This window comes from Arthrobacter antioxidans (genome assembly GCF_023100725.1).
Lineage (GTDB): Bacteria > Actinomycetota > Actinomycetes > Actinomycetales > Micrococcaceae > Arthrobacter_D > Arthrobacter_D antioxidans.
Map to the genome: position 1 here is coordinate 335800 of NZ_CP095501.1, position 57040 is coordinate 392839.

48 protein-coding genes, 1 tRNA gene and 1 other RNA gene (2 of these 50 running past the window's edge) are annotated in these 57040 nt (G+C 71.4%); 20 read left to right on the plus strand and 30 right to left on the minus strand.

Features of this window, described 5'->3' with window-relative positions; genetic code table 11:
• A protein-coding gene (locus MWM45_RS01695) for a S8 family peptidase (protein WP_247827861.1) crosses the window boundary here: on the plus strand, window positions 1-1033 show its final stretch. It extends 2105 nt beyond the left edge of the window; the window shows 1033 of its 3138 coding nt (coding positions 2106-3138); its start codon lies off the left edge, out of view; the stop codon is at window positions 1031-1033.
• Window positions 1034-1276: 243 nt separating this feature from the next.
• On the opposite strand, the gene MWM45_RS01700 is transcribed toward MWM45_RS01695, so the two are convergent.
• Window positions 1277-2566 carry an aspartate kinase gene (locus MWM45_RS01700; RefSeq protein ID WP_043443154.1) on the minus strand — a complete coding sequence of 430 codons (1290 nt, stop codon included), beginning with the start codon at window positions 2564-2566 and terminating at the stop codon, window positions 1277-1279.
• Window positions 2567-2798: 232 nt separating this feature from the next.
• Here MWM45_RS01700 and MWM45_RS01705 point away from each other — a divergent pair, with 232 nt between their 5' ends.
• Together MWM45_RS01705 and MWM45_RS01710 are read left to right on the plus strand one after the other, a co-directional pair.
• Window positions 2799-3731 (plus strand): ABC transporter ATP-binding protein, encoded by a 933-nt coding sequence (locus MWM45_RS01705; RefSeq protein ID WP_247827862.1) that lies wholly within the window; start codon window positions 2799-2801, stop codon window positions 3729-3731.
• Window positions 3728-4867: an ABC transporter permease gene (locus MWM45_RS01710; RefSeq protein WP_247827863.1), complete on the plus strand. Its 1140-nt coding sequence runs from the start codon at window positions 3728-3730 to the stop codon at window positions 4865-4867. The genes MWM45_RS01705 and MWM45_RS01710 overlap by 4 nt, the downstream gene beginning before the upstream one ends.
• Before the next feature lie 24 nt (window positions 4868-4891).
• Here MWM45_RS01710 and recR read toward each other — a convergent pair whose 3' ends face one another.
• From recR to ffs, 4 genes are all read right to left on the minus strand, one after another.
• Window positions 4892-5488 carry a recombination mediator RecR gene (gene recR / locus MWM45_RS01715; RefSeq protein ID WP_043443159.1) on the minus strand — a complete coding sequence of 199 codons (597 nt, stop codon included), beginning with the start codon at window positions 5486-5488 and terminating at the stop codon, window positions 4892-4894.
• A gap of 189 nt (window positions 5489-5677) precedes the next feature.
• A complete protein-coding gene (locus MWM45_RS01720; RefSeq protein WP_247827864.1) occupies window positions 5678-9676 on the minus strand; it encodes a DNA polymerase III subunit gamma and tau in 3999 nt (1332 codons plus the stop codon).
• Window positions 9673-10626: a tRNA glutamyl-Q(34) synthetase GluQRS gene (gene gluQRS / locus MWM45_RS01725; protein ID WP_247827865.1), complete on the minus strand. Its 954-nt coding sequence runs from the start codon at window positions 10624-10626 to the stop codon at window positions 9673-9675. Before gluQRS ends, MWM45_RS01720 begins: the two co-directional genes overlap by 4 nt.
• Before the next feature lie 30 nt (window positions 10627-10656).
• An RNA gene (gene ffs, locus MWM45_RS01730) (signal recognition particle sRNA small type) lies at window positions 10657-10752 on the minus strand.
• Window positions 10753-10888: 136 nt separating this feature from the next.
• On the opposite strand from ffs, the gene MWM45_RS01735 reads away from it, so the two are divergent.
• A tRNA-Ser gene (locus MWM45_RS01735) sits at window positions 10889-10973 on the plus strand.
• A 173-nt stretch (window positions 10974-11146) separates the two neighbouring features.
• On the opposite strand, the gene MWM45_RS01740 is transcribed toward MWM45_RS01735, so the two are convergent.
• Both MWM45_RS01740 and MWM45_RS01745 read right to left on the minus strand, forming a co-directional pair.
• Entirely contained in the window at window positions 11147-12394 is a 1248-nt protein-coding gene (locus MWM45_RS01740) for a glycosyltransferase (protein WP_247827866.1), read from the minus strand.
• 66 nt (window positions 12395-12460) lie between these two features.
• On the minus strand, window positions 12461-13363 hold the full coding sequence (locus MWM45_RS01745) for an oxygenase MpaB family protein (protein ID WP_247827867.1): 903 nt from the start codon (window positions 13361-13363) through the stop codon (window positions 12461-12463).
• 155 nt (window positions 13364-13518) lie between these two features.
• Here MWM45_RS01745 and MWM45_RS01750 point away from each other — a divergent pair, with 155 nt between their 5' ends.
• Window positions 13519-14022, plus strand: a complete 504-nt coding sequence (locus tag MWM45_RS01750) for a glutathione peroxidase (RefSeq protein WP_043443163.1) — start codon at window positions 13519-13521, stop codon at window positions 14020-14022.
• Window positions 14023-14050: 28 nt separating this feature from the next.
• Here the strand turns inward: MWM45_RS01750 and MWM45_RS01755 are convergent, their stop codons facing one another.
• Entirely contained in the window at window positions 14051-14971 is a 921-nt protein-coding gene (locus tag MWM45_RS01755; RefSeq protein ID WP_247827868.1) for a Cof-type HAD-IIB family hydrolase, read from the minus strand.
• A gap of 89 nt (window positions 14972-15060) precedes the next feature.
• Between MWM45_RS01755 and MWM45_RS01760 the strand changes: the two genes are divergently transcribed.
• The 3 genes from MWM45_RS01760 to MWM45_RS01770 all read left to right on the plus strand — a co-directional run bounded on the left by MWM45_RS01760 (window position 15061) and on the right by MWM45_RS01770 (window position 17034).
• Window positions 15061-15987 carry a ribokinase gene (locus MWM45_RS01760; RefSeq protein WP_247827869.1) on the plus strand — a complete coding sequence of 309 codons (927 nt, stop codon included), beginning with the start codon at window positions 15061-15063 and terminating at the stop codon, window positions 15985-15987.
• A gap of 74 nt (window positions 15988-16061) precedes the next feature.
• Window positions 16062-16361, plus strand: coding sequence for a type II toxin-antitoxin system VapB family antitoxin (locus MWM45_RS01765; RefSeq protein ID WP_247827870.1), 300 nt, complete (start codon window positions 16062-16064; stop codon window positions 16359-16361).
• The gene (locus MWM45_RS01770) at window positions 16354-17034 is read left to right on the plus strand and encodes a LytR C-terminal domain-containing protein (RefSeq protein ID WP_247827871.1); all 681 of its coding nucleotides are present in this window, start codon (window positions 16354-16356) and stop codon (window positions 17032-17034) included. The genes MWM45_RS01765 and MWM45_RS01770 overlap by 8 nt, the downstream gene beginning before the upstream one ends.
• Window positions 17035-17092: 58 nt before the next feature.
• On the opposite strand, the gene aceB is transcribed toward MWM45_RS01770, so the two are convergent.
• On the minus strand, window positions 17093-18721 hold the full coding sequence (gene aceB, locus MWM45_RS01775; RefSeq protein ID WP_247827872.1) for a malate synthase A: 1629 nt from the start codon (window positions 18719-18721) through the stop codon (window positions 17093-17095).
• Window positions 18722-18825: 104 nt separating this feature from the next.
• Window positions 18826-20163 carry an isocitrate lyase gene (aceA, locus tag MWM45_RS01780; RefSeq protein WP_247827873.1) on the minus strand — a complete coding sequence of 446 codons (1338 nt, stop codon included), beginning with the start codon at window positions 20161-20163 and terminating at the stop codon, window positions 18826-18828.
• Between the two features lie 97 nt (window positions 20164-20260).
• Between aceA and MWM45_RS01785 the strand changes: the two genes are divergently transcribed.
• Complete coding sequence (locus tag MWM45_RS01785; RefSeq protein WP_247827874.1) at window positions 20261-21781, plus strand: helix-turn-helix domain-containing protein; 1521 nt, start codon at window positions 20261-20263, stop codon at window positions 21779-21781.
• A gap of 51 nt (window positions 21782-21832) precedes the next feature.
• Here the strand turns inward: MWM45_RS01785 and MWM45_RS01790 are convergent, their stop codons facing one another.
• From MWM45_RS01790 to MWM45_RS01815, 6 genes are all read right to left on the minus strand, one after another.
• Window positions 21833-22405, minus strand: a complete 573-nt coding sequence (locus MWM45_RS01790; protein ID WP_247827875.1) for a DUF6328 family protein — start codon at window positions 22403-22405, stop codon at window positions 21833-21835.
• A gap of 10 nt (window positions 22406-22415) precedes the next feature.
• Window positions 22416-23243 (minus strand): hydroxymethylpyrimidine/phosphomethylpyrimidine kinase, encoded by an 828-nt coding sequence (locus MWM45_RS01795; RefSeq protein WP_247827876.1) that lies wholly within the window; start codon window positions 23241-23243, stop codon window positions 22416-22418.
• A 4-nt stretch (window positions 23244-23247) separates the two neighbouring features.
• Window positions 23248-23400 carry a hypothetical protein gene (locus MWM45_RS01800; RefSeq protein WP_247827877.1) on the minus strand — a complete coding sequence of 51 codons (153 nt, stop codon included), beginning with the start codon at window positions 23398-23400 and terminating at the stop codon, window positions 23248-23250.
• Window positions 23397-23849 carry a hypothetical protein gene (locus MWM45_RS01805; protein ID WP_247827878.1) on the minus strand — a complete coding sequence of 151 codons (453 nt, stop codon included), beginning with the start codon at window positions 23847-23849 and terminating at the stop codon, window positions 23397-23399. The genes MWM45_RS01800 and MWM45_RS01805 overlap by 4 nt, the downstream gene beginning before the upstream one ends.
• On the minus strand, window positions 23846-24511 hold the full coding sequence (locus MWM45_RS01810) for a TetR/AcrR family transcriptional regulator (RefSeq protein WP_247827879.1): 666 nt from the start codon (window positions 24509-24511) through the stop codon (window positions 23846-23848). Before MWM45_RS01810 ends, MWM45_RS01805 begins: the two co-directional genes overlap by 4 nt.
• 173 nt (window positions 24512-24684) lie before the next feature.
• Entirely contained in the window at window positions 24685-26943 is a 2259-nt protein-coding gene (locus MWM45_RS01815) for a L,D-transpeptidase family protein (protein ID WP_269076569.1), read from the minus strand.
• Window positions 26944-27021: 78 nt separating this feature from the next.
• Between MWM45_RS01815 and MWM45_RS01820 the strand changes: the two genes are divergently transcribed.
• Window positions 27022-27552, plus strand: a complete 531-nt coding sequence (locus MWM45_RS01820; protein ID WP_247827881.1) for a hypothetical protein — start codon at window positions 27022-27024, stop codon at window positions 27550-27552.
• A 51-nt stretch (window positions 27553-27603) separates the two neighbouring features.
• Here MWM45_RS01820 and tgt read toward each other — a convergent pair whose 3' ends face one another.
• From tgt to MWM45_RS01835, 3 genes are all read right to left on the minus strand, one after another.
• Window positions 27604-28863 (minus strand): tRNA guanosine(34) transglycosylase Tgt, encoded by a 1260-nt coding sequence (gene tgt / locus MWM45_RS01825; RefSeq protein ID WP_247827882.1) that lies wholly within the window; start codon window positions 28861-28863, stop codon window positions 27604-27606.
• Window positions 28864-28902: 39 nt separating this feature from the next.
• Window positions 28903-29757, minus strand: coding sequence for a DUF6707 family protein (locus tag MWM45_RS01830; RefSeq protein WP_247827883.1), 855 nt, complete (start codon window positions 29755-29757; stop codon window positions 28903-28905).
• A gap of 120 nt (window positions 29758-29877) precedes the next feature.
• On the minus strand, window positions 29878-30417 hold the full coding sequence (locus MWM45_RS01835; RefSeq protein WP_247827884.1) for an NUDIX hydrolase family protein: 540 nt from the start codon (window positions 30415-30417) through the stop codon (window positions 29878-29880).
• Between the two features lie 206 nt (window positions 30418-30623).
• Here MWM45_RS01835 and MWM45_RS01840 point away from each other — a divergent pair, with 206 nt between their 5' ends.
• Window positions 30624-32459 carry an SGNH/GDSL hydrolase family protein gene (locus MWM45_RS01840; RefSeq protein ID WP_247827885.1) on the plus strand — a complete coding sequence of 612 codons (1836 nt, stop codon included), beginning with the start codon at window positions 30624-30626 and terminating at the stop codon, window positions 32457-32459.
• 51 nt (window positions 32460-32510) lie between these two features.
• On the opposite strand, the gene MWM45_RS01845 is transcribed toward MWM45_RS01840, so the two are convergent.
• Entirely contained in the window at window positions 32511-33221 is a 711-nt protein-coding gene (locus tag MWM45_RS01845; protein WP_247827886.1) for a VOC family protein, read from the minus strand.
• A gap of 93 nt (window positions 33222-33314) precedes the next feature.
• Here MWM45_RS01845 and MWM45_RS01850 point away from each other — a divergent pair, with 93 nt between their 5' ends.
• Complete coding sequence (locus MWM45_RS01850; RefSeq protein ID WP_247827887.1) at window positions 33315-33917, plus strand: YdeI/OmpD-associated family protein; 603 nt, start codon at window positions 33315-33317, stop codon at window positions 33915-33917.
• 7 nt (window positions 33918-33924) lie between these two features.
• On the opposite strand, the gene MWM45_RS01855 is transcribed toward MWM45_RS01850, so the two are convergent.
• Together MWM45_RS01855 and MWM45_RS01860 are read right to left on the minus strand one after the other, a co-directional pair.
• A complete protein-coding gene (locus MWM45_RS01855) occupies window positions 33925-35157 on the minus strand; it encodes a saccharopine dehydrogenase family protein (RefSeq protein WP_247827888.1) in 1233 nt (410 codons plus the stop codon).
• Between the two features lie 12 nt (window positions 35158-35169).
• Window positions 35170-36192, minus strand: a complete 1023-nt coding sequence (locus MWM45_RS01860; RefSeq protein ID WP_247827889.1) for a glycoside hydrolase family 76 protein — start codon at window positions 36190-36192, stop codon at window positions 35170-35172.
• A 145-nt stretch (window positions 36193-36337) separates the two neighbouring features.
• Here MWM45_RS01860 and MWM45_RS01865 point away from each other — a divergent pair, with 145 nt between their 5' ends.
• The 3 genes from MWM45_RS01865 (at window position 36338) to murJ (ending at window position 39957) form a co-directional block, all read left to right on the plus strand.
• Window positions 36338-37123, plus strand: coding sequence for an SDR family NAD(P)-dependent oxidoreductase (locus tag MWM45_RS01865; protein ID WP_247827890.1), 786 nt, complete (start codon window positions 36338-36340; stop codon window positions 37121-37123).
• Window positions 37124-37157: 34 nt separating this feature from the next.
• Complete coding sequence (locus MWM45_RS01870; protein WP_247827891.1) at window positions 37158-38321, plus strand: acyl-CoA dehydrogenase family protein; 1164 nt, start codon at window positions 37158-37160, stop codon at window positions 38319-38321.
• 118 nt (window positions 38322-38439) lie between these two features.
• Complete coding sequence (gene murJ, locus MWM45_RS01875; RefSeq protein WP_247827892.1) at window positions 38440-39957, plus strand: murein biosynthesis integral membrane protein MurJ; 1518 nt, start codon at window positions 38440-38442, stop codon at window positions 39955-39957.
• 16 nt (window positions 39958-39973) lie between these two features.
• Here murJ and MWM45_RS01880 read toward each other — a convergent pair whose 3' ends face one another.
• Window positions 39974-41164, minus strand: coding sequence for a hypothetical protein (locus MWM45_RS01880; RefSeq protein WP_247827893.1), 1191 nt, complete (start codon window positions 41162-41164; stop codon window positions 39974-39976).
• Between the two features lie 164 nt (window positions 41165-41328).
• On the opposite strand from MWM45_RS01880, the gene MWM45_RS01885 reads away from it, so the two are divergent.
• The 4 genes from MWM45_RS01885 to MWM45_RS01900 all read left to right on the plus strand — a co-directional run bounded on the left by MWM45_RS01885 (window position 41329) and on the right by MWM45_RS01900 (window position 46186).
• Window positions 41329-41775, plus strand: coding sequence for a YidH family protein (locus MWM45_RS01885; protein ID WP_418909716.1), 447 nt, complete (start codon window positions 41329-41331; stop codon window positions 41773-41775).
• 53 nt (window positions 41776-41828) lie between these two features.
• Entirely contained in the window at window positions 41829-42131 is a 303-nt protein-coding gene (locus MWM45_RS01890; protein WP_247827894.1) for a DUF202 domain-containing protein, read from the plus strand.
• Between the two features lie 186 nt (window positions 42132-42317).
• Window positions 42318-45128: a phosphoenolpyruvate carboxylase gene (ppc, locus tag MWM45_RS01895; RefSeq protein WP_418909755.1), complete on the plus strand. Its 2811-nt coding sequence runs from the start codon at window positions 42318-42320 to the stop codon at window positions 45126-45128.
• A 125-nt stretch (window positions 45129-45253) separates the two neighbouring features.
• Window positions 45254-46186, plus strand: coding sequence for an NADP-dependent oxidoreductase (locus MWM45_RS01900; protein ID WP_247827895.1), 933 nt, complete (start codon window positions 45254-45256; stop codon window positions 46184-46186).
• 60 nt (window positions 46187-46246) lie between these two features.
• Here MWM45_RS01900 and MWM45_RS01905 read toward each other — a convergent pair whose 3' ends face one another.
• The 7 genes from MWM45_RS01905 to MWM45_RS01935 all read right to left on the minus strand — a co-directional run bounded on the left by MWM45_RS01905 (window position 46247) and on the right by MWM45_RS01935 (window position 56444).
• Window positions 46247-47626 carry a TspO/MBR family protein gene (locus MWM45_RS01905; RefSeq protein WP_247827896.1) on the minus strand — a complete coding sequence of 460 codons (1380 nt, stop codon included), beginning with the start codon at window positions 47624-47626 and terminating at the stop codon, window positions 46247-46249.
• The gene (locus MWM45_RS01910; protein WP_231554443.1) at window positions 47589-48224 is read right to left on the minus strand and encodes a DedA family protein; all 636 of its coding nucleotides are present in this window, start codon (window positions 48222-48224) and stop codon (window positions 47589-47591) included. Before MWM45_RS01910 ends, MWM45_RS01905 begins: the two co-directional genes overlap by 38 nt.
• Before the next feature lie 135 nt (window positions 48225-48359).
• Window positions 48360-49268: an RluA family pseudouridine synthase gene (locus MWM45_RS01915; protein ID WP_247829104.1), complete on the minus strand. Its 909-nt coding sequence runs from the start codon at window positions 49266-49268 to the stop codon at window positions 48360-48362.
• A 39-nt stretch (window positions 49269-49307) separates the two neighbouring features.
• Entirely contained in the window at window positions 49308-50126 is an 819-nt protein-coding gene (locus MWM45_RS01920) for an Fpg/Nei family DNA glycosylase (RefSeq protein ID WP_247827897.1), read from the minus strand.
• A complete protein-coding gene (locus tag MWM45_RS01925) occupies window positions 50119-55128 on the minus strand; it encodes an Lhr family helicase (protein WP_247827898.1) in 5010 nt (1669 codons plus the stop codon). Before MWM45_RS01925 ends, MWM45_RS01920 begins: the two co-directional genes overlap by 8 nt.
• A gap of 59 nt (window positions 55129-55187) precedes the next feature.
• Complete coding sequence (locus MWM45_RS01930; protein WP_247827899.1) at window positions 55188-55913, minus strand: DUF4232 domain-containing protein; 726 nt, start codon at window positions 55911-55913, stop codon at window positions 55188-55190.
• Window positions 55914-55988: 75 nt separating this feature from the next.
• Window positions 55989-56444 (minus strand): 23S rRNA (pseudouridine(1915)-N(3))-methyltransferase RlmH, encoded by a 456-nt coding sequence (locus MWM45_RS01935; RefSeq protein ID WP_247827900.1) that lies wholly within the window; start codon window positions 56442-56444, stop codon window positions 55989-55991.
• Between the two features lie 79 nt (window positions 56445-56523).
• On the opposite strand from MWM45_RS01935, the gene MWM45_RS01940 reads away from it, so the two are divergent.
• On the plus strand, window positions 56524-57040 hold the 5' portion of the coding sequence (locus tag MWM45_RS01940; RefSeq protein WP_247827901.1) for a type 1 glutamine amidotransferase domain-containing protein. 251 nt of this gene lie beyond the right edge of the window; the window shows 517 of its 768 coding nt (coding positions 1-517); its start codon is at window positions 56524-56526; its stop codon lies beyond the right edge, outside the window.

Sequence of the window (57040 nt, forward strand, 5' to 3'; positions counted from 1 at the left end):
CCTGGGCTTCATCCAGGGCACCGGCGCCCAGCTCGGCATCACGGGTGTCAAGCCCGTCGCCGCGAAGGACACCAACGTGCCGTCCTTCGCCCTCGGGAACCTGACCGGACGCATCGAGGTCACCCGCACGGTCACCGCCGTCACCCCCGGCCTGTACCGCGCGACCGCCAACGTCCCCGGGGTGAAGGTCACCGTCACGCCCGAGATCCTGAACTTCAGTGCAGCGGGCGAGAAGCGCACCTTCAAGGTCTCCTTCGAGAACCAGAGCGCGCCGTCCGGCAGGTTCGCGGCCGGGTCCCTGACCTGGTCCGGCCAGGGCAAGACCGTCACCTCCCCGGTGGCCGTCCGCCCGCAGGCCGTCAAGGCCCCGACCGAGGTGGCCTTCACCTCCCCGGGTCCTGACGGCAGCGGCACCTTCGACGTCACCTCGGGAACCAACACCCCGATCAAGATGACGCTCGACGGTCTGTCCAAGGCGGACTCCACGGCGATCGAACTCGCGGTCAACGCGGAGACCACCAAGGAGGTCACCGTTCCCGCGGGGGCCCCGGTGGCGAAGTTCTCCGTCCTGTCGAGCGACCCCGCGGCCGACTTCGACATGTTCATCGTCAACCCGAACAAGACGGTCACGCAGGTCGCGACCGCCGATGCCAGCGAGACGATCACGATCCCGAACCCGGCGCCGGGCACGTACCAGATCATCGCGAACCTGTACGCCAGCACCGACAACCGGTCGACCGCCGGCACCATCGACGCGGCGATCCTGAAGAGCAACGAGAACAATGCGACGCTGACGCCGAACCCGCTCGCCCTGGCGAACGGCAGCACGGGGAAGGTGAACCTCGCCTGGAAGGGTCTGGAACCCGGCTCCTACGTGGGTCGCGTCACCTACGCCGGCTCCTCGGCCGTGACCTACGTGTCGGTCGTCGTGAACGGTGCGGGGCAGGCCCAGGCCCAGCTGCCCACCGTCAGCCCTGCGGACAAGCTCCCCACGGGCCCGCGGGAAGCGATCACCCCCACCGGGAACAAGTAGCACCCACCGAATGACAAGCACCGAATAGCAAGCACCGAATGACAAGCACCGAATAGCAAGCACCGAATGACAGGCAGAAGGCCGGTGGATCACTGATCCACCGGCCTCCTCCATGTCCGGCGTCGTCCGCCGGCCTGCTTCATCCCACGCCCCGCGGTCGGGGAGCGGGACGGGTCGAACACTCCCGCTCCGCGCGGTCCTGGAGTGGGACGGACGCCCTGCGGCGGCCCCCGGGCGGTAGGTCTAGCGGCCCGTCCCGGCGTACACCGTGGCAGTGGCCTCGCCGTCGAGCTCGAACGCGGCATGCACCGCGCGCACCGCGGCGTCGAGCAGCTCCGCGCCGGTGACGACGGAGATGCGGATCTCCGACGTCGAGATCATGTCGATGTTCACGCCGGCGTCGGACAGGGCGCGGAAGAAGCGGTAGGAGACGCCGGGATTCGAGCGCATGCCGGCGCCGATGAGCGAGAGCTTGCCGATCTTCTCGTTGTAGTCGACCGATTCGAAGCCCACGCGGTCCTGCGCGGCGCCGAGTGCGGCGAGCGCCTCGGCGCCGTCGACGATCGGGAGGGTGAAGGAGATGTCCGTGCGGCCGGACCCGTGCGTGGAGACGTTCTGCACGATCATGTCGATGTTCGTGTTGGCGCCGGCGACGATCCCGAAGATCTCGGCCGCCTTGCCGGGGATGTCGGGCACGCCGACCACGGTGACCTTCGCTTCGGAGCGGTCGTGCGCGACGCCGGAGATGATGGGCTGTTCCAAGGGTTCTCCCTCTTGAATCTTGATCTGGTCGTCGGGGCTGGGGAGCACCCAGGTGCCCTCGTTGTGGCTGAAGGAGGATCGGACGTGCAGGGGGACGCCGAAGCGGCGCGCGTACTCGACGCAGCGCAGGTGCAGGATCTTGGCCCCCGACGCCGCCATCTCGAGCATCTCCTCGCTCGAGATGGTGTCGATCTTCTGCGCGGACGGGACCACCCGGGGATCGGCGGTGTAGACGCCGTCGACGTCCGTGTAGATCTCGCAGACGTCCGCGTCGAGCGCGGCGGCGAGGGCGACGGCGGTGGTGTCCGATCCGCCGCGGCCGAGGGTCGTGATGTCGTTGCTGTCACGGCTCATGCCCTGGAAACCGGCGACGATCGCGACGTCGCCCTTCTCGATGGCCGTCCGGATGCGGTGCGGCGAGACGTCGATGATCCTCGCCTTGCCGTGGATGGCGTCCGTGATCATGCCCGCCTGGCTACCCGTGAAGGACTGCGCGGACGCGCCGGTCGCGTGGATCGCCATCGCCAGGAGGGCCATGGAGATGCGTTCGCCTGCGCTCAGGAGCATGTCCATCTCGCGGGCGTCCGACGACGTCGGGCTCACCTGCCCGGCGAGGTCCAGCAGTTCGTCCGTGCTGTCGCCCATCGCGGACACGACGACGACCACCTGGTGGCCCGCAGCCTGGGTGTCGACGACCCGCCGTGCGACGCGCTTGATCCCATCGGCGTCGGCCACCGACGATCCGCCGAATTTCTGGACTATGAGGCTCATGCACTCGCTCACTGACGAAGGAGGACGGCGGCGTCAGCCGGCCGTGCTTGCTGTGACGGGCGGCAGCGTCGGCGCCTGAGGGAGCGGGGGACCGGGATCCTACGCCCGTGCCAGTGTAGCGGCGGGGGAATCGTCCGCTCAAAGTCGGGGTCGGAATAAGAACCTGCGGGTGCCTCACGATTCCCGTGCCGCAGTCCGGTCCAAATGCTCCCGCGTCGCCTAATCTCGGAGCATGACCAACGAATATGGGGGAATCGTCGTCGAGGGGGTCGCGCGGAGCTTCGGCTCGGTGCAGGCCGTCCGCGACATCGATTTCGAGGCTCCGCCCGGGGAAGTGACCGCCCTGATCGGTCCCAACGGCTCCGGCAAGACGACCCTGCTGCTGATGATGGCGAGCCTGCTGGCTCCCGATCTCGGCGCCATCCGTGTGGCGGGCTTCGATCCCGTCGCGCAGCCCAAAGAGGTGCGGAGCAGGGTGGGCTGGATGCCGGACACCCTGGGCGCGTGGGAGTCGCTGACCGCCCAGGAGGTGCTGACGACGATCGGCGCGCTCTACGGGATGGGCCCCGCGGTGCGGACGCGGCGGGCCGACGAACTGCTGGCGGCCGTGAAGCTCACCGACTTCGGCCATCAGCCGGCCCGTGTCCTCTCCCGCGGTCAGCAGCAGCGGCTCAGCCTGGCCCGCGCCCTGATCCACGACCCCCAGGTCCTGCTCCTGGACGAGCCGGCGTCGGGCCTCGATCCCGGCTCGCGGGTGGATCTGCGGTCGCTCCTGCGCTCCCTCGCCGCCGAGGGCAAGACCGTCGTGGTCTCGAGCCATGTGCTGTCGGAGCTCGACGAGATCGCCGACCGCGCCGTCTTCGTCAGCCGCGGCGAGTCGGTGAAGAGCCAGACGCTCGACGAGGCGGGTGGACAGATCCGCCGTTACTACATCCAGGCCGAGCCGATGACCGCGCTCGCCACTGCCCTGCAGAGCCACGGCGTGCGCTTCGAGACGCGCCGCGACTCGCGGCGCGAGGAGTTCCTCGTCCAGCTCGGCAGCACCGCGGAGGCCTCCTGGCTGCTGCGCACCCTGGTGATGGCCGACGTCGTCGTCACCGCCTTCGCACCCGCCGGCGGTGCGCTCGAAGAAACCTACATGAGCCTCGATACGGACAGACGATGAGCACAGCGACCGAACCCTCGACCCCCCACCCCGTCCGTCCGTCGACCTCCCTGCCGTTCCGGACCGCGGTCCGCACCGTGTTCACCCTCGAGATGAAGCAGCGACTCCGGGGCAGGGGCTGGTACTGGATGCTCGGCACCTGGTTCGTGGTGGTCGGCTTCATCTTCGTCCTCGCCCTCGGCGTGATCGGGGCCACCGACAACGAGGGCGGGATCCTCTTCGACCTGATCGTCGGCTTCGTCCTGTTCTTCGGACTCCTCGTCTCGCCCGGGCTGTCGGCGAACGCCATCAATGGTGACCGCGCGGGCGGCACCCTCGCGATCCTCCAGGTCACCCTGCTGACGCCGGGGCAGCTGCTCGCGGGGAAGTGGCTGGCCTCATGGGTGGGTTCCCTCGCGTTCCTCGTCCTCAGCAGCCCCTTCATCCTCTGGGCGCTCGCCCTCGGCGGCGTCGACGGCCAGGAGGCGGTGGTCTCGCTCCTGATGCTCGCGGTGGAACTCGGCGTCGTCTGCGCGATCGGCGTGGGCGTCTCGGCGCTCGCCAACCGGCCCCTCTTCTCCATCGTCAGCACCTACATGGTGGTGGCGCTGCTGGCCATCGGCACGGTGATCGTCTTCGGGCTGAGTACCCTGCTGGTGATGGAGGAGCGGACGGTCACGTCGTCCTACTACAACTACCCGGAGGGCAGCTTCGACAGCATGGGCGCTCCCGAGCCGGGGGCCGAGCTGGAGTGCGTCACGCAGACCTACCGGGCGGAGCTGCCCAATACGCAGTACATCACCTGGATCCTGGCCGCGAACCCGTTCGTGGTGGTGGCCGACGCCGTGCCCTACAGTGTCGAGGACCTGCCGGAGCCGGAGACGCCGGGGGCCTTGGGTCCCGCCGACGGACCGTACTACACGCCGGGCGTCATGGAGACGATCAGCCAGGGCGTGCGCTCGGCGCAGGCCGGACCCGACACCGATCAGACGTGCGAGGAGGCAACCCGGGCTCTTCGACCGCTCCCGCAGGAGACGCCGATCTGGCCGCTCGGGCTGGGGATCCAGCTGGCCCTGGCGGCAGGACTCCTCCTGGCCGCCCGCCGGAAGCTGACGATGCCGGCCCGGCGCCTCGCGCGGGGGACCCGCATCGCCTAGGGGTCCCTCCGGGGGCCGATCGCGTCAGGACATGACGCGGCGGCCCTCGAAGGCCCGGCCGAGGGTCACCTCGTCCGCGTACTCCAGATCGCCGCCGACCGGGAGGCCCGACGCGAGGCGCGTGACGGGGATGCCGATGGTCTTGAGCATCCGCACCAGGTAGGTCGCCGTCGCTTCACCCTCCAGGTTCGGATCGGTGGCGATGATGATCTCCTGGATCTGCGCGTCCGACAGGCGGGCAAGCAGTTCGCGGATGCGCAGCTGGTCGGGCCCTACGCCCGCGATGGGATTGATGGCGCCCCCGAGCACGTGGTACCTGCCGCGGAACGAGCGCGTGCGTTCGACGGCGATCACGTCCTTCGATTCCTCGACGACGCAGATCATGGTGGCATCCCGGCGTGGATCGCGGCAGATGGCGCACTGTTCCTGCTCGGCGACGTTGCCGCAGACGGTGCAGAACTTCACGCGTTCCTTGACCGTGGTGATCGCGGTGACCAGGCGCTGCATGTCCTCGCCGTCCGCTTCGAGGATGTGGAACGCGAGGCGCTGGGCCGACTTCGGGCCCACCCCGGGCAGGCGTCCGAGCTCGTCGATAAGCTCCTGCACTGCGCCTTCGTACACGGTGTGTCCTCTTCTGCCGGTGGTGATGGTGCCGGTGTCCCGGTGCCGGGGGCGTGGTCCACCCCTTCCCGCTGCGCCAGCGGGAAGAAGCGTACCCTCCATTGTCCGCCCTGCCGCCCCGGCGGCGTGCCCGGAGGGCGGCCGCGGCGTTACGCCCTGAGCGTGGGCGGTCCCGACGTCGGGCGCCCGCTACTGGCCGTCGAGGCTGCGTTCCTCGATGAGGCGCCCGTTGAGGATGCGCTCGATCGCGGTCCGTCCCACGAGTCCCGATTCCTCGACGGTCTCGTCGTCCGCACTGGGCTCGTCCTCCACGAAGCGGAGATCGACCGCGCCCCGTGCCGCGGCTGCCTCCTCGGCGCGCTTCCGTTCGGCGGCGTCGAGCAGCTGCTGGTAGCGGCTGACGGGCTTCTGCCGGACGTCGCCGGCCGCGACCGGGCGGTCCGGTCCCGTGCCGGCGGGCGACGCCGTGGCCGGTGCCGCCGTGTCGGGTGCGGACGTCGGGGCGCCGGCGACGGCGGGGCCGGGCGCCGCGAAGCGGGGCACGACCGGCGTCCTGGGCTGGACGGGAGCCGTGGTGCGTGCAGCGGGTGACGGGTGTGCCGTCTCCGCAGCGGTGCCGCCCGGAGGCGTCGGTGGCTTCGCCCGGTCGTCGTCGGCTGCTGGTGGCGTGGCAGCGCCCGGCGGACTCCAGACGACGGATCGGGACGCCACCGGCGCGGTGGACGGATTCGTCGCAACTCCCCCCGGTGTGGCGCGCGGGCCGGGCGCGGATGGGCCCTGGGACAGCGGCGCACGCTGGGAGCGCTGCGGGTCCGCGCCCCGGGCGCTCGCCGTATCGGGTGCGGGTGTCGGGGCCGAGGGCCGCTGGGTTCCTCCGGCCCCGCGTGGTGCTGCGGCGCCGCGGTCATAGGGATCCTCCGGGACGGAGCCCCAGCCCGGCCCGGGATCGAAGGCTTCCTCGGGAGGCTCGACGAGGGCCCAGGAGTCGTCGGACATGGAGGGGTCCCAGGCGCTGACCGCCTCCGCACCGGCCTGCGCCGACCCGGACGCGGCCCCCGATGCCGAGCGCTCGGCCGGACGGGCACCGCGGGTGGCAGCCTCGATCGGCGCCGCTTCCTTCGCGCGGTTCGGAGGGGTGGCCCCACCGGTGGCCCAGCGCGCTGCAGGTGCGGCAGTGGAGGTCGTGGTGCCGGGACGGTCTGGGTCCGTGACCGGCGTCGGGCGGGTGGAGGCCTGCACGGCCGGCCGCGCTGGAGGCGGGGGATTCCGGTCCGGGCGGACGGCACCCTCGGCTCCCTCGGCAGCGGTCGTGCCCTCGGCGTCCGGGGCGGTCGCGCGGTCCGGGCCTGCGGCGTGGCCCGTGTCCGGCCGGGCTGCCGATGCAGCAGCAGGGATCACGCCACCGGCAGGGCCGGCGGTCGGCGTCGGGCCGGAGAACGGATCGCCGGCCGGTCCCGCCGGGGCGCCTACCGCCCCCGCGTCGAGGTGGCCGGCCGGGTCGGGGGTGCCGGTGGATCGATCGGGTGCCGCACCATCTGGTGACGGCGCAGCAGGAGCGGCCCCGGCCTCCCGCGGCGCAGGGTGCGGCGACGACGACGTCGGAGTGCCGGCTTCGGCGTCGTGCGGCGCAGGGCCCGTGGGCGACGACGCTCCCGGTCCCGCGTTCCCTGCGGTTCCTGTGTCCGTCGACGGTCGAGTGCCCTCCCGAGGTGCGGGCGGATTGCTCCCGTGACCTGGCGTGGAGGAAGCAGGGCTCGGGCTGCTACCCGGGCCCGCCGTGCGGGCCGGTACTTTTGGGCCCGACTCACCCGACCCGCCGGCGTCATGGACCGCTTCGATGGAGCAGGTGAGGCCGAGGACCTTGTGGATCGCCTGCTTCAGGTTGTCCATGTGGGGCCCGCGCTGGAACCCGATGGCGTTGCCCTGGTTCACGAACGCGAGGACCAGCTGGTTGCCCTCGAAAGACCGGGGCTTGGCCGAGACGTTCACGATGAGCCAGGTGGCGCGTTTGATGTGCGCGACCTCGTCCATGATCTCGGGCCAGGCACGTCGGATCATCTCGATGTTGCCGCCGGATGCAGCGGGTTGCCCCTGCTGGCCCTGGTCGGGCCGCCGGGATTCCTGCTGCGGTGCCGGACCGCCCGGGGTCGGCGCAGGATGCTGCGAGGACGAGTGGTGGTCCCGTGTCGCGTCGGGCTGCCGGGCGGCTTCGGTAGGAGGCTGCGGCCCGCCGCCGGTCTTCGGCTGCCGGCCGGGATCGGCACTGGGCTGCTGTCCGGGCGCGCTGTCGGGCTGCTGGCCCTGCCGGTTCTCCGGGCCCGACGATCGCGGAGCCTGATCACCCTCGCGCCGCGGACCACCATCGACGGAGGAGGCCGGTTCCGCGGGGCCCGCCCCTGACGGCGCGCCCGGTCGATCGGGCCTGCGCTCGTCTGCAGCCGGGTGTTCCTCGCGGTCGTCGGCACTCGCCGGCACGCCCGGCGCCGGGGCGCCGAGCATCGGGGTCGCGTCGGTGGTCGCTGCTTCGCCGGAGGCATCCGGAGCTCCTGCGGCATCCGGAACGACTGCCGTGCCCGGAGTGTCGGGAGTGTCCGGTCGGTTCGGAGCATCTGCCGCACCGGGCACGCCTGGCACACCTGCCGCGGGGGCCCCCGGCGTGCCGGGCCCGCCCGGAGCACTTGCCGCGGGGCGCTCCGCCGTCTTCGCCTCGGATGCCGGATCGGCGAAGGCAGTGGGGGTGGAGACACCCCAGTTGCCACCCCAGTCGGGCGAGGAGTCCGCCGCAGGAGTCCCGGGCTGCCGGTCACGGGCCGCGGCGGGGATGGCGGGGGACTGCGCGCCCGGAGCGGCTGCGGGCACTGCGGGAGCGGCCGGGTCGGCGACGGGCAGCGACCAGCGGGCGGCTGCCTCCTCGGCGGTCCGGGGGACGCCGTCGAGCCGCGGACGCGGAGGCTTCGGAGGCTCCGCCACGGCGTCGGGGGTGGGCGCGGCGGCGGGTTCGCTGCCGGCGGTGGGTGTCCCGGCGGCGTACTCGAGGCGACGCTCGATGCGGTCCACCCGGGCGAGCGTGCCGCGTACCGAGGCATCCGCCGCCGGGAGCAGCAGGCGTGCGCACAGCAGTTCGAGGTGCAGTCGCGGCGACGTGGCGCCGGTCATCTCGTTCAAGGCGGCATTGGTGACGTCGGCGGCGCGGGACAGCTCGCCGGCGCCGAGCTGGTTCGCCTGCGTGCGCATGCGGTTCAGCTGGTCGTCGGGGACGCCGCGCAGGATGGATGCGGCGCCCTCGGGGACCGCGTTGATGACGATCAGGTCGCGGAACCGCTCCAGCAGGTCCTCCACGAAGCGCCGGGGGTCGTGCCCGGTCTGGATCACGCGGTCCACGGCGTTGAACACCGTTGCGGCGTCGCCGGCGGCCACGGAGTCGACGACGTCGTCGAGCAGGGTCGCGTGCGTGTAGCCGAGGAGCGAGACGGCGAGCTCGTAGTCGAGCCCGGACTCGTTCGCGCCGGCCATGAGCTGGTCGAGTACGGAGAGGGAGTCGCGGACGGATCCGCCGCCGGCACGGACCACGAGCGAGAGGACTCCGGGGGCCACCGGCACGTTCTCCTGCCGGCACAGCAGCTCGAGGTAGGCCATGAGGGGTTCGGGCGGGACGAGCCGGAACGGGTAGTGGTGCGTTCGTGACCGGATGGTGCCGATCACCTTGTCCGGCTCGGTGGTCGCGAAGATGAACAGGATGTGCTCCGGCGGTTCCTCCACGATCTTCAGCAGTGCGTTGAAGCCCGCCGAGGTGACCATGTGGGCCTCATCGATGATGAAGATCTTGAACCGGTCCCGGACGGGGGCGAAGGTGGCGCGCTCGCGGAGATCGCGGGCGTCGTCGACGCCGCCGTGGCTCGCGGCGTCGATCTCGATGACGTCCAGGCTGCCCGAGCCGTTCCGGGCGAGTTCGACGCAGCTGTCGCAGACACCGCACGGTGTGGAGGTGGGGCCCTGCGCGCAGTTGAGGCAGCGGGCGAGGATCCGCGCCGAGGTGGTCTTGCCGCAGCCGCGGGGCCCGGAGAACAGGTAGGCGTGGTTGATGCGGTCCTTGTCGATGGCCGCCATCAGGGGTTCGGTGACATGCTCCTGGCCGATGACGTCCGCGAAGGTCTCGGGACGGTAGCGGCGGTAGAGGGCTGTACTCACGGATGAACCTTATCGGTTGGTGCTGACGGTTTGCATGCCGGTCCGGCGGTGGTGGGGAACAGGACGGCGGGGTCGACCACCCAGGGGTGGCGCGGCAGTCGCCCCGGATCGAACACCGCGAGGGCCGCGTCCAGACTCCCGCCGGGAAGACCGAGCGAGGCCAGGATCGTGTCCAGGACCGCAGCCGCGGACCAGCCCTGTCCGGCAAGGTCCTCCAGTGTCACAGCGCCGTCGCGCTTTGCCAAGCGGCGGCCCTCGGCCGTCACCGCCAGGGGGACGTGCGCGTACGTGGGCACCGGGAGGCCGAGGAGGGAGGCGAGGTAGGCCTGCCGCGGGGCCGAGTCGAGGAGGTCCTCGCCCCGCACCACCTGGTCGATGCCCTGGGCGGCGTCGTCGACCACGACGGCGAGGTTGTAGGCGATCACGCCGTCGTTCCTCCGCAGCACGACGTCGTCCACCGGAGCCGTGACGCGGCCGGCGAGCAGGTCCTCGACGGTCCAGCCCTCGACGGCGGAGCGCAGCCTCAGCGCCGGGCTGCGCTCGAGCCGGCGTCGTGCCCGCTCGTCCTCCCCGAGGGCGCGGCAGGTGCCGGGGTAGAAGCCGGGCCGGCCGTGCGGGGCGCTCGCGGCGTCCGCGATGTCGCGCCGCGTGCAGAAGCACTCGTAGGCGAGGTCCTGGGTGATGAGCCGCTCCAGCGCCTCGGCGTACCGGGCTGTGTGACCGCTCTGGCGCAGGACCGGCTCGTCGGAGGCGAGGCCCAGTGCCGCCAGTTCGGCGAGCTGCTCCGCCTCGGCGCCGGCGCGGACACGGTCCAGGTCCTCCACCCGGATCAGGAACCGGCGTCCGGTGGAGCGGGCGAAGAGCCACGCGAGGACGGCCGTGCGGAGGTTGCCGACGTGCAGCCGGCCGGAGGGGCTCGGGGCGAAGCGGCCGGCGCCCGTGTCTGCCACCGTGGAACCTCCCGCTGCCCGCGTCCTTAAAGTGAAGACCCCCCATGCACCTGCCAGAGCCCGCTTACCCTTGCTACCTTCCGGTCCTGGGGGAGTTCACAGGATGACACCACATGAGGGGCCGGGAAATAGTCTACACAGTGGATCGCGTGGCATTCGAATCCGCGGAACAGGGCCCGGGGAGCGCTGCTGTTGCCCCGCCGGATCCGGGCGATTCGGCGTGAGCCGGTTGTATGGGTATTCTGGTATCTGCTCCAAAGGAGGAGGATTCGCCTAGCGGCCTATGGCGCACGCCTGGAACGCGTGTTGGGTTCACGCCCTCGGGGGTTCAAATCCCCCATCCTCCGCTTGTGTGCCGAGTCGGGACATTCTCTACGGAGGTGTCGGCTCGATGAGGAACACCCCGGTCTTCGGACCGGGGTGTTCCTTTCTGTATGGGTCGGTGGTCGCGAACGGAGTCCACGGACCACCCCGCACCGGCGGGCTGCCGCCGTCCTACCGGCACCGTGCCCGAACCGACTCAACCGCTCGAGCGCGCGGGTCCCAGGTGTCTCTGGATGGCCCGCGCGGCAGCGGCGGGCCCGTCCTCGTCCGCACGGAGCAGGCGTTCCCGTTCGGCCGCAGCGCGGAAGGACCCGTCGGTGAGCAACCGCTGCACGGCGCCGGCGAGGTGCTCGGTGCCTGCCTCCCGGGGCGACACCGCGATCGCGTTGCCCTGCCGCACGCACACCGCGACGTTCCAAGCCTGCTCCGGCTGCATGCCGATGCCGACGAACGGTACTCCCGTCGCGCACGCAGTCTGCACCGTGCCCTGTCCGCCGTGAAGTACCGCCGCGTCGATGAGCCCCCCGAGTCGGTGTGCGGGTAACAGGTCGACGACGTGCACGTTCGTCGGCAACCCGGCCACATCGCCCGGTGTGAGGAAGTGGCGGATGGGGGCGATGACGTTGATGTCCAGTTCGCCCAGCGTGTGGGCTGCGCGCAGCGCTGTCCTTCGGTTGCCCGAGGATCCGAGCGCCAGATAGACGAGTGGTCGGTCCGAATGTGCGAGATCATGCACCAGCTGGGGAACCTCGCCCGGCAGTTCCGCGAAGATCGGACCCACCCTGATGTAGTTCGCCGGGAGGTGGTATCCCTCGAGTTCGGAGGCCATGACCGTCAGGAGGTTGATGTCGCCCTCGAACAGCTCCAACCCGGTGCGCAGGGGGCGTACCCCGTTCTCCCTGGCGACGATGCGGAAGGCGCGCGGGGCGATCGGCAACCGACCGTAGACGAGGCGGAGGGCGGCCGACGCGACGTGGTCGGTCACGCCGCTGAGGGGACCAGTCCCGGTGACGAGACCGAGCCGCCGCGTCTGCTCCAGGTGAGGTCGGGTGAGCGCGAAGGGGACGGCGTAGAACAGCGGCACCTCCTCGGCGCGCGCGGAGATGAGCGAGGTGACGTTCGTCCCCATCACCACCGCCTCGGCGCCGGTCTCACGGAGGAGCCGACGCTCGGCATCGACCCGGGCGCGGACGAGCCCGGGGGAGAACGGATGGCGGAGCGAACGCCCCTGGTCGAGGGCCAGAACCTGGCCCTGCTCGCGCCTCGACAGGCCGGGGCCGAGTTGGCGCACCTCGAAGCCGGCCGAGCGCACGAGGTGCACATAAGGGGATTCGTACACCTGGAACACTGCGTGACACGCGGGGCCGAGCGCCCGCGCGATCATGATCATGCGGGTCGTCTCGGCAAGATTGAAGGTCACAGGAGCGAAGAGCAGCGTTCGCATGCCTGGAGCCTAACGCCGGCGTCGGATCGGGTATACGGTCGTCGGGCGGCTCCACCTCTCGGTTGTCTAGACGGTTCCTGCCACGCGACGGATGCGGTTCTTCGCGGCGGCCTCCGCGGGACCCTCCGGCCCCAGCCCCAGCCGGATCATCCCGAGGACCAGCCGTACGGCCGGCCGGATCGGCAGCGGGACGGGTCCGAGGGACGGCACCCGCAGGCCGAGCATCTCGCGGTGGCGTGGCTCGAGCGTGGCCACCGCCCCGGCGAACAGGATCCGGTACCCGAGGCGCTGGGACCGGGGCAGGGGCGGACGGCGGATATAGGTCAGCGCCTCCTGCACCTGCTCGCTGTTCCTGAGGTCGCCGTCGAACGCGGCGAGCTGCGCCCTGAGCCCGGCAGCGGACCGCGGCGGGTCCTCGAGCCCCATCAGCTCCCCGGCCCGCGCCCATTCCGCCACGTACTGGTCCACGCCGCCCGGGATGGGCCCACCGTACGCGGCGTGCGCGGCCACGAAGGCGTCGGTGAACGCGAGGTGCACCCACCGGATCAGGTCGGGGTCCGCGGCCGAATAGGGCGTCTCGACCCCCCGGCTGTCGGTGTACGTCCCGGACACCCGGGTGTGGAGGCGCTGGACGAACGCCGAGCCCTCCCGGGCCGCGGCCGTCGACCCGTACGTGACCGTGAAGATCCAGCGGATGGTGTTGGCGAGGCGCCCGAGCGGTTCCTCCCGGAAGCTCGAGTGGGCGTGCACGCCGGCCATGGCTCCCGGGTGCAGCGTCTGGAGGAGGAGTGCCCGGATCCCCGCGACGGTGGGCGTGATGGAGCTGTGCACCGTCCACACGGCCGAACCGACCGGGAAGTACCCGGCGTCGTCGCCCTTCTCGAACTCGAACTGCCACTGCGGGATGGCCGGATCACCGTCCGTGAAGGTTGTTCGGAGCTGCGTCTTCCACGTGTCGATGATGCCCATCCGGTGACCCGTCCTGTCGGTGTCCTGCGGCCGGCCTGAGGGCCGCCGTTCCGTTCAACGTACCCCCGGGCCGATTTGCTCCGTCCATGCGGTGAACCATCCGCGGCGTGCGACGATACGAAGCACAAGCACCACCGAGTCCTCAGGGAGCAACCATGTCCTCGTCCGGCCTGTACGGGATCGACCTCACCATGAACGACGGCAGCACGAAGTCCTTCGGGGATTTCCGCGGCCACCCCGTCCTGGTGGTCAACGTCGCGTCGAAGTGCGGCTTCACCCCGCAGTACGCCGGCCTCGAGGCGCTGTACGGCCGGTACGCGGCCGAGGGCCTCGTGGTCCTCGGCATGCCCTGCAACCAGTTCATGGGACAGGAACCCGGGAACGACGGCGAGATCGCCGAGTTCTGCTCGAGGACCTTCGGCGTCACGTTCCCGCTGATGGCCAAGGGCGACGTCCGCGGCAAGGACCAGCACCCGCTCTACGCGCAGCTGACGACGTTCAGGACCGGGCTCCTGCCCGGCCTCGTGAAGTGGAACTTCGAGAAGTTCCTGGTGGGCCGCGACGGCGAGGTCCTCGCGCGGTTCGCGCCGACGGTCGAGCCGGAGGCACCCGAGGTGACCGCCGCCATCGAGGACGCCCTGGCGCGATCCGCCGCCTGACCCGGCCTCGCCGGGACGGCGCCGGTCCCTACCCCAGGGAGGCGACGCAGCGTGCGAGGAAGGCGGCGCCTGCCTCCTCGTGGATGAGGGCGCCCTCCGTCAGGATCTCGTACGGCTTCGCGGGCACGCCGTCGGCCGGTCGGACGTCGATGTGCGCGACGTCGTACCCCTGCTCGTGCAGCCAGTCGGCCATGGCGTAGTCGGTGCGCGAATCGCCCACCGTCCGCCACGTGCGGGGCACCTCCATGAGCGGCGCGACGAGGGCCAGGGCGCGCTCGGCGCCCAGGTCCTTGCCCACGCGGACGGACTCGATGTCGGTCGAGATGATCGTCGGATCCACGCGGTACTCGATGTCCCCCTTGCTGTCCGGCTCCTCCCGGTCCAGCCTGCAGGCGCCCATGTCATGGCTGTGCATGATGTCCAGGGCGTCCTCGTCGAAGGAGCGCTGGCCCTCGAGGTAGTCTGCGTTCGCCGCGTCGAGGGACTGCTCCACCGAGACCATGGCGAGCTTCGTCTCGTCGAAGAACATGAGGTGGGAGTACTTCTCCTCCACGACGTCCCGCACGTCGTCGGCGAAGCTCGTGGGCAGCGCGAGCCCGCGGTCGAGGAAGACCTCCCCGGCGCCGTCGGCCGTGAACGAGAACCAGGTGGCACCCTTCTCGCAGACGGCGTGGAAGGTCACCCCGGCCGGCAGGCCGGCGGCGAGCATCGGCTCCATCACCTGCTGACGGATGAACGCGTCCGAGCGGCCCGTGTTGAACACCACGGGCCAGCCCGCTGCGGCGAGCGTGAGCAGGTCGGCGATGATCCCGGCGGGGACCGTCCGCGTGACGGGGCTGGCCACCGGCCCGTCGACGTCGAGCAGGAGCCCCTGGGTGGGCTGTCCCTGGCCGGGGGAGGGCAGGGCGGGGGCGGCGGGCAGCAGATCGAGGGGGGCGTCCGTAGGCATGGGTCCATTATGTTCCGCCTCGCGCGGTCCCTCCATTCGCGACCGGTGCCGGGCGCGCCCGGACGGGACCGGCATGAAAGACTCGCGGCATGAGCACCAGGTCGGGCATCGTCGTCGTCGGGTCGATCAACGCGGACCTCGTGGTCACCGCAGACCGGCATCCCCAGCCGGGCGAGACCGTGGCGGGCCGCTCGATGGCGGTGCTGCCCGGCGGCAAGGGCGCCAACCAGGCGGTCGCCGCAGCCCTGCTGGGTGCCGAGGTCACCCTGATCGGCGCCGTGGGAGGCGACGCGTACGCGGACGTCGCCCTCTCCGTCCTGACGACGGCCGGCGTGGACCTGCGGGCCGTCGTCAGGACCGGCGGAGCCACCGGGATCGCCGTCATCCAGGTGGCCGACGACGGCGAGAACACCATCGTGGTGCTGCCCGGAGCCAACGCCGGGATGACGCCACGACTCGTCGACGCCTCCGCCGGCGCCATCCGGGATGCCGACGTCGTCATCGTCCAGGGCGAACTGCCCGCGGACGCCACGGCCGCGGCCATCCGTCTCGCCGCCGGGCGCGTGATCGTCAACCTCGCACCCGTGATCGCCCTCGACGGCCCCGTGCTCCTCCGCGCGGATCCGCTGGTGGTCAACGAGCACGAGGGGGCGCTGGTCCTCGCGCGCTTCGGGCGCCCGGTGCCCACGGACCACGGCGCCGTGGTCGAGGGCCTCCTCGCCGTCGGATTCGCGTCGGTGGTGATGACGGTCGGCGGTGCCGGGGCCCTCGTCGCCGACGGCGGTGCCCTCCGCCGGGTGCCCGCCCCGGGGGTGTCCGCGGTGGACACCACGGGGGCGGGGGACGCCTTCGTGGGAGCACTCGCGGCACGACTCGCGGGCGGTGAGCCGCTGCACGACGCCGTCCGTTTCGCCGTGCGCGTCGCCTCCTACACGGTCCAGCGCCCGGGGGCGCAACCCTCCTACCCGACGGCCGCGGACGAGCTGCCTCCACTGCCGGCGGACCCCGCGGCGTAACCATTGAGCCACGAGATGATCGCCCGCCGGAGACTCGCGTTCCATTGGCCGAAGCAATTACTTACCCTAGAGGTGTGATCTTCAAAGCAGTGAGTGACGGCCGGCCGTACCCCGACCACGGATGTGTGACCCCCAAGGACTGGGCGGAAGTGGCTCCACGGCAGGTGCGGCTCGACGAACTGGTGACCACCAAGACCACGCTCGACCTCGGGGCGCTGCTCGCCGAGGACTCGACGTTCTTCGGCGACCTCTTCCCGCACGTGGTGCAGTGGAACGACACGATGTACCTCGAGGACGGCCTGCACCGCGCCGTCCGGACGGCGCTGCACCAGCGGGCCATCCTGCACGCGAGAGTCCTCGTGCTCGATGAGTGAGCACGGCTCGCCGCGCCATCAGCGGGCGCAGGCCAGACGCGACCCCACCGAGTGGCACGGTCAGCGGATCATCACCGAGACGGATCTCGGCGCCGTGTTCCAGGAGGACGACGCCGATCGCCGCCGCCGGGTCTCGGGGCGCAGGATCCTCCACGGGTTCGTCCTCGTGCTCCTCGTCGGGCTCGTGACCGCCGCCGTGTACGTCGCCGTCGGCATCGCGCGCGGTGACATCAGCACCGGTGCGCCCGAGGCGGTCCCCGAACCGACGTCCACGTGCCCCGCCGGTCCGTTCGACTACCAGGACCCGAGCGCCATCACCGTCAACGTCTACAACAGCACCAGCATCGACGGACTCGCGGGCACGGCTGCGGAGCAACTCCGCGGCCGGGCCTTCGCAGTGCGTGAGGTCGCCAACAGGCCGGTCGGCCCCACCGGCATGACGGCGATCATCGTCTCGGGCGAGGCCGGGCGCGCCAACGCCTTCACCCTGCAGCGCACCATCCCCGAGTCGATCTACGTGGCCGACGAGCGCGAGGACCGGACGGTCGACGTCATCCTCGGGTCCGGCTACGCGGGCGTCGTCCCGCCCGAGCGGATGGACGTCACTCCCGCCGGACTGTCCTGCGCCCCGGAGGAAGGCTCCACGCCCACCCCCGCTCCGACGGCCCCGTAGGACGGTTCGCGGGGGAGGGACGACGCCGTCGGGCGCCGTCCCTCCCCCGCGCAAGGGATCACGCGGCGACGAGCGACGTCCCGTCCCGCAGGTACTTCGAGTACGCCGTCACGGTCAGGAAGGCCGGGAACTCCATGCCGAGGGCCACCTCCTCGAAGACCTCGCGGGCCTCGTCGAACCGGTCGCCGTCGAACCGCGCCAGGGACGCGAACTCCTCGTCGAGCAGATCGGTCACCCGGTCCCTGGTGATCACCTCGCCGTCGTCCGTGAGGGCGCTCGTGTAGATCCACTGCCAGATCTGCGACCGCGAGATCTCCGCCGTCGCGGCGTCCTCCATCAGGTTGTTGATGGCGGCCGCGCCGTTGCCCCGCAGCCAGGACTCGATGTACCGCACCCCGACCTCGAGGTTCTCGCGGACCCCGCGCTCCGTGATGGTGCCCGGCGTCGCGGCGATGTCCAGCAGCGCGACGTCGTCCGGGCGGACATCCTCGCGCAGGCGGTGGAGCTGGTTCGGACGGTCGCCGAGGGCTGCGTCGAAGACCTCCATGGCCACGGGCACGAGGTCCGGGTGCGCCACCCACGAGCCGTCGAAGCCGTCGCCGGCCTCGCGGGTCTTGTCCGCCCGCACCTTCTCCAGGGCGAGGGCGTTGGCCTGTTCGTCGCGCCGGTTGGGGATGAAGGCGGCCATGCCGCCGATCGCGTGGGCGCCGCGACGGTGGCAGGCCCGGACGAGCTGTTCGGTGTAGGCGCGCATGAACGGTGCCGTCATGGTGACGGCGTTGCGGTCCGGCAGGACGAAGCGCGGGCCGCGGGTGCGGAAGTTCTTGATGACGGAGAAGATGTAGTCCCACCGCCCGGCGTTGAGTCCCGCCGCGTGGTCCCGCAGCTCGTACAGGATCTCCTCCATCTCGAACGCCGCCGTGATGGTCTCGATCAGCACGGTGGCGCGGATGGTGCCCTGCGGGATGCCGAGCAGATGCTGTGCCTGGACGAAGATGTCGTTCCACAGCCGCGCCTCGAGGTGGTTCTCGATCTTCGGGAGGTAGAAGTAGGGGCCGCGGCCCTGATCGATCAGGGTGCGGGCGTTGTGGAAGAAGTAGAGGGCGAAGTCGAACAGTCCGCCCGCCACGGCGACGTCCTGGATGAGGACGTGCTTCTCGGGCAGGTGCCAGCCGCGGGGCCGGACGACGATCGTCGGCAGCGTGTCCGCCGGGCCCTCGACCCGGTACTCCTTGCCCTCCGGCGAGGTGAACCCGATCCGTCCGGCGAGGGCGTCCCTGAGGTTCAGCTGGCCGTTGATCACGTTGGACCACGACGGCGTCGAGGAGTCCTCCATGTCCGCGAGCCAGACCCTCGCGCCGGAGTTCAGCGCGTTGATGGTCATCTTGCGATCCACGGGGCCGGTGATCTCCACGCGGCGGTCCTCGAGTCCCGGGGCCGTCGGGGCCACCCGCCACGATGCGTCCTCACGGATGTGCCGTGTCTCGGGCAGGAAGTGCGGGTCCGCGCCGGCCGCCACGGCCTTGCGCTGGCGGCACCGGTGGTCGAGGAGCTCCTCGCGGCGCTTGTGGGTGGCCCGGTGCAGCGCCTTGACGAAGTCCAGTGCCTCGCGGGTCAGGATCTCGCCCTGGCGCTGGATGGGCGGCGCGGTGAGGGTGATGCCGTTCAGGGTGTAGGGGTCGTTCATGGTGTGCTCCTGGGGTTCTGGTGCCGATGCGGGGTGCCGAGAGGGCAGGAATGACCGCCCGGACCCGGGTTTCGTGGTCTTTCCTGCCCTCTCGGCCGGGGAGGTCAGTGGAACTGCTGCGTCTCGGTGGAGCCGGCGAGGGCGAGCGTGCTGCCGCCGGGGTTGAGGGCCGTGGCCACCTGGTCGAAGTAGCCGGTGCCGACCTCGCGCTGGTGCCGGGTGGCGGTGTAGCCGCGGGACTCGGCGGCGAACTCGCGCTCCTGCAGGTCCACGTAGGCGCTCATGCCGTCGCGGGCGTAGCCGTGGGCGAGGTCGAACATCGAGTAGTTGAGGGCGTGGAAGCCGGCGAGGGTGATGAACTGGAACGTGAACCCCATGGCACCGAGCTCGCGCTGGAACGTGGCGATCGTGGCGTCGTCGAGGTGCTTGCGCCAGTTGAACGACGGGGAGCAGTTGTAGGCGAGCATCTGGTCCGGGAACTCCGCCTTGATCCCCTCGGCGAAGCGCCGTGCCAGGTCGAGGTCCGGGGTGCCGGTCTCCATCCAGAGCAGGTCCGCATAGGGTGCGTAGGCCCGGCCGCGGGCGATGCACGCCTCGAGGCCGTTGCGCACATGGTAGAAACCCTCGGGGGTGCGCTCGCCGGTGACGAACGGCTGGTCCCGCTCGTCGACGTCGGACGTGATGAGCGTAGCGGCCTCGGCGTCAGTGCGGGCCACGATGACCGACGGCGTCCCGGCGACGTCGGCCGCGAGTCGCGCGGCGTTCAGCGTACGCACGTGCTGCTGCGTGGGGATCAGGACCTTGCCGCCGAGGTGCCCGCACTTCTTCTCCGACGCGAGCTGGTCCTCCCAGTGGATGCCGGCGGCGCCCGCCTGGATCATCGACTTCATGAGTTCGTAGGCGTTGAGCGGACCGCCGAAGCCTGCTTCGGCGTCGGCGACGATCGGCACGAGCCAGTCCTCGACGGTCGAGGTGCCCTCCGCCCATTCGATCTGGTCGGCGCGGAGCAGCGCGTTGTTGATGCGGCGGACGACGGTGGGCACGGAGTTCGCCGGGTACAGCGACTGGTCCGGGTAGGTGTGCCCGGAGTTGTTGGCGTCCGCGGCCACCTGCCAGCCGGAGAGGTAGATGGCACGCAGCCCGGCCTTGACCTGCTGCACGGCCTGGTTGCCCGTGAGAGCACCGAGGGCGTTGGTGTACCCGCCGGTGCCGGCCTCCTCGGTGAGCTGGCGCCACAGCTTCTCGGCGCCGCGCCGCGCGAGCGTGTGTTCCTCCTGGATGCTGCCGCGCAGGCGGACGACGTCGGCCGCCGAGTAGTCGCGCCGTACGCCTTCCCAGCGCGCATCGGCCGACCACTCGAGGTCCAGTCCGCGGGCGGCATCCGCTGCCGCGCCCTGCAGCCCGGTGGAGGAGGGATTCGAGGGTGAGGGTTCCTGCGTCATTGCTGTCTCCTTGGTCGGTGGCCGGCTGCCCCGGCGGGTGTGGAATCAACGATTCGCCACTTCTGCCGAGGTTCCTACCCTTTGACCCTGGCAAGAAATGCACTTCTTCGCTTATCGTCAAGAAATGACGACTCCCGCCTGGTCCCAGCCCTCCTCCGCGACCTCCGCCACTCCGCCGGTCGTCGAGGGCGAGGCCCTGGACCTCATCAGCCTGGGGCGGCGTGTACGCCATCTCCGCAAGGCAAAGGGCCTGACCCTCGACGACCTCGGGGCCGCCGTCGGCACCGTCGCGTCGCAACTGTCCCTCGTGGAGAACGGCAAGCGGGAACCCAAGCTCGGCATGCTCCAGCGCCTCGCGGCAGCACTCGGGGTGACCATCGACGAACTGCTCGGGGCTGAGCCGCCGTCGCGCCGGGCCGCCCTGGAGATCGCGCTGGAGCGCGCGCAGCGCGGCCCGCTCTACGAGTCGCTGGGGCTGCCGAAGGTCCGCATCTCGTCGCGGCTGCCGCTGGAGGTGCTGGAGTCGCTCGTGGGCCTGCAGGGAGAGCTCGAGCGACGGTTGAACGAGCAGGTGGCCACACCGGAGGAGGCGCGGCGGGCGAACGCCGAACTGCGCGCCGTGATGCGGGAGCGGAACAACTACTTCCAGGAGATCGAGGTCCAGGCGCAGACCGTGCTCGACGCCGTCGGGTACAGCGCGGGCCCCGTGTCCCAGCACCTGATCGCGGACATCGCCGCGCACCTCGGCTTCTCCCTGCACCATGTGGGCGACCTGCCGCATTCCACGCGGTCCGTCACGGACCTCAAGAACCGCCGCATCTACCTCACGCAGTCGCAGCGGACCGATCACGATCCCCGCTCGGTGCTGCTGCAGGCGCTCGGGCACTACGTCCTGGAGCACAGGACCCCGGAGAACTACGGCGAATTCCTGCGCCAGCGCGTGGCCACCAACTACTTCGCGGCGGCGCTCCTGCTCCCCGAGCGGCCCACCGTCGAGTTCCTGAAGCGGGCGAAGGCGGCGAAGGAGATCTCCGTGGAGGACATCCGTGACAACTTCGCGGTGTCCTACGAGACGGCCGCGCACCGCTTCACGAACCTCGCCACGGAGCACCTCGACATCCCCACCCACTTCCAGAAGACGCACAAGAGCGGCATCATCTACAAGGCCTACGAGAACGACGGCGTGACCTTCCCGCAGGACCACACCGGTGCCATCGAGGGTCAGCCCTCGTGCCGCCGCTGGACCTCCCGCGTGGTGTTCGACGTCCAGGACAAGTTCCGCGCCTACAACCAGTACACGGACACCCCGAGCGGCACTTACTGGTGCACGGCGCGGACCGAGCGGGCCGCGAGCGGCGAGTTCTCGCTCAGCATCGGGGTGCCGTACGCGCACGTGAAATGGTTCCGCGGGCGGGACACGGACATCCGTGAGAAGTCCTTCTGCCCCGACGAGTCATGCTGCCGCCGGCCGCCCGCGGAACTCGCACGGGAATGGGCCGGTCAGGCCTGGCCGAGCGCCCGCGCCCATTCGCACCTGCTCGCGGCGATGCCGCCCGGGGCGTTCCCGGGCGTCGACGAGACCGAGGTGTACGCGTTCCTCGCGACGCATTCGGGCTGAGACAGGAGGTCCGGCTGACGCGGTGCGTCTCCGGGGCTCGAAGCCGGCGCGTCAGCCACGCTGCCTGAGCGCGCGTCGGCGGAGGGCCAGGGGGTAGGCGACCCAGAGGATCGCTTCGAGGGCCAGGAGGACCCCCGCCACGACGAGGCTGGCGGTGCGGCCGAGCACGATATCGAAGACCAGCCAGAGGGTCCCCGCGAGCACCACCCCCACGAGGGCCGTCGCGAACGGGATGATCGCAGCGGTGTGCTCCACCAGCGTTCCCTTCACATGGAGGCCGAACAGGGCCCGGTGCAGGGTGACCGTGGACAGCAACAGGGCCTGGATCAGGACGGACAGGCAGAGCAGGCACAGGTAGACGCCCACCTGGAGGTCGTCGAGCTCCTCGAAGCGGCGCTGGAAGGGCAGGATCAGCAGGAATCCTGCCAGGATCTGGATGCCGGCCTGCATGACGCGCAGCTCCTGCAGCATCTCCTGCCAGTTGCGGTCCAGGCGCTGGTTCCCGCTCTCGCCGCGCCTGTCGTCGCGTCTGGGGTGCCGCTCCGAGGGCCCCTGCCCGCCGGGGGAATCGCCCGGCGCCGGGGTGTCCCCTGCTCCGGCGCCCTCCTGCCCAGCGGCGCCCATCGCGTACCGGCTACCGCGTGGACCCCGCGCCGCCCTGCCAGACGGCGTCGAACGGGGCGTTGGAGCTGACGCGGTTGCGGATGCCCTCGGTCACGAAGGCCTTGGCGGTGCGGGCGGCGTCCAGGGGCGCCGCGCCCTTCGCGAGTTCCGCGGTGATCGCCGCTGCGAGGGTGCAGCCCGCGCCGCTGACGGCGACCTCGCCCACCTTCGGGGAGGAGAGGACCTCGAGCGTCTCGCCGTCGACGTACACGTCGACGGCGTCGGGGCCCGCGATGCGCACGCCGCCCTTGGCGAGGACCACGGCGCCGCTCCGGCGGTGGATGATGCGGGCGGCCTCCTTCAGGTCCTCGAGCGATTCGATGCTGATGCCGGAGAGGGATTCCGCCTCGAAGTGGTTCGGGGTGACGAAGGTCGCCAACGGCAGGATGTCCGCCTTGAGCGCCTCATCGGTGTCAAGGGCGGCGCCGGGCTCCTGCCCCTTGCAGATGAGCACCGGATCGAGGACCACGTGGTCCCACGCCTGGCTCTTCAGTGCGGAGGCCACGGTGTCGATGGTCGCCGGGGTGCCGAGCATGCCCAGCTTGACGGTGCGGAGGGGGTAGCAGGACTGGATGGCCTCGAGCTGGTCCGCGATCACCTGCTGGTCCACCGGGACGAAGCGGTGCTGCCACTCGTGCTTCGGGTCGAAGGACACGATGCAGGTGAGGGCCGCGATGCCGTAGACGCCGAGTTCCTGGAACGTCTTGAGGTCGGCCTGGGCTCCGGCGCCGCCCGTCGCCTCGGAACCGGCGATGGTCAGGGTGATGGCGGGGGCTGCGGAAGGCTGGGTGTCGGACATCCTCCTAGTCTGCCCGACTCGGCTCCGGGGCGGCCACCCGATCCGGCGCGGGGAGGCCCTCGAGTACACGTCCCGGTGTGGGGTGGTCGACGCCGTCGGGCGCCTCCGCGATGGCGACCGTTCCGATGGTCGTGCCACGGGTCGCGTCGTCGTTCATCGCCCGATTTCCTGCACGCGGACCAGCTTCCACACGCTGGCTCGGGCGAGGGCGCCCGCACCTCCGATGACCAGGGCGATGGGGAGGCTCTCGAGGAGCACCCGGGAGGGGGACAGCAGGGTGATGACGGCGAAGGAGGCCAGGGTGAAGACGGCGAAGAAGACCCCTACGTGTATCCACTGGTTCGCCACGGGGCGCAGCAGGAGCCCGAGCACGACGCCGAGGGGCAGGCCGGTGATCACGCCGACGCTGACGCCGTACCAGAGGGCCAGGAGGAAGACGCCCGGGGCGTCCGGTCCCCAGGAGAGGGCGAAGGCCAGGGCGAGGGTCGTGAGTCCCACGAGGAACCCGACGGCGACGGCGCCGATCCCGAACGTCACGCGGTGGCGGGGGTTCGGTGCGCGCCGCCCGGCGTCGTCGTCGGCGGTGACTGCCGGGTCCTCCGTCATTGCCGGGTCCCCTGGATCAGCTGCACGATCTCCTCGACGATCTTCCGGACCACGGGAAGCCGGGAGAGGATCACGAGCTTCGAGATGAGCGGCGCGGCCTGGTCGATGAGCCGGCGCGTCCGGATCTGGTCGGGGGAGGAGTCGTAGACCCAGAACAGGGTGATGCCCATGTAGGCGTACCAGAGGAGTTCGGGGAGGTCGTCCCGGATGGCCAGGGGCGGCTGCGGCCTGGACATCGCCACGGCCTGCCGGAAGAGCGAGATGGCACGGGCGCGGGCCACGGCGGACTCGCTGCCGAACGGGCTCGTCGTCGTGGACGGCGTGATGGCGATGCTGATGAAGTTCGAGCCGAAGTCGTGATACGGCCCCATCACGCCGACCCCGGTGTTCAGGACGATCCGCAGGAGTTCGCCGAGGTTCTGGCCCTCGTGGAGGCGGGGGAGCGTGAGCGCGCGGTGCTCCTCCTGGAGGCTGCGGTACAGCTCGTGGACGAGGTCGTCCTTCGACGCGAAATAGTAGTAGGCGCTCCCGGTGGAGACGTCCGCGGCCGCGGCGATGGCCCGCATGGTCGTCTTCTCGTAGCCGTGCTCGCGGAACAGCCGGAGCGCGGTGGAGACCAGCAACTCCCGGGTCGCTTCGCTCTTGGCGGTCTGCGAAGGCACTGGTCTCCTTTTCGAACGTGTTCAATTCGCAGTGTAGACCAGAACCGGACACGGTCGACCAGGGATCGTAGGCGCAGGACCCGCGCCGTTCGGGGCGGGCGCGACGGTCCGTGGAACGGGAGAACCCCCGGCGGTCTCCCGTCGGGGGTTCTCTCGTGCGGTCGGGCCGGCTGCTACCGGAACAGGTCCGCTGCGACGCCCATGATGATGCGGTCCCCGGGGGTCGATTTCCTCAGGTAGTCCACGACGGCCCAGTCGTCGAGCGCGATGCACCCGGCCGTCGGGACCTTGTTCTGGTGCAGGAAGATGGCGAAGCCTGCATCCTGCACGATCGGGGAGTCCGGCGGCCGGTTGTAGTTGATCACGGCGCCCTGACGGTAGTCGTGGGTTGCCCGTGTCGCGAAGTACCACATGTCCTCGTCGTACCCCACCCAGGTGGAGGACTCGAAGTACTTGTTGTAGGTGCTCGTGTTGGGATTACCGCCCCAGCGTGAGCGGGGGTTGAGCGTGCGGTAGGGCAGTGCGGTGCCCGGGTTGCCGAGGCCGAAAGCCTCGGTCACGGAGTAGGACCCGGTGGGGGAGTAGTTGAAGCGGGTCGGCCCGGAGGGGACTCCTGGCCGCTTGAAGCCGCTGGCTCCCACCGTCGCGTCCGTCTGCCAATCGGTGACATAGCTTCCTGCCACCTTCTGGCAGTACACGGCTTTGGCGGAACTCCGGCCGTACCCGCCGGCGATGGTGAGGAGGACCCTCTTCGCGCCACCCGTGGAGTACTTGGAGCGCCCGTCGTTCAGTGTGGTGCATTCGGTGTGCCGGTGATCCCGGCTGCCGGAGGCCTTCCAGGAGATGTAGCCGCCCTGGAAGGGCTGCACGCACTCGCCGCCCTCGCAGCGCTCCGGCGTCTGGGGGTAGCCGAGGTAGCTCAGGTGCCGGCCCAGCGATTCGTATCGGGTCTTCATTCCTCCGCGCACGGGCTGGGACCCGGTGGCGGGGGACCAGAAGATCACGCCACCCTGGAACCGCTGGTAGCAGCCGCCGTTGCGTTGACCGCAGACCTCGGCCTCCAGCGGGTAGCCCAGGTAGCCGGTGTGGGCGCCCAGATTCTGGTGGCGCGCACCGATGTCGCCGTTCGTCGAATGTCCGCCCGTCGCCGGGGACCAGTACGTCGAGCCGCCCTGGTGCTTCTGGACGCAGCCACCGTTCGCCTGTCCACACACCTCGTCCTCGAGGGGGTAGCCGAGTGCGCCGTCCTGGGCACCGCGGGCCGACCACGCGGTGAGCATCCCGCCGCGGCTGATGTGGGCGCCTGTTGCCGGTGACCAGGCGATCACACCGCGCTGGTAGGTCTGCTTGCAGCCGGCCGACCGTAGTCCGCAGATCTCCCTGGACGTCGGGTAACCGAGCCAGCCGTTTTCTGCACCGGTCCGCGAGTACGCACCGCCGATGGCTCCGGGAGCCCAGACGCCGTAGGCGCCGGACGACGCGGACCACACGATCCGGAGTCCGCCGAATTCCTGGACGCAGCCGTTGTCCCGCTTGCCGCAGACCTCGGCCGAGGACGGGTAGCCGATGGCCGCGTAGCCGCCGTACAGGGTGTACAGGGCGCCGCCGATGGCACCCCGGGTCCATACCCGCTGGTGCCCGGCCGTCGTGCTCCACGTGAGGTCGATCCCGCTGGAGAACCGCTGGGAGCAGCCACCCGTGGTGCACTGTTCGTCGGTGATCGCGTGGCCGAAGGCTTTCAGCCCGCCGGTGGCCGCCCACCGGGGGCCGGTGTTGCCGGAGGCGAGCAGTACAGCGTGCGCTCCGGTGGAGGGGGTGTAGTGGATCTCCCCGCCGACGAAGGTCTCCACGCAGAGTCCTGCCGCAGTGCAGGACTCATTGGAGGTCGGTTCTCCCAGCACGCCTGTGGCCCCGCCGAGCGCCCGCCACTTGGCGGCGATGCCTCCGATGGGGGTGAAGGGACCTGCTGCGGCAGCAGCGGCCCCGGGGTTTCGCGCTTCCGGCGCCGCAGTCGGCTCCGGCGCCTCGGGCACGGCCGGAGCAGTTCCCTCGAGTGGGACATCAGATCCAGGGCCGACCGGGGCTGCCGATTCCTGGTCCGACGGTTCGGTCGGGCCCGGGACCGCAGGCACCACTGGTGCTGGATCCTCGGACGGAACCGACCCGGAGGTGGATGGCTCCGGAAGTGCTTCGGGGCTCTCGGATGTGGGTGTCCGCAGCCCGGCGGCAGGGGGAGCCGTGGCCGGTTCGGCTGTCGCCGGGGGCGTGGGTGCGGGAGGGCTCTGCTGCGTGCCCGTGGTGGAAGGGGCGGGCGCCGCAGCAGCACCCGGGGCGAGTCCGGAAAGAAGGAGCGCGGCCAGCGAGACGACAGCGAGCGCGCGCGCCGGGAGGGACGTGGGTGAGTGGTTCAACGGAAGACAACCGCCTGACATGTGGAAGATGCTGGGGCCTCATCGGCGAAGGCGTCAGCGCGGACTTCAGCCGTGCCGCCGGCTGGTACTTCTTGTTGGATGCTCGCGCGGCCGGCCACGCTGCTGGTGCTGCCGACCGCGACGACGACGGAGAACGTCACCGCGGTGTCGGCCGTGTTCGTCAGGGTCCCGGAGAAGGACCAGACGCCCGCTGCATCCGCCGCGCATACGACATCGCTCAGGGCCTCGTTGGCGACGGCGGTCGGATTCGCGGGCACGGACTCCGTGCCGGTCTCCAGGGTTGCCTCGACGCTGGGGCCGGGATCGGGGGGCACCGTTGCCGGCGGATCGGAGACCGTCGCCTCGGCCCCGGATGCCGTCGCCGAGGCCGACGATCCGGGCGCCGCCGTCGATCCCGGGGCCGACGGCCCCGATGCCGGTGCGCCGGGCGCATCGGCAGGGGGTGACGTGCATCCGGAAAGGGCGATGACACCCACGGCCGCCCATAGACCGAGCGGCGCGAGACTCCGCATTGTTCCCCCATTCCCTGCCGTGGACTCCACGTTCGGGAACCAGGGGTTTCTGACCGGGAAGAAAGTACAGTCGGAGATTATCAGCGATCTTCCGTGATTCGATCCGGCATTCGACAAGAATTCCGCAGATTCCTGTGAGGATCGGGGTTCATCGGTAGTAGGAACCCAACACTTCGGCTTTCAGTTCGTGGAACGTCCCGTTCTCGATGGCCGCACGCGCGTCGTCGACCATGCGGACGACGAATCGTTCGTTGTGGATCGAGATGAGGGTGGCGGACACCATTTCCTTCGCCTTGAACAGGTGGTGGATGTAGGCGCGCGAATAGTTCCCGCAGGTGTAGCAGTCACATCCGTCGACGAGGGGCGTGAAGTCCCGTTTGAACCGGGCATTCGAGAGATTCCAGCGGCCGTGCGGGGTGTAGAACGCGGAATTGCGCGCCACCCGCGTGGGCGAGACGCAGTCGAAGGTGTCGGCACCGTTCTCGATGGCCGTGAAGAGGTCGTCCGGCTCCGAGATGCCGAGAAGGTGCCGGGGCTTGTCCTCCGGCAGTTCGTCGCTGCACCAGCCGAGAATTGTTCCGAGGTTCTCCTTCTCCAGCGCGCCCCCAATCCCGAATCCGTCGAAGTCCATGGCGCCGAGATCCGCGGACGCCTTCCGGCGCAGGTCCTCGTACTGCGCGCCCTGGATGACCCCGAACAGGGCCTGGTAGGGGCGGTGGCTCCGCTCATCGGTGAGCCGCCGGTGTTCGGCGATGCAGCGCAGGGCCCAGAGCCGTGTCCTCTCCAGGGACTCCTCCTGGTAGCCGCGGGAGTTCATGAGCGTGGTCAGCTCGTCGAACGCGAACATGACGTCCGCGCCGAGCTGGTGCTGCACCTGCATCGAGATCTCGGGCGTGAAGCGGTGGCGGTCCCCGTTGAGGTGGCTCTTGAACCAGACGCCGTCGTCGTCGATGTGCGCGAGGCGCTCCCTGCCGACGGCGATGCGGTCGTCCGCACCCGCCGTGTCGGCGTCCACGGGGACGTCCATGGAGATGACCTTCTTGAAGCCCGATCCGAGGCTCATCACCTGGAAGCCGCCGGAGTCCGTGAAGGTGGGGCCGGGCCAGTTCATGAACGCGCCGAGACCGCCGGCCTCGTCGAGGATGTCCGCGCCCGGCTGCAGGTACAGGTGGTAGGCGTTGGCGAGCAGCGCCTGGGCGCCGACCTCGGCCATCGCCCCGGGCAGCACGGCCTTCACGGTCGCCTTCGTGCCCACCGGGATGAAGGCGGGTGTCCGGATCTCGCCGTGCGGGGTGGTGATCGTCCCGGTGCGCCCGTGCCGCCGCCCGCTTCCGTCTCCCGGCGTCGTGTCCTCGAGGCGGTGGTGGACGGAGAAGGCGAACGAGGACTGCTGGGACTGTGGGTGCACCACCCTATTTTGCCAGCCCGACGGCGGTCGGCCGGACCGCTACCGGTCGGCGAGCTGGGCGTTGAGCGCGCCGACCGCGGCAAGCTCCGCGGCGATGCGACGCTCCAGCACGTCCCTGCTCAGCGTCTCCGAGCCGCCGTGGGCCCTCAGGTACAGCAGCACACCGATGCGGAGCACGCGCCAGTCGCGTTCGACGTCGATCCGCCCGGCGGTCGAGGCACGGAGGATCTCGGGGTCGTAGACATTGGGTTCGTTGAGCTGCCGCTGCCGGTACATGGCGCTGGTCTTGGCGCGCAGCGGGTCCGTCTCGGCGTCGTCGGCGGCACGGATCGCCGTCGAGTACCGGAGGGAGCGTTCCTCGTCGTGCCGGGTGAGGTAGGCGGCGATCGCGAGGCCGCCCTCGATCCACTTCCAGCGGCCGAAGTTCCCGTCGAACGGCAGCTCTGCCAGCAGATCGGCGATGCTCAGCGCCGCTGCGGTATCGCCCTCGTCGACGAACAGGTCCAGCGCGAGCTGGTGCAGGTCCTGGAGGTTGCTGCCGGACTTGAGGTTGATGCCGCGGGCCAGTCGACCGGCGACGTTCTGGATGTCCGTGCTGTCGGGGTGCGCCTGGGCCACCTGGGCGACGAGCGCCTCGGGGGATCCGTGGTCGGCGGCGACGGCGGAGACCCCGATCTCGGCGTCCGCGGGCTCCACGTAGACCATCGAGCCCGTGGCGATCGTGATGCGGCGATCGCCGGCAACGGTCGCGACGACGAGCGCGGGCACACCGAAGTCGTCGTTCTCGACCCCGACCGAGGTGATCTCGGCCGCCTCTTCGCCGTCGGGGAGTGCCAGCACGTCACCGGTCGCCAGCATTTCCGCCGGGACCGCGCGCAGCCCTGTCCTGTCCACCCTGTTCACCATCATGTACGTCGTGCCAACCTCTGTTTGTAGCCCCCTGGATGATCACCGGCGCCCCGGCGCGCCCCTCTCACGATACGGGTAACGCGGGGTCCGGCAGGTGCCGTCGGGTCAGCGGCCCCAGCCGGCATGGGCCATGGCCTGGCGCAGCAGGTCCGCGCGCCCGCCCGAGAACTCGGCCTGGATCGACGGGCTCAACGCCTCGGACGGCGTGAGCCAGGACAGCTCCAGCGCGTCCTGGCGCGGGTTGCACTCGCCCGTGACGGGGATGAGGTAGGCGAGGGCGACGGCGTGCTGGCGGTCGTCGGTGAGCCCCGTCTCCGAGGGGGAGGGGAAGTACTCGGCGATCGTGAAGGGGACGGGCGACGGCGGCAGCTGGGGCAGTGCCAGCGGCCCGAGGTCCTTCTCGAGGTGGCGCAGCAGCGCCGCCCGGATGGTCTCCCGATACATGACGCGGCCGGAGACGAAGGTGCGCACCATCTCGCCCTGATCACTGGCCTGCAGCAGCAGCCCCACCTCGTTCACGTAGCCGAGGGTGTCGCACCGGACGGGGATCGCCTCCACGTACACCATCGGGAGGCGTCGGCGGGCCTCGTACAGGTCATCTTCGGAGAGCCAGCCCGGGTTGGGGTCAGGGGTGCGAACGTTCATACCCCAGTTCTATCCCAGTGGCTCCGCCCGCGGCAGGCGGCGCGCGGTTCTTCGGCCGGTGGCTGAATCCGGGGCGGGATGCGGGGCAGGCCGAAGAGCTCCTGCCCCGATTCACCGGATTCCGGAACGAATCGGACCGGCCGGCCGATAGCTGCACATGCATGTATTACTGTGACCTTATTATTTCTGGTGGAGTGGGGATCCGGATGTTCAAGATGAAGCGGCTCGGGGCTGTGGCTGTGACGACCTTCGTCCTGTGTTCGGGGGTCGGGGCTCTTGCACCTCCCGCGCGGGCGGTCGTCCCGCCCGTCGCCGCACCCATGGTCCTGGTCGCGGGCTACACCGTCGATGGCCAGACCTACATCAAGTGGAACGCCAACCGCGCCCTGCTCGGCAACCCCCTCGGGAACAAGAGCTGTGACGGGATCAGCTGCTCCCAGCGCTTCCAGAAGGGGTCCGTCATCTGGACCCAGAAGACCGGCGCGCGGATCGTGCTCGACGACGCCATGGGTGCCCGGTACGCGGCCACCGGGTGGACCAGGGGCTTCCTGGGCTTCCCCACCGGCGACGCCGGCGGGCTCTCCGTCCGTGGCGGGAAACTCCAGCACTTCCAGAACGGGTACATCTACTGGTCGCCTGCGACCGGAGCCCATGCCGTCTTCGGGGGCATCAAGGGCTACTACGCCGCGAACCAGTACGAGCGCGGCTTCCTGGGCTATCCCACGTCCGGGGAGACCGCCGTGCCGAACGGTATCCGGCAGGACTTCGAGGGCGGGAAGGTGTTCTGGTCCAAGGGCCGGATCACCACCACCACCAACGGCAGCATCCAGACCTACTACGAGCAGAGAGGCGGCGCCCTCTCCTTCCTGGGCCTGCCGACCGGCAACAAGACCGCCTGGAAGGGCGGGTACTCCCAGAGCTTCGAGAGGGGGCACGTGACCTGGTTGCCCGCGACCGGAGTCCAGAGCGTCTTCGGCGGCATCAAGGGCTACTACGCAGCCAATGGGTACGAGCGCGGTTTCCTGGGCTATCCCACCTCCGGGGAGACCGCCGTCCCGAACGGTGTCCGGCAGGACTTCCAGGGCGGGAAGGTGTTCTGGTCCAAGGGGCAGCTCTTCACCACCACCAACGGCAGCATCCAGACCTACTACGAGCAGAAGGGCGGCGCCCAGTCCTCCCTCGGCCTGCCGATGGGCAACAAGACCGCCTGGCAGGGTGGGTACTACCAGCGCTTCCAGGGGGGGATGATCCTGTGGGGTCCGACCACCGGTGTGAGGAGCATCGACACCGGGCACTTCACCACGCTGGAGAGCAACTTCGCCAAGTACGGCTGGCCGACGGGTGACACCTGGAAGGACGGGGCCGGTACCCACACCCGGTTCCAGAAAGGCGTCATCACGACGAACGTGCCGGTTGCCCCACCGGCCACGCCCCCGGCGACCCCGCCGTCCTCCGTCTACCCCTTCACCCCGGTCACGGCCACCGCGACGTCGGTGGTGCTCTACGGTGACTCGCAGCTCGACGGTGACTCCTGGAGCGAGCAGGGGGCCCGTGCCATGGGCTTCACCGATCAGGCCTCACACCTCGCCTACGGAGGGATGGGCTACTCGACCGCCAGCGTCGTGGCCGGCGGAACGGGCTGGACCGCGGTCCAGAACGGCAGGATGCCGTTCCCGGGTGGCACTCCGGGCGTGGTGCTCGTCTCCCTCGGCGGCAACGACGCGACGTCGGGGAAGCCGGACGCGCAGGTCATCGCCGACAGCACGGCCCTGTGGGCCAAGCTGAAGCTGATGTACCCGAACAGCAGGATCATCGTCAACGGGGTCATGTCCCGCAGCGATGATTCGCACGTCCAGCGCCGTCACCTCGATGAAGTACTCGCAGCCAACGCCGCGAGGCAGGGCGTCACCTTCATCTCCGTCGCAGGCCTCGCCAGTGCGGCCAACGCCGAGTACCTCGACAACGTCCACATGTCGCAGGAGGGGCACAACGCGGTCGCCCGGCTGTACACCGCGAAGCTCGCGGCCGCTCTGGGGCGGTAGGCAGCGCGCGGCTCTCCGTCCGGTGGCCGGCCCCGCGGGGCGGCGGCCCGGTCAGTGCACCGCGGAGTCCCGCTGCCACTCGTCGATCCGGACCTCCGCGCCCCAGGGGGAGCGGACGCGCAGCGACCGTCCGTGGCTCTCGTCGGTCACCACGGGCTCGAAACCGCCGGCCGTGAGGTCCCGGACCAGGTCCCGCACGTCGCCGTCGTACTCGAAGGCGAGCTCCGCTCTAGTCCGTGCGTCGGTACGGACTGCCACGAGGCCTCCGTTCTTCGCCCGGAAGTCATGCCGGGTAGCGGCGGCGGAGCTGGTCCCGGGCTTCGCCCCGATGTCTTCCAGCACCCTCACGGCCCGTCCCACCCGGGGCGTGTACCAGAGGGCGAGGACCGCGAGCGGGGACGGCGGCGCCCCCGTCTCGCGCGGCCCGGCGTCGGCGAGGAAGGACAGCCCGTCCGGCGCGGTGATGCGGGCGGTGACGCCGTGGCCCTCGTCGGAGAGCTCGACGGTCACCCGTGCACCCGCCTCCGCCGTCCGGCGAGCGAATTCCCGCACATCGGCGACGTCGAACGCGAGGTCCGTGGTGCCGTCCTCCGCACGGCCCGGCACGCAGGCGTGGAGGGCCACGCGGCCGCTCCCGGCGTCGAACACGGCGTAGGAGCCGTTCGGTGCGGGGTCCTGCGCCGGGGCAAGGCCGAGTGCCTGCAGGAAGCGGGCCGCACCGGGAAGGTCCGGCGTGTGGACGAGGGGGCGGACGCGGAGCATCGGTTCTCCTTGAGGTCGGGTGGCGGGCCGGGTCCGTCCAGCATGCCAGCAGGTGTGGTTCCCTGACGGCCGGAGTGGTCCTAGGGTGATCGCATGAAGGCCGAGCTTCCCGAACTCCTCCTGCCCGACGCCCCCGCATGGCGGGCCTGGCTGGAGGAGAACCACGCCTCCTCGCCCGGCGTCTGGCTGATCGAGCACAAGAAGGGCGGGACGACGACGCAGCTCACCTACCCGCAGGCCCTCGACGAGGCGCTGTGCTTCGGCTGGATCGACGGCCAGGCGAAGTCCCGCGACGAGGGCACCTACCTGCAGCGCTTCACGCCGCGCAGCCCCCGGAGCATCTGGTCCGTGCGCAACCAGGGCTACATCGAGCGGCTCCGCGCCGAGGGCCGCATGCGGGAGGCGGGGGAGCGGGCAGTGGCGGCGGCGCAGGCCGACGGCCGGTGGGATCGGGCGTACTCGGGCCCGGCGAACGCCGAGATGCCGCCCGAACTCACGATCGCGATCGAGGCCGACGCCGCCGCGCTCGCCACCTTCCGCACCCTGTCCTCGCAGAACCGCTACGCCATGATCTTCCGGCTGTCCCAGCTGAAGACGGACGCGGCGAAGGAACGCAATATCACGAAGTTCGTCGCCATGCTGGCGCGAGGGGAGACGCTCTACCCCCAGGGGAGGGGCTCGACGACGAGCGACTGACGCCGGGTCAGGCCAGCCGGGTCACCTCGTAGGTGTGCCCGGCCGCACGGAGCCGTTGCACGAGCACATCGCCGAGCGCGGTGGCGGGCGTCAGCGAACCGCTCCCCGGCGGGAGCCGGTCGCCGTCCAGCACCAGGGCCAGTGCCGTCTCACCGGCCATGACGGCGGTCGCGGCATAGCCCGGATCGCCCGGGCCGGCGGCGATCGCCCGGTACCGGTGCCCGCCCTCGGTGCCGGCGGTCACCTGGGAACGGAACCAGCCCTTGCTCCGCGTGCCGGCACTCGGGCCCGTTCCCGGAGCCGGCAGCACGCGGTCGAGCAGGCGCCGGGTCGCCGGGAACGCCATCGCACCGGCGAACGCGCCGAGTCCGAGCGCCGTCGCCCCGGCGAGGACCGCCCCCACCGGGCCGCGGGCCACGCCCATCACCTCGCCGTAGCGCAGCGAGCGGCCATAGGCCCAACCCTGCAGGGCGTTGCTGCGGCGCACGATCCGGGTGTTGGCTGCGGCCATGACGAAGGGCGCGGTCCACAGTCCGTCGCCGGAGCGGCGCACCGGGCCGGCGTCCGCCGGCTGCGGCGTCGTCGGCTCCTGTCCACGGTCCGGGCTGAGGGCGTAGGGGTCGGCGATGAGGGACCGCAGCGCGGCGCTCGACCGCATCCCGTCGAGCTGCACGCGCATCGAATCGAGCGTGCCTCCACTGATGCCGCCCTTGGCCGTCGCGACGAGCTGGACCTCGGTCAGCGCGCCGGCGCCGTCGGCCTCCGCCGCCCGGTGGAGCAGCAGGACCGCCAGATCGGACGGCACGGAGTCGTAGCCGCACGAGTGCACGATCCGGGCGCCGCTCGTCCGGGCCAGGGCGTCGCAGCGGTCGATCGCCTCGCGGACGAAGGAGACCTCGCCCGTCAGGTCGCCGTAGTGGGTGCCCGCCCGCGCACAGGCCTCGACGACGGGCAGCCCGTACTTCGCGTAGGGGCCGACGGTGGTGAAGAGCACCCGGGTGCTTTCCGACAGGGCGGCGATCGAGTCCGCATCCTCCGAATCCGCCTCGATGAGGGGCCAGTCGTGCGCCGCGGCCGGCAGGCGCGACCGGGCCGCTTCGAGCCTGGCCGTCGACCGGCCCGCGAGCCCGATCCGCAGGCCTGCCGGGGCGTGCGTCGCGAGGTAGGCGGCGATCAGTTCGCCGACAAAGCCTGTCGCTCCGTAGATGACGAGGTCGTGATCGCGCGGTTGGTTCTCCATGCCAGCAGTCTGTCACCCGCCGGCGGGTGGCCCCTCCTGGGCGCGGACCGCACTCGCGGCCTCCAGGATCATCCAGGCCTGGAGCTGGGAGGACAGGCTCACCGGGCCGTCCTGCCCGGGCGGGAAGACGAGCATCCCGGAAGCGTCCGTGCGGCGGCCGGCCCAGACGTGCTCCGCCGTCGCGTCGAGGACGGCCCGGACCTCCGTCGCTGCGGATGCGCCGATCGGCGCCGCGGCGGCCAGCGCGAGGTAGCGTGCGAGGATCCCCGTGAAGAGGCCGGCGTCCCCTGTGGCCGCCAGCGGCAGCACGCCGTCGTCGTCGGCGACCTCCCGGGCCACCGCCGCGGCGAGATCGGCCGCGTGCCGCAGCCCGGCCGGTCCACCGACGGCCACCAGCGCGCCGAGGACCGTGCCCTGGTTGTACGTGTGCAGCGAGCGCTCCACCCGGCCGTCGGCCCTGACGCCGTCGAGGTAGAGGCCGCTCCCGGCGTCGAACAGGCGCTCCCTCAGCCAGTCGAGCAGCTCCTGCGCCCGCCCGGTCTCTCCGGCCCGCGCGAAGAAGAGGGCGGCGGGGGCCGTGCTCGGGGTGTTCTTGTAGTCGCGCGCGGTGTTCCAGTAGACACCGCCGCCGAGGTCCGAGGTGTGCGCCGAGCGGAGTGCGTCACCGAGCACCCGCACGCGGCGCCGCGGGCTACGCCGTCCGTCCAGCGCGTCCAGGCGCTGCAGGGCGAGCGCGAGCCAGGCCATGTCGTCGTAGTAGGCGTTGCGCCAGCGGCCGCCGTTCCTCAGCCAGATGCCGCGGGCGAGCTTCCGGGCCTCGAGCAGCGCACCCGTCCCGGCATCACGCCGGTGCTCGTCCAGCAGGCAGTCGAGGTAGTGCGCCTGCCACCAGTAGTGCCAGTGGCTCCGGGGGCCGGTCGGTGCCGGGACGGCGACCGCCGCGAGTCGCGTTCCCGGCACCCGCAGGGACCGCCGGGCGAACAGGTGCCGGACGCTGTGGGCCGCCGCGGCGGCGGCGTCGTCGGGAATGGGCATGTGACCACCCTAGTCACGCCGGTGCGCTGCGGGATTGGGCAGGATGCGCAGTCGATGGTCCGCAGGATGCGCAGTGGTCCGCGTCACAGTACGCTGGCCGCGAGGATGGACCAACGGCGGTCCACCGGATGCGGGAGGACCAGGCATGGACATCAGGGGAGCAGTGGCCCTCGTCACCGGTGGTGCCTCCGGGCTCGGGTTCGCGACGGCCCGCCGGCTGGTCGACGACGGCGCGGCCGTGGTGCTCGTGGACCTGCCGCAGTCCGCCGGCGCGCATGCTGCCGCGGAGCTGGACCCGCGCGGCGAGCGGGTGCGTTTCGTCGCCGCCGACGTCGCCGATCCCACCCAGGTCCAGGCCGCCGTCGACGCCGCCGCGGGCCTCGGACCGCTGCGGATCGTGGTCAACTGCGCCGGGATCGCCACGCCGGGGAAGGTCCTCGGGCGCGACGGCGTCCTGCCGCTCGAGCAGTTCGCCCGGGTGATCACCGTCAACCTCGTGGGCACCTTCAACGTCATCCGGCTCGCCGCCGAAGCCATGGCAGCCACCCCCACCGTCACGGGCCTCGGCGGCTCCGACGAGCGCGGCGTCATCATCAACACCGCGTCCGTCGCGGCGTTCGACGGCCAGATCGGGCAGCCGGCCTACGCCGCGTCGAAGGGCGGGGTCGCGGCCATGACGCTGCCCCTCGCCCGCGAGTTCGCGCGGTCGCTGATCCGCGTGGTCACGATCGCCCCCGGGATCTTCGAGACGCCCATGATGGCCGGTCTCCCGCAGGAGGCCCAGGATTCCCTCGGGGCCCAGGTGCCGCACCCCTCGCGGCTCGGCAAGCCCGTCGAGTACGCGGCGCTCGCCGCGCACATCGTCGGGAACCAGATGCTCAACGGCGAGACGATCCGCCTCGACGGTGCCATCCGCATGGCGCCGAGATAGTGCTGCTCCCGGTCTCGATAGAAAGGACGGCTCGATGACGAGCCAGCTGCCCACCGCCGATTTCCTCGGCTTCGAATCCCTCCTCTCCGCCCGCGAGCGCTCGAAGCTGCAGGACGTCCGGGACTTCCTGGACAAGGAGGTCTCGCCCCGCGCCGTCGACTGGTGGAACAGGGCCGAGTTCCCGCACGAGATCCTCCCGAAGCTGGCGGCCCTGCAGCTCAGCACGCCCGTGCAGCAGGGCTACAGCCATCTGTTCAGCGGACTCGTGATCGCCGAGATGACGCGCGCGGACACGTCGATCGCGACGTTCTTCATGGTCCACCACGACCTCTTCGTCGAGGCCCTGCACACCTTCGGCAGCGCGGAGCAGAAGGCGCGGCTCCTGCAGGACGCCATGGACCTGAGTATCACCGGGGCGTTCGCGCTCACCGAGCCGCTGCACGGCTCCGACGTCGCCGGCGGCATGGCGACCACCGCCACGCGCGACGGCGACACCTGGCTCATCAACGGCGCGAAGCGGTGGATCGGCAACGGGACGTTCTGCGACTACATGCTCCTGTGGGCGCGCGACACGGACACAGGGGGCGTGCGGGGCTTCATCCTCGACGCCACCCTGCCCGGGGTGACGCGCACGGTCATCGGGAACAAGACCGCGCTGCGGACGGTCCAGAACGCGGACATCACCCTGACCGACGTGCGCGTCGACGAGGCCGACCGCTTCGCCGGCATCGCGTCCTTCGAGGACACGCGGCAGCTCCTGCTCGGCTCCCGGATCCTCGTCGGCTGGCAGGCCGTCGGCCAGCAGCTGGCCGCGTTCGACGTCGCCCGGCAGTACGCCGTGGAGCGGCACCAGTTCGGCCGCCCGATCGCGGGCTTCCAGCTCGTCCAGGACCAGCTGGTCACGATGATGGGCAACACGACGGCGAGCCTCGGCGTCATGAGCCGCATCGCCCAGCTGCAGGAGCAGGGCGCGTCCGACATGCCGCAGGCCGCCTTCGCCAAGTCCTTCACCACGGCCCGGATGCGCGAGACGGTGGCGCTCGGGCGGGGCATCCTCGGCGGGAACGGGATCGTGACGGACTTCTCCATGGCGAAGATCTTCGCCGACGCGGAGGCCGTCTACACCTACGAGGGGTCCTACGAGATCAACAGCCTGATCGTGGGCAGGGCGCTGACGGGCATCTCGGCCTTCGCCTGACCCCGCGCCCCGCACCCGGTGGGTGACGGGTCGGGGGAGTGCCCGTTTCGCCGTCCCGCCGGCCGTCATGCTTGAATGATCGGGGTTCTGGCAGGGCATGACATCGGGAGGCGGTCGGGTGAGCGTCTCGCGTGCCGCCGTCGTGGTGACCGCCCTGACGGCCGTCTCCACCATCTTCGGCTTCGTGCGCGACGTCGTCATCGCCGCGGTCTTCGGAGCGGGGCCGTCCCTCGACGCCTACCTGGTGGCGCAGGGACTCATGAACGTCGTGCTGGGTCTGGTGGCGTACGCCATGGCCCGATCCGTCACCCCCGTCATCGCACGCGAGGTCGCCGCCGAAGGGCCGCGGTGCCGGGGGCACCGCAGTTTCGACACCGCCATCACCGTGACCATGGTGGTCCTCGGGCTGGGCGCCGTCGTCGTGGGGATCCTCGCCGGTCCCGTGACGGCAGTGCTGGCACCGGGCTTCGAGGGCGAGCAGGCAGAACTCACCGTCACCCTGACGAGGATCGTGCTGGTGGCGACCGTCCTGATCGCCGGCACGGATCTCCTGGCCGCCGTCGCGCAGGCCCACGGCAGGGTGGTCTGGTCCTCGCTGCAGGGGGTCCCGTTCAACATCATCATGATCGGGGCTGCCGGACTCTTCGGACCGCAGTACGGTATCCAGGCGCTCGCCGTCGGCTTCGTGGTGGGATCCGCAGCGCGACTGGCGCTGCAGCTGCCGCCCCTGCGCGCGCTCGGGCTGCGCATCCGACCCCGGTGGGAGCTGCGGAATCCGGGGTTCGTGGAGATCGCGCGGCTCATGCCACCACTGCTCGTGGGAAGCGCCATCGCCAACGTCAATTCGCTCGTGGACCGGGCGGTCGGCTCGACCCTGGGGGACGGCGCCATCACGGCCCTGTCCTACGGCTGGCGCCTCGTCAACCTGCCGGAGACCCTGCTCATCGCATCCCTCCTCGTCCCGCTCTACCCGGCGCTCGGGGCCGCCGCCGGCAATGTGCCGGAGGTCAGGCGCCTCGTGTCCCGTGGACTGTCCGTCACCGTCACGATCCTGGTACCGCTGACCCTCGTGCTGATGGTGGCGGCGCTGCCGCTCTCGCTCGTCGCGTACGGACGCGGGGAGTTCACCGCCGACGACGCCGGCACCACCGCTGTCGCGGTCTTCTGGTACGCACCTGCGCTCGTCGCGATGGGGGTGCGGCAGGTGATGGTCAGTACGTCCTACGCGCTCGGTGATTCACGCGCCCCGGTGCTCGTGTCACTCGCCGCCATGGCCATCAACGTCGTCGGGGACATCCTGCTCGCACCGCTGATGGGCGTGGCAGGCATCGCCCTGGCGACGACGGCCTCGCTCGTCGTCGCGGCCGTCGCCAATGCCTGGCTCCTCGCGCGCCGGCACGCGGCGGTGGAGATCCGGCCGGCCCTCGCCCTCGTGGCACGCGCCGCGGTGCTCGGTACTGCTGCCGCCCTGGGCGGAGCAGCGGTCCTGACGGCCACCGACGGCGCCTCACCCCTCGTCCAGGGCGCCCTGGTCGGCACCGTGATCCTCGGCGTGTACGTGGCCGGCCTCGTCGTCGTCCGTGCGCCCGAGCGGCTCGTGCCCCTCGAGATGCTGCGGGCGGCGCGGCGACGGTAGCGGATCCGGCGGGTCGTCAGGGACGGCGGAACCGTCGGAGCGCCAGGCTGACCGATGGACCGACATCGCGGGGATCCCAGATGCTGTGGCGTGCGCGCGCGGACCAGAGGATGCTGCCGGCGAGATCGCGCAGGAGACCGCCGCGCCGTTCGATGCGGGCGCGCCGCAGGTCGCCGGTGAGCCACGTGTAGCGCTTCCCGGGTGTCGCGTCCGCGAGGAAGGACGGCTCGGCGCCGATCGCGGCCAGCGCCCAGTTGTGCACCAGGCCGGGGCGCGCCGACTCGGCCAGCGCGAGCGAGCCGAAGAACCGTCCGTTGAAGTCGATCAGGTGGGGGACGCCGTCGTCGCCGGTGAGGAACTGGAGCTCGACGAGCCCGTGCCAGCCGATGTCGTGGAGCATCGACTCGACCTTCCCGACCAGCACCTCATCGACCTCGACGGTGCGGGCGCGGGCCGAGGCGCCGTTGGGGGTCGGCCACAGGTGTGTCGACACCTGCTGCGTGCGGCCGAGCAGCCTGCCGTCGTGGAAGACGCCGATCAGCGCTCCGAGCGTCCCCACGATCGGCTCCTGCAGGATCGCCTGCGCTCCGGCTGCCCGGATCCTCTCGACCTGGGACCGTGCGGCGGCGGGGGAGGGGAACAGCTTGGCCTCGATGCGCAGCGGATGGGTCTGCTGGGGCGCCCAGTGCTCCTTGCATTTCACGACGAGGGGCCCGGACCAGCCCGCAAGGGCCTCGTCCGTGGCGAGTTCCGTGTGAGGCGACGCCAGCCCGGCCTTCCCGGCGAACCGGGCGAGCCTGAGCTTGTCCAGGACCGTCTCGACGACGTCGAAGTCCGGGTGCGCCACCGGGACGGGGATCTGCGATCGGTAGGCGGCGAGGGCTGCCATCCAATCGTCCCCTCCGCCGAAGACCACGTCGAAGGCACCCGCGTCCGCCGCTTCACGGACACCCTCGATGAAGCCGGAGCTCCCGTCGCGTGGACGCGGCACGTGGAACGTGGCGTCGCAGGCCGTCGATGCGCCGAGCGATCCCCCACTCTCGGGGGTCCCGACCCCGACGTACCAGCCCGCGCGCCGGAAGGCGCGGGCGGCCGCGAGTGCACCGCGGTCCCGGCCGGTGGCCACGATCAGGACGCGACCTCGGGCCGGGGGTGTCGCGGGCTTCCGGCCCGGCCGGGCGGCGGGGCCTTCCTGCGGCTGATGCATGTGAACCTCGACGGTGGGGACGATCGGCGGGTTCTCAGCCAATCGCACTATGGCGTGAAAAGGCAAAACGCCTCTGCGTCCGAGGCCCCGGACGGAGGTGGAGGGAAGCCGCACCGGGACGGCAGGACGCCCCGTCGGCCGTCGGCCGGCCCTACCATGGGGCGGTGAGGTCTTCGAGGGACGAGCCATCCCAGCAGGCGCCGGCGACGCCCGGCGCATCCACGACAGACAGGGCCCCGGGCTCCGGACGCGGGGGCCGGTCCGCGCGGATCCTCGGTGGCGGGACCGAGCCGGACCCCCGGTTCACCCTCGCCAATGAGCGGACGTTCCTCGCGTGGATCCGGACGGCGCTCGCGCTCCTCGCCGGCGGCGTCGCCGTCGAGGCCTTCACCACGGACACGTTCGCGCAGCCGGTCCGGACCGGGCTCGCCGTCGTGCTCCTGCTGCTCGCGATGGTGCTGGCTGTCGCGGCCGGCGTCCGCTGGCTCGCCGTCGAGCGGGCCATGCGCCAACAGGCCCCGCTGCCACTCTCGATCCTCGTCCCCGTCCTGGCCGGTGGGGGCGCGCTCGTCGCCGCAGCGTTCCTCGTCGTCGTCCTGGGCAACGCCTGACCGTGCAGGGACCACGGGAGGACCCGGCCGCGAGGCCGCACGAGGATCCCGGGTTGCAGCCCGAACGGACCACGCTGGCCTGGAACCGCACCATGCTCGCGCTGGTCGTCGCCGGTGTACTCCTGCTCCGCTGGGTGCCCCGCCACGGCTGGTTCCCGCTCGGGTTGACCCTGCTGACCGCCGCGACGGCCCTGGTTATCACCGCCGGGCAGGCCCGCCGCTACCGCCGCAGCGCCCGCGGGATCCGGGACGGGCGGATCGATGCCGACGTCGCCGGCGTCCTGGGGACCACGGTTGCCGTGGCACTGCTCGGTGCGCTGGCACTGGTCGTCGTCGTCGCCCTGCCCCTGCGCTGACCGCCGGGCGTGCGGCAGGGCGGGCCGGACGGCGCCGCTTCACATGACGGGCCGGGTGAGGTGCGCACCACATCGCCGGGTAAAATCCGACCATCATCCCTCGTATCCAGTGCCGTATACGCCCCGTTCTCCGTGACCTGAAAGCAGGCCGTTGTGACAGTGCCCCTCGAAGTGACCGCCCCACCCGTGGGCGACCGGCTCGGCGACGCGGCAGGAGACGTCAGCGCCGATCTCCGGGCCGACGTGCGGCGTGTCAGCACGCTGCTGGGCGAATCCCTCGTGCGGCAGCACGGGCAGGAGCTGCTGGACCTCGTGGAGCGCGTCCGCCTGCTCACGAAGCAGTCCAAGGAATCGGGCAGCGTCAGCGACGCCGGTGAGCGCGCGGAGCTGGCCGGTCGCGTGCGCGAGCTGCTCGCGGCCCTGCCCATCGACCAGGCGACGGACCTCGTGCGGGCCTTCGCCGCTTACTTCCACCTGGCCAACGCCGCCGAGCAGGTCCACCGCGTGCGCGGCCTGCGCGCCCGGCCCGAGGAGGAGGGCTGGCTCGCGCAGACGGTGTCCCGCATCGCCTCCGACGCCGGCCCGGCCGCGCTCGCCGACGTCGTCGCGTCCCTCGACGTGCGCCCCGTCTTCACGGCGCACCCCACCGAGGCCTCGCGGCGGTCGGTCCTGGACAAGCTCCGCCGCCTCTCGGACATCCTGGCGGAGGCCACGCCCGAGGGCTCCCAGCGACGACGGCGCCAGGACCGGCGGCTCGCCGAGGTCATCGACCTGATCTGGCAGACGGACGAACTGCGGCAGGTGCGGCCCACGCCGATCGACGAGGCCCGGAACGCCATCTACTACCTCGGTGACATCCTCACCACGTCGATGCCCGAACTGCTCGAGGATCTCTCCGACCTCCTGGCCGAGCACGGCGTGGCACTGCCCGCCGAGGGAGCGCCGCTCCGGTTCGGCTCGTGGATCGGCGGCGACCGCGATGGCAACCCGAACGTCACCGCGGCCGTGACCCGCGAGATCCTGCAGATCCAGAACCAGCAGGCCGTCCGCATCGCCATCCACTTCATCGACCGGCTCATCTCGTCGCTCTCGTCCTCGACCGCGATCGTCGCGGCGTCCGAGGAGCTGACGGCGTCCATCCAGCGTGACCTGGCGAACCTGCCCCGCCTGGACAAGCGGATCCTCGAGCTCAACGCCCAGGAGCCCTACCGGCTCAAGCTGACCTGCGTGAAGGCCAAGCTGCTCAACACCGCGGCGCGGGTGCAGAACCACACCGCGCACGAGCCCGGCCGGGACTACAACGACACGGCGCAGGTGCTGGCGGATCTCGAGCTCGTCGGGGAGTCCCTCCGGGAGCACGCGGCGGGCCTCGCCGCGGACGGCGCCCTCGCCACCGCGTCGCGCGTCATCTCCTCCTTCGGGCTGCATCTCGCGACCCTCGATGTCCGCGAGCACGCGGACATGCACCACGACGTGATCGCGCAGCTGACCGACCGGCTGGGTGAACTGGAGGTCCCCTACCTCGAGCTGTCCCGCGCCGACCGCCTCCGGACGCTGTCGGACGAGCTGGCCTCCCGCCGTCCGCTGGCGACGGCGAAGCCTCCCCTGGACGACGCCGCACGCCGTACCTTCGACGTCTTCCGCGAGATCGCCTCCGCCCTGGAGACCTACGGACCGGACGTCATCGAGACCTACATCGTCTCCATGACGCGGGGCGCGGACGACGTCCTCGCCCCCGTGGTGCTGGCCCGCGAGGCCGGACTGGTCGACGTCGTCGGTGACGGGTCCGGGGGCGCCGACTCCGGCGCGTTCGCGAAGATCGGCTTCGCGCCGCTCCTGGAGACGGTCGACGAGCTGCGGGTCTCCGCCCGGATCGTGGACACCCTCCTGTCCGATCCAACCTACCGGGAGGTGGTGCGCCTGCGCGGCGACGTGCAGGAGGTGATGCTCGGCTATTCGGACTCCAATAAGGAATCGGGGGTGCTCACGAGCCTCTGGGAGATCCACAAGACGCAGCGGCTCCTGCGCGACGTCGCCGCGAAGCACGGGGTCCGGCTCCGCCTGTTCCACGGCCGCGGCGGCTCCGTGGGCCGGGGCGGCGGCCCCACGTACGACGCCATCATCGCCCAGCCCAACGGCGTCCTCGAGGGCGAGATCAAGTTCACCGAGCAGGGCGAGGTCATCAGCGACAAGTACTCGCTGCCCGCCCTGGCCCGGGAGAACCTCGAGCTGTCCCTGGCCGCGGTCATGCAGGGCTCCGCGCTGCACCGCACGCCCCGTTCGTCCGACGTCGAGCGGGACCGCTGGGCGGAGGTCATGGAGACGGTGTCGGACGCCGCCTTCGCCCGCTACCGCTCGCTGATCGACCACGAGGATTTGCCGGCGTACTTCCTCGCCTCCACGCCGGTGGAGCAGCTCGGCTCGCTCAACATCGGGTCGCGGCCCGCGAAGCGGCCGGATTCGGGCAGCGGCCTCGGCGGCCTCCGCGCCATCCCGTGGGTCTTCGGCTGGACGCAGTCCCGGCAGATCGTCCCCGGCTGGTTCGGCGTGGGCTCCGGGCTGCGCGCCGCGCGGGAGGCCGGCCATGAGGGGCTGCTCGCGGAGATGCTGGAGCGCTGGCACTTCTTCCGCACCGTGGTCTCGAACGTGGAGATGACCCTCGCGAAGACGGACCTGGACATCGCCGCGCACTACGTCGAGGCCCTCGTCCCGGGCGAGTTGCAGCATCTCTTCGGCGTCATCCGGGAGGAGTACCAGCTCACGCTCGCCGAGATCAGGCTGCTCACGGGCGAACACGAACTGCTCGACAACCAGCCGGTCCTGAAGCGCTCCCTCGCGGTGCGCGACCAGTACCTCGACCCGATCTCCTACCTCCAGGTGGAGCTGCTGCGCCGTGTACGGTCCGAGGCCGACGGCGGGCAGCCCGACGGGCAGCTCCAGCGCGCGATGCTGATCACCATCAACGGCGTTGCCGCCGGGATGCGCAACACGGGCTGAACCCCGCACTCCTCCGCACACCGTCGCCCCGGAATACGCCCGGCGACGGTGGGGTTGCGCCTCAGGCAGCCGAAAGGCGTCCGGCCCGCCGTGACCCGGCAGGCCGGCCCACGAGAAGGAGACCCATGAAGGCAGTGTTCTACGAGCAGTACGGCGACCCCGACGTCCTCCAGTACGGTGAGCAGCCGGACCCGAAGGTGGGACCGGACGCGGTGCTCGTCGACGTCCGTGCGTCCTCGGTCAACCCGGTGGACTGGAAGATCACGGCCGGGTACCTCGACGGTGCCCTGCCGGCGTACTTCCCGGTGATCCCGGGGTGGGACGTGGCCGGCGTCGTCGTCCGGCCGGGGCCGTCGGTGACGGAGTTCCAGGCGGGCGACGAGGTCATCGGCTACGTCCGCGCGGACACCGTGGGCTTCGGGACCTTCGCGGAGCAGGTCGCCGCTCCCGTCCGCACACTCGCCCGGAAGCCGCGCAACGTGTCCTGGGCGGAAGCGGCCACCATGCCGCTGGCCGGACTCACGGCGTACCAGTCGCTGGCGGCCGTCGGCGTGGCCGACGGCGAGACCGTCCTGGTGCACAACGGTGCGGGCGGCGTGGGCACGTACGCGATCCAGATCGCGAAGGCGTGGGGGGCCCGCGTGCTGGCCACCGCGTCCGCGAAGAACCACGACTTCCTGCGCTCGCTCGGCGCCGAGCCGCTGACCTACGGCGAGGGACTCGGCGAGCGGATCGCCGAGGCCGCGCCGGAGGGGCTCGACGCCGTCGTCGACTACGTGGGTGGCGACGACTGGGTGACCTCCCTCGCCTACCTGTCGGACCCGGCCAGGGTCGCCTCCGTGGCCGACGCCGAGGTGAAGGACAAGGGCGGCCGGTACATCTTCGTCCGGCCGAACCCCGAGGACCTGCTCGCGCTCACCGAACTCGTCGAAGCGGGCAGCGTCAAGCCCGTGCTCGCCGGGACCTTCCCCCTGGAGCGTGCCGCCGACGCGTTCCGCAGCAGCATCGACGGCCACGTGCGCGGCAAGATCGCCGTCACCGTCGGAGACCAGGGCTAGGCCCGGGGTGCTTCGGGGCACGGCGGCGGCGTCCTGCCGCCGCCGTTCCCACGCGTACGGCTAGTAGCGCGAGTCCTCGTAGTCGCCGCCTCCGAGGTGGACGGGCTCGCGCCGGGCATCCTGCTGCGCCCGGAGCCAGTGCCGGTACTCGTGGTCCACGCGGTGCCGGCGGGAGCCCGCCGTGATGAGCAGCAGGAAGATCGCCAGGACGGCGAAGAACGCCAGGTTCATCGCGAAGGGCTGGCCGAACACCCGTTCGACGGCGATCCACAGCAGTCCCCAGGAGGTGGCCGCGGCCACGGCGAGGCGTCCGCGGTCCGTCGAGCAGATGATGGCGGCCGTCACGAGGACGGCGCTGATCCCGAGGATGGACCACGCGACACCGGACCAGCCGAAGAGGTCCGCTCCTGCGGCCGTGAGGAACGCCGCCCAGTTCGCGGCCGCCGCCAGCAGGACCCAGCCCAGGTAGAGGCCGATCGGCGTATCCACGAGTGCCCCCTCGAGTCTGGTCTCGTTGGGGTGGTCGTTCATGGTCCGGACGGCGGACAGGAGCGCGAAGAAGAGCAGCATGATCACCACGAGGCTCAGCGTCAGGCGGTCGGCCTGTGCGCTCAGGATCCACGCGAGGTTGAGGAGCATCGAGGCCGCCACGGTCCAGCCGAGGTGCCGCTGGCGGTCGGTCCTCCGCTGCGACGGCAGCCACTGGAACACCGTGTACGCCACCAGGCCCACGTAGATCACGCTCCAGATGGAGAAGGCCGTCGACGACGGCGCCAGCAGCGTCGCGTCCGGGGCGAACAGGCCGCCCGCGGCGTCCCGGATGGACGGGCCGCCGAAGGCCTCGACACCCGCCGCCGAGCCGAGGATGCAGGCGATCGCGCACACCGTCACGACCACCTGCCGCACGATGTCCCGGTCCCAGGAGGAGACGTGGCGGGCCGTCGCACTGCTGCCGCGGTGGATGACCCTGCCGGTCACGTTCGCCGCGGCCCTCGCCCGAACGGCCGCGACCCGGAGCCGCTCGGCAGCATCCGGGCCGCCGGCGTCACTGCCCGTGCCCGGGGCTTCCTTGCCGCCCGCGGCTCTGGGGGTCGTGGCGCCGCTGGGCGCGTCCAGGGTGCGGGTGCTGCCGCCGGGGGTGGCTCTGCCGCCCGCAGCTCTGGTGATCGTGGCGCCGCTGGGCACATCCAGGGTGCGGGTGGCGCCTCCACCCGTCGTACCGCCCGCACTCGCGGTACCCGTTGCTGCGGTCGCCGCGGGAGACGTGCTGGGCCCGTCGTCGCCGGAGGCCGCAGCAGTTCGCGGCTGTGCGGCCTTGAGGCGTTCGAGGACACTCGCCGTGTCCGAGGAGGGTGCGGCAGCGGGAGCTTCCTGCGCGACGGTCGGGGGCCTGACCGGCTTGTCAGGGAGCTTCGGACCCGGGTTCTTCGGGGTGCTCATGCGCGTTCTTGGCCTTCCGGTGTTTCTTCAGGGCGAGGATTGCCGCCGTGATGGCTCCCACAAGCGTACCGATCACCATTCCGAGCAGGGCACCCATCCAGGCGGGCAGCCCGGTCGAGGCGCCCGCGACGAAGCCGAGGCCCACCAGCCAGGCCGTCCATAGCGCGCCTCCGGTGCCGGCCGCCAGCATGAACGGGCGGAGGGGCAGTTCCGCGATGCCCGCCGCGGCCACGCTCGCGGTGCGCCCGCCGGGCAGGAAGCGCACGGCGACGACGGCGGCATAGGTGGGCGATGAACCTGCCTTCGCGATGGCCTCGCGCAGCCCCCGATGGACCCGGCGCCCCCAGCGGAAACGGTCGAGGACGTACGTGAGCCGGCGCCGGAACAGGAGGAACAGGGCCACGTCGCCGAGCCAGCTGCCGGCCCACGCGACGAGGCCCGCGACGGGCAGCAGGAGCATGCCGTCGGCGGCCATGGTGCCGGCGCCGATCACGAGCAGTTCCGAGGGCACCACGGGGAGCACCACATCGGCGACGACGACGGCGAACATGAGGAGGAGGTAGAGCGGGTCGGGGATGTCCGTTCCGGGCAGGTCCACTCCGCAAATGTACCGTCCGGACCCGGGGCGCTGCCGGGGCCCTGGGGAAGACCCGGGCGGGAAGCCTGGACGGGTCAGGGCAGGGAAGGACGCAGGACGAACCCGGGCGGGACGCCGGGACGGGTCAGGGCAGGGTCAGGCGAACTCGGCGAGGGTGAGGCCGGACTCGAAGCTCCGCTCGGTGCCGTCCACCGGGTCCGCGAACGCGATGCTGTGCGCGAGGAGCTGCAGCGGCCGGGTGTAGTCGTCGGGTGCCTGCGGGTGCAGCACCGGGTAGAACGGGTCGTTGACGATGCCGAGCCCGAGGGACGCCATGTGCAGTCGGAGCTGATGGGTCTTGCCGGTGTGCGGCTGCAGCCGGTACAGGCCGCGGTCGGCGCGCTGGTCCAGCAGGCTCACCGTGGTGTGGGTGTTCGCCGGTCCCTCGACCTCCTGGGCCAGCAGGTAGGTCCGGGACTTCACGATCCTGCTGCGCACGTCCTGCGGCTCCTCGTCGAGCCGCAGCTCCGGCCGGACCGGCGCCACGGCCCGGTATTCCTTGCTGATGCGCCTGTTCTCGAAGAGCAGCTGGTAGGCGCCGCGGGTGTCCGGATCGATGGAGAACATGAGGATGCCCGCCGTCATGCGGTCCAGCCGGTGCATGGGGATGAGGTCCGGGATGCCGAGTTCCACGCGCAGCCGCACGAGGGCGGACTCCGCCACGTACATGCCGCCCGGCGTGGTCGGGAGGAAGTGCGGCTTGTCGACGACGAGCAGGTGATCGTCCTGATGCAGGATCGACAGCTCGACGGGCAGCCGCTCCTCGACCGGCAGCTCACGGTAGTACCAGACGAACGTGTGCTCACCGAGCGGGGTGGACCGCGTCAGGACCTCCCCGCCCAGGGCGACCACCTCCCCGCGGTCGAAGCGCTCGCCGATGCCCTCGGGATCCACGTGGTCGAAGCGGTCGAGGATGTAGTCGAGGGCGGTCTCCCACGGGCCCTCGGCCGGCAGGCGGAGCCGTGTCGCGTTGACGCCGTTGCGCACGGGCAGGGGTGATCTCATCGCCATCAGCGCATCACCTCTCCGATTCCGTCCACCTGGTCAGGGTAGTGCCGTCCCGGCCGGGGCTTCCAATCGCGGCTGGCAGTGCGGACAGTAGTAGAGCTCCCGCAGTTCGGTCTCCTTGTCCCCGAGCTGTTCGAGCGCCACGGGCGTGCCGCAGCGCAGGCAGCCCCGCCGGGACCGCCCGTACACCCAGAGCGTGTTGCCGCGGAGCTGTCCGGTCGTCGCCCGGGTGCTGCGCTCCTTGTTCGCCTCGAGGAGCTTCTTGGACAGCTCGACCATGCGCGGCAGGTTCGGCACCTCACCCACCGGGGTGAGCGGGTGCACGCCGGCGAGGAAGCACAGCTCGCACCGGTAGACGTTGCCGATCCCCGCGAGGTTCCGCTGGTCGAGCAGGGCGAGGCCGATGGGACGCTCCGGCTGCTCCCTCAGGCGTCGCAGTGCCTCCTCCGGGTCCCAGTCGGGACCGAGCAGGTCGGGCCCCAGGTATCCGACGGCGTCGTCCTCCTCGGCGCGCGGGATCACCCGCAGGAAGCCGAGTTCGAAACCGACGACGACGGCGTCCGCGGTCTCCAGGATGCAGCGCGCCTTGAAGGCCGGTCTCCGCCATTTCTCCCCGCGGGCGTAGACGTGCCAGAGGCCTTCCATCTTGAGGTGCGAGTGGATGTCCCAGCCGTCGTCGCCCCCGCCCCGGATGAGCAGGTGCTTCCCGCGGGACACCGCCTCCTGCACGGTGTCACCGGTGAAGTCCACGGTGGCGAAGCGGGGCACGCGGATGTCGCAGCGCGTCAGCGTCTTCCCGGCGAGGGCGCGGTGCAGTTCGCGGGCGGCGCGCCACACGGTATCGCCCTCAGGCACGGATCCTCAGCCCCTTCGGTGTGGAGTGGAAGCCGGCGTCGGCGAGCGCGCGACCGATGTCGGTGTCCAGGATCTCGCCGCCGTTGACCTTCTCGAGGGCCATCTTGTCCGCGGCCCCCCGGCGGATGATCGTGACCAGGGCCAGCGCTGCCGCCCGCAGGACGTCGACGTCCTCGGTGAACGCCAGCAGCGTCTTGCCGCCCCGCTCCACGTACAGCGCGAGTGCCCCGTCCACGAGCACGACGAGCGCCCCCGCCTTCCGCCCGGCGCGGTGGCCGCCGTCGGCCTGGGGCCAGCTGAGCGCCGCGCCGTAGGGGTTGGCGGGATCCGTGGCCGCGAGGGCCACCGTCTTCAGGGGAGCGGCCTCCCCGCCGAGCACGTCCTGCGCTGTGGGCAACTGGTTGTCGGCGCTGAAGGAGCGCAGGCGGTCCACCGTGGCCGGGACGGCGAACTGCGCGGCGCCGAGGTGCTCGATGAAATAGCCGCGCCGGCACCGGCCCATCTCCTCCAGCCGCGCCAGCACCTTGTACATGAGGCCGAACCCTCCGGGGATGCCCTCGTTGCCGACGGCCCCGCGGGTGACGACGCCGTAGCGGTCGAGCAGCAGCTCCGCCTGCGCGTGGGCGTGCAGGGTGGTCTCCGCCTCGACGGCGGGCAGCATGTTCCAGCGGCCGGCCGCCAGGGGAGGGGTGGCCCGCTGGTAGCCGCCGGTGGCGCCGTCGTCGCCCGCCACGCTCAGGCGCATCGAGGCCCCGGTGAGTGACTTGCCGGGGGCGCGGCCCAGGCGCCCGGCCCGCGAGGTCCGTGCACGGGCCGGGACCGGTCGCTGCTTGTGGGCCGTCTTCCCGTGCGCGAGGAGGGCGCGCACCGGGGAGAACGTGTCGTTGCTGATCCTCCCCGCCCACACGAGGTCCCACAGGGCGGTGACGACGGCGGTGTCCGACGTCGCCTCCTGCACGTCGAGCTGGTTGGTGAGCTGCCGCAGGAAGTACCCGCCGCCGCCGGCGAGGAGGTCGAGCAGTCCGGTGTGGAGGGCCGTGGGCTCGAAGGTGGGATCGGGTCGGAGCGTCAGGGGGGCGTTCTCGGCCAGGTGCAGGGCGATCCAGCCGTCGTTGCCGGCCAGCGATCCGGCGCCGGACCAGAGCACCTCGCCGGTCGCCGTCAGCTCATCGAGCATGGCGGGCGCATAGTTGGCCACGCGCTGGGCGAGGATCAGCGGCTCCCACGCCGACGCGGGGATGGGCACGCCGGAGAGCTGGTCGATGACGGTGACCACGCCGTCCAGGCCGCGCAGTCCGGAGCCGATGTGCTGCCAGGCGGGCAGGAACCGCCCGTAGGCGGCGGGGTCCACCGGCTCCACCTCCTGGCGCAGCGCGGCCAGCGACCGGCGGCGCAGGCGGCGGAGGACCTCGGCGTCGCACCATTCGCTGGCGGCCGGGGCGTGCACGGTGATGGTGCCGGGCTCGGCGCCCGACGCCGCCGAGATGTCGAGCACGGGCACCGACTCGGCGGGGCGGAACTCGCCCTCCACCACACGGCCGGCGCCGGCGAGGCGCTGCAGCGACCCGGCGACGACGGCGACGCCGAGCCCCAGGCGGGACGCGGCCTCCGCAGCCGTGAAGGGGCCGTGCGTGCGCGCGTAGCGCCCCACGAGGTCCCCGAGAGGATCGTCGACGGGCTCGATGAAGGCCAGGGGGATGCCCATGGGCAGGGGGACGCCGAGGGCGTCCCGCAGGCGGGCGGCGTCCTCGACGGCGGCGATGCGCTCGACGCCGCCGATGTGCACGGTCAGGGCGCGGTTGGCCTTCACGAGGGCGGCCACATGTCCGCGCACCACCTCGGGTGAGGCCCTCAGGGGGTCCGGGGCGGCCGGGGCGTTCGCGGCGAGCAGCTCCTCGTCCGAGGGGTCGTCGGACGGGGGCGCGCCGGACGGGGATGTGCCGTCCTCCGGATCGCCGCCGACCGCCCGGAGGGTCGCGCCGGCCGGCGGAGTGCTGTCGACGAGTGCGGCGGCGGCCTGCTCATCGGCGGGTGCCGCGAGGCGCTCGGCGATCTCCCCGACGGTCAGCGGTCCGAGCAGGCGCAGCAGATCGGCGACGCCCTCGAGCCCACGGGCGAGGCGGTCCTGCTTGAGGCGCTGCAGCTCGAGTTCCGTGTCGGCGATGACCCGGGCGTCGAGCAGCTCCCGCAGCTCCGCCCGGCCCAGCAGCTCGTTGAGGAGGGTCGGGTCGAGCGAGAGCGCGGCGGCCCGGCGCTCGGCCAGCGGGGAGTCGCCCTCGTACAGGAAGGACGCCACGTAGCCGAACAGCATGGACCGCGCGAACGGGGAGGGCTGCTGCGTGGTGACCTCGACAATCCGCAGTTCCCGGCGTTCGAGCGAGGCCGCGAGATCCTTCAGCGCGGGGAGGTCGTAGACATCCTGCAGGACCTCGCGCACGGTCTCGAGGACGATCGGGAAGGTCGGGTACTTCTTGGCGACGTCGAGCAGCTGCGCCGACCGCTGCCGCTGCTGCCACAGCGGGGTGCGCTTGCTCGGGTTCTGGCGGGGCAGCAGCAGGGCGCGGGCCGCACACTCGCGGAAGCGGGAGGCGAAGAGAGCGGACCCGCCCACCTCGGCGGTCACGATGCCGTCGAGTTCCTCGGCGTCGAACAGGAACAGGTCGGCGCCGGGCGGCTCGTCGTCCATGAGGGGGACGCGCAGCACGATGCCGTCGTCGGAGGCCATCGCGGAGCCGTCCATGCCGTAGCGCTGCTCGAGCCGGGCCCCCACGGCGAGTGCCCATGGTGCGTGCACGGGCATGCCGAAGGGGCTGTGCAGGACCACGCGCCAGTCGCCGAGCTCGTCGTGGAAGCGTTCGACGACGAGCGTCCTGTCGTTCGGCACCACCTCGGTGGCTTCGCGCTGCTCGCTGAGGTAGGTGATGAGGTTCCCCGACGCCCAGGCGTCGAGCCCGATCTTCTCGCACCGCTCCTGCGCCTTCTCCGGCGTGGCTCCGGACATCTCGCGCCGGAAGGCGCCGAGGGCACGGCCCAGTTCGACGGGCCGGCCGAGGGAGTCGCCCTTCCAGAACGGGAGCTTGCCGGGCTGGCCGAAGGCGGGGGAGACCAGCACGCGGTCGTGCGTGATCTCCTCGATGCGCCAGCTGGTGGCGCCGAGGGCGAAGACGTCGCCCACGCGGGATTCGTAGACCATCTCCTCGTCGAGCTCGCCCACGCGGCGGCCCCCGGCCCGGGGACCCTCGCCCTCGGAGCCGACGAGGAAGACGCCGAACAGCCCGCGGTCGGGGATGGTGCCGCCCGAGGTGACGGCCAGGCGCTGCGCTCCGGGCCGTCCGGTGATGGTGCCCTCCACGCGGTCCCAGATGATGCGCGGGCGCAGTTCGGCGAACTCGTCGGACGGGTAGCGTCCGGCGAGCAGGTCGAGGGTCGCGTCGAAGGCGGAGCGGGGCAGGGTGGCGAACGGCGCGGAGGTCCTGACGACGTCGAACCACTCCTCGACGTCGATGGTGCCGAGCGCCGCAGCCGCGACGGTCTGCTGCGCGAGGATGTCGAGCGGGTTGGTGGGGATGTAGAGGGGTTCGATCTGCCCGGCGAGCATGCGCTCCACCGTGACCGTGGTGTTGACGAGGTCCCCGCGGTGCTTGGGGAAGAGCACGCCCTGGGACACCTCGCCCACCTGGTGGCCGGCGCGTCCCACGCGCTGCAGGCCGCTCGCCACGGAGTGCGGCGACTCGACCTGCACCACGAGGTCCACGGCGCCCATGTCGATGCCGAGCTCCAGCGAGCTGGTGGCGACCACGCAGCGCAGGCGTCCCGACTTGAGGTCGTCCTCGATGAGGGCGCGCTGGTCCTTCGAGACGGATCCGTGGTGGGCGCGGGCGAGGAGCGCTTCGGCGCCGCTGGACTGCCCCGCCTGGGCCATCATCTGCGCCGGCGTGGCGGTGGTGTGCGCGAACGACGGCGGGGGAGCGGGTTCGACGGCGGCCGGGTCGCCGCCCGCCGCCCACACGGCGTCGCGCTCGCGGCGTTCCGCGTGGATCTCGTTGAGCCGCGCGGTCAGGCGCTCGGCGAGCCGGCGCGAGTTGGCGAACACGATCGTGGACCGGTTCTGCTGGATCAGGTCGACGATCTTCTCCTCGACGTGCGGCCAGATGCTCGCCTGCGGCACGGCGTCGCCGTCGTCGTCGGTGTTCGCCGCCGCTCCGCCGAGCTCCGTCATGTCCTCCACGGGCACGGTGACGGTCAGGTCCCACTGCTTCTTCGACGGCGGGGCGACGATCTCCACGGGGGCGTTGCCGGAGAGGAAGCGGGCCACGGTCTCCTTCGGCTCCACCGTGGCGGAGAGCCCGATGCGCTGCACGGGCTTCTCGAGCAGGGCGTCGAGGCGGGCCAGCGACACCGCCAGGTGCGCGCCGCGCTTGGTGCCGGCGACGGCGTGGACCTCGTCGATGATGACGGTGTCCACCTCCATGAGCGTCTCGCGCGCCTTCGAGGTCAGCATGAGGAACAGGGACTCGGGCGTGGTGATGAGGATGTCCGGTGGCCGCGTCAGCATGGCCCGGCGTTCGGCCTGCGGGGTGTCGCCCGAGCGGACGCCGACGGTGATGCTGGGCGCGGGCAGGCCCAGGCGCTTCGCGGTCTGCGTGATGCCGATCAGCGGGGCCCGGAGGTTCCGCTCGACGTCGACGCCGAGCGCCTTCAGGGGTGAGATGTAGAGGACACGGGTGCTGCGCTTCGGCTTCGCCGGGGCCTTCCGGCCCTTGGCGGGGGTCGCGGGCTCGGGTTCGATGTCGCCGCTGCCCTCGCCGGAGGCGATCAGCCGGTCCAGGGCCCAGAGGAAGGCAGCAAGGGTCTTGCCCGAGCCGGTGGGGGCGACGACGAGCGCGTTGGAACCCGCGGAGATGGCGGACCAGGCGCCCTCCTGGGCGGGAGTGGGTTCGGAGAAGGCTCCCGCGAACCACTCATGGGTTGCGGGGGTGAACCTCGTCAGTACCTGCGTCACTCCCTCATCATGCCCCAGCGCACCGACACTCGGTCAGGAGGCCGGTGTGCAGGGACGGACTAGGAAGCGGCCTGCAGGGGGCTGATCGTCATCAGCACGATCGACGCGGCGGAACAGGCCGGGAGCGCCTGGGGGAGGACGAGCGAGTCGGTGGCGCCGGGCGGGTAGACGCGGAGGCCGGTCGCGGGCGTGAGTCCGCAGTCGGCACCGTAGTTCTGGGCGTTGGCCTGCCGCAGGGTGGCCGCGGCGGACGCGCCCGGGGCGAGGAGCATGGGCACCGAGGCCGTCCCGTCCCGGTCCGCCGGGGCGCCGATCTGGTTGCCCGAACCGTCCACGGAGGAGACGCCCGGGTATCCCGCGACCGTGCACCCCTGATCCGAGGCGTTGGTCAGCACGAGGGTGCGGTACACACTGCCGGCAGCGCCGCCGCCCGGCTGGTCCTGGACGGACCCCGTCAGCTGAGCCGCGGTGCAGGGGCCGGCCGCGGCCGGCGTGGACGCCTCCGGGGACGGCGTCGTGCTCGGCGCAGGGTCCGCGGGGGCAGTCGTGGGTGCCGTGGACGGCGACGCCGCGGACGTCGGTTCGGGTGCTGGTGTCGTGGCTGACGCCGTCGACTCCGCGGACGGTGATCCGGACGCCGTCGGTGCTCCGGTCGCGGTCTCGGAGGTCGACGCGGCCGGTTCTCCGGTCCCCGGATCCGACGCCGAACACCCGCTCACGGCGACGAGTGCTCCGGCAGCCGCAATGGCCGCGATCCAACGCTTGCTCCCCAGCAGTGTAGTCATGGGCTCACCCTACGGCCGCGGCCCCCCACGCCACAGAGGTCCGCCACGTCGTGCCGAGATCGTTACCTGGGCCGCCTACTCGTGGTGGTACGAGCGCCCGCCCGCGATCTCCTGCGCCCGGTACACCTGCTCGGCGAGGATGAGGCGCACGAGCTGGTGCGGGAAGACCAGGGGCGAGAGGGACCAGGTGAAATCGGCCCGCTGGTGCACCTGCTGGTCGACGCCGTACGCGCCGCCGATGATCACCGTGACGCTGCGGGAGGCCTCGAGCGGCGTCAGCAGGGTCCGGGAGAGGGTCGGAGAGTCGATGGCCTTGCCGCGTTCGTCGAGGAGGACCACGTAGTCGGTCCCCAGCTTGGCGAGGAGTCGCTCCGATTCCTCCTTGCGCGCCGCATCGTGCTCTCTCGCCGAATGGGCGATGAGCTGCCAGGAGAGGTCGAAGGGCTTCTTCAGCCGCTTGGAGTACCGCTCGATGCCCTCGGACACCCAGCTCTCATGCTTGCGGCCCACTGCGAGCACCCGGATTGCCATTGGTTCAGGTTATCGCCCGGCCCACGGGCCCGGGCCAGGTGCACCCCGTAGGGTGGAATGCGGACGAAAGGAGCACTACATGAAAAAGATTCTCATGGTTCTGACCAGCGTTTCCGAGCTCGGCGACACGGGGGAGAAGACCGGCTACAACGTGGCCGAGGCCGCGCATCCCTGGAAGGTCTTCAAGGATTCCGGGCACTTCGTGGACTTCGCCTCGATCCAGGGCGGCCAGCCCCCGCGTGACGAGGTGGACACCACCGATCCCATCCAGGTGGCCTTCACCGAGGACGAGACCACGCGGGCGGGCCTCTACAACACGGCCCGCGTCGACGTCGTCGACCCCGGCCAGTACGACGCCGTCTACCTGGTGGGCGGCCACGGCACCATGTGGGACTTCCCGGACAGCGCAGGCCTGCAGAATCTCGTCGCCAGCGTCTACAACGCCGGGGGCCTGGTGGGCGCGGTCTGCCACGGACCGGCCGGCCTGCTCGACGTGGAGCTGGAGAACGGTCTCCGCCTCGTCGAGGGCCGGAGGGTGGCCGCCTTCACCAATGACGAGGAGGTCGCCGCAGGGAAGGACAAGGTCATCCCGTTCT

Coding starts and splice junctions, on each gene's coding strand:
- MWM45_RS01840 (WP_247827885.1), top strand. CDS start 30,624: ATGTTCAAGATGAAGCGGCTCGGGGCTGTGGCTGTGACGACCTTCGTC.
- MWM45_RS01935 (WP_247827900.1), bottom strand. CDS start 56,444: ATGGCAATCCGGGTGCTCGCAGTGGGCCGCAAGCATGAGAGCTGGGTG.
- aceA (WP_247827873.1), bottom strand. CDS start 20,163: ATGACGCAGGAACCCTCACCCTCGAATCCCTCCTCCACCGGGCTGCAG.
- MWM45_RS01850 (WP_247827887.1), top strand. CDS start 33,315: ATGAAGGCCGAGCTTCCCGAACTCCTCCTGCCCGACGCCCCCGCATGG.
- MWM45_RS01835 (WP_247827884.1), bottom strand. CDS start 30,417: ATGAACGTTCGCACCCCTGACCCCAACCCGGGCTGGCTCTCCGAAGAT.
- MWM45_RS01795 (WP_247827876.1), bottom strand. CDS start 23,243: ATGTCCGACACCCAGCCTTCCGCAGCCCCCGCCATCACCCTGACCATC.
- MWM45_RS01745 (WP_247827867.1), bottom strand. CDS start 13,363: ATGGGCATCATCGACACGTGGAAGACGCAGCTCCGAACAACCTTCACG.
- MWM45_RS01770 (WP_247827871.1), top strand. CDS start 16,354: ATGAGTGAGCACGGCTCGCCGCGCCATCAGCGGGCGCAGGCCAGACGC.
- MWM45_RS01860 (WP_247827889.1), bottom strand. CDS start 36,192: ATGCCCATTCCCGACGACGCCGCCGCCGCGGCGGCCCACAGCGTCCGG.
- MWM45_RS01905 (WP_247827896.1), bottom strand. CDS start 47,626: ATGAGCACCCCGAAGAACCCGGGTCCGAAGCTCCCTGACAAGCCGGTC.
- MWM45_RS01700 (WP_043443154.1), bottom strand. CDS start 2,566: ATGAGCCTCATAGTCCAGAAATTCGGCGGATCGTCGGTGGCCGACGCC.
- MWM45_RS01815 (WP_269076569.1), bottom strand. CDS start 26,943: ATGTCAGGCGGTTGTCTTCCGTTGAACCACTCACCCACGTCCCTCCCG.
- MWM45_RS01705 (WP_247827862.1), top strand. CDS start 2,799: ATGACCAACGAATATGGGGGAATCGTCGTCGAGGGGGTCGCGCGGAGC.
- MWM45_RS01800 (WP_247827877.1), bottom strand. CDS start 23,400: ATGAACGACGACGCGACCCGTGGCACGACCATCGGAACGGTCGCCATC.
- MWM45_RS01900 (WP_247827895.1), top strand. CDS start 45,254: ATGAAGGCAGTGTTCTACGAGCAGTACGGCGACCCCGACGTCCTCCAG.
- MWM45_RS01870 (WP_247827891.1), top strand. CDS start 37,158: ATGACGAGCCAGCTGCCCACCGCCGATTTCCTCGGCTTCGAATCCCTC.
- aceB (WP_247827872.1), bottom strand. CDS start 18,721: ATGAACGACCCCTACACCCTGAACGGCATCACCCTCACCGCGCCGCCC.
- MWM45_RS01740 (WP_247827866.1), bottom strand. CDS start 12,394: ATGCGAACGCTGCTCTTCGCTCCTGTGACCTTCAATCTTGCCGAGACG.
- MWM45_RS01710 (WP_247827863.1), top strand. CDS start 3,728: ATGAGCACAGCGACCGAACCCTCGACCCCCCACCCCGTCCGTCCGTCG.
- MWM45_RS01865 (WP_247827890.1), top strand. CDS start 36,338: ATGGACATCAGGGGAGCAGTGGCCCTCGTCACCGGTGGTGCCTCCGGG.
- MWM45_RS01760 (WP_247827869.1), top strand. CDS start 15,061: ATGAGCACCAGGTCGGGCATCGTCGTCGTCGGGTCGATCAACGCGGAC.
- MWM45_RS01750 (WP_043443163.1), top strand. CDS start 13,519: ATGTCCTCGTCCGGCCTGTACGGGATCGACCTCACCATGAACGACGGC.
- MWM45_RS01880 (WP_247827893.1), bottom strand. CDS start 41,164: ATGCATCAGCCGCAGGAAGGCCCCGCCGCCCGGCCGGGCCGGAAGCCC.
- MWM45_RS01785 (WP_247827874.1), top strand. CDS start 20,261: ATGCACTTCTTCGCTTATCGTCAAGAAATGACGACTCCCGCCTGGTCC.
- MWM45_RS01930 (WP_247827899.1), bottom strand. CDS start 55,913: ATGACTACACTGCTGGGGAGCAAGCGTTGGATCGCGGCCATTGCGGCT.
- MWM45_RS01755 (WP_247827868.1), bottom strand. CDS start 14,971: ATGCCTACGGACGCCCCCCTCGATCTGCTGCCCGCCGCCCCCGCCCTG.
- MWM45_RS01790 (WP_247827875.1), bottom strand. CDS start 22,405: ATGGGCGCCGCTGGGCAGGAGGGCGCCGGAGCAGGGGACACCCCGGCG.
- MWM45_RS01915 (WP_247829104.1), bottom strand. CDS start 49,268: ATGAGATCACCCCTGCCCGTGCGCAACGGCGTCAACGCGACACGGCTC.
- MWM45_RS01855 (WP_247827888.1), bottom strand. CDS start 35,157: ATGGAGAACCAACCGCGCGATCACGACCTCGTCATCTACGGAGCGACA.
- MWM45_RS01820 (WP_247827881.1), top strand. CDS start 27,022: ATGCTCGCGCGGCCGGCCACGCTGCTGGTGCTGCCGACCGCGACGACG.
- MWM45_RS01845 (WP_247827886.1), bottom strand. CDS start 33,221: ATGCTCCGCGTCCGCCCCCTCGTCCACACGCCGGACCTTCCCGGTGCG.
- MWM45_RS01805 (WP_247827878.1), bottom strand. CDS start 23,849: ATGACGGAGGACCCGGCAGTCACCGCCGACGACGACGCCGGGCGGCGC.